Raw genomic sequence first — 57,671 nt, forward strand, 5'->3', positions numbered from 1 at the left:
CAGGAATTTTTGCCGTGATTTGGTTTTGCTGATAATATTTCTGCAAAGTTTCCGTATCAGGACTGAAAGCAATTGCCGAAGCGGAAACTGTATCGATATCTTTTAATTCCTGAGTGAAAATCGTAATAGTTGCTGTTAATCCTGGTTTCAATTTTTGTTCGGGATTGTCTGCATCGATGATTACCGTGTAAGTCACAACATTCGATTCTGTAGTTGCCGACAAACGAACCTGACGAACACGACCGCTGAATTCTTCCTGTGGATAAGCATCAACTGTGAAACTCACTCGCTGACCAACTTCAACACCGCCGATATCGGCTTCATCTACATTCGCTTCAACCTGCATTTTTGTGATGTCTTTTGCAATCGTGAATAATGTCGGAGTCGTCATACTAGCTGCAACAGTTTGTCCTTCTTCCACTTCTCGGCTTAGGATAATTCCGTCAATCGGAGCATAAATATTAGCATAACTCAAATTGGTTCTCGCTTGCGCCAATGCCGTTTTTCTCTGACTTACCGTTTCCTGAGAATTTTTAACCTGATAAGCTGCCTGTTCGTAATCTGCTTTGCTAATCACTCCAGATTTATACATATTGTTTTGACGATTGTAATTCTGTTGGTAATAATTCAGCTCGTTCAGCGATGCATTATATTGAGCTAAACCATTGTTCACAGATTCCTGAAGATTGGTTTTGTCCAATTCTGCCAAAAGCTGACCTTTTTTCACGGGAGAATTGTAATCTGCATAAATGTGATTGATAATTCCTGAAACCTGCGTTCCGACATCAACCTGGTCTACCGGTTCTACTGTTCCGGTTGCGGTAACAGAAGTTGTGACATTCTGTTTGGACAATTTCACGGTCTGAACGGCGATACTCGCTTTTTTCTCTGTCGTAAAATATTTGTATCCGAAGAATACGACAATTGCAGCAACAAGAACAATAATGGAATTTTTGAAGTATTTTTTATATTTTGGATTCATAATCTTGATATTTTTGATTTTATTCTTTCCCGGACCCTAAAGGGTGGAATAAAATCAATTTGCTCCTTTTAGGGTTGGGGCAACAAATTGATTCTTGTTAATTTATTAATTAGCAGTTAGTGTTTTCCCTTGATAAAAATTCAGTAACTGAGTGTACAAAACTGCCATATATTTTGACTGAAGATACGTTTGCTCATTCGTCAAATAAGTGTTTCTGCTTACAGCCAATTCCGTAGTTGTCAAACCTCCGAATTCATATTTTTTACTGGCTAAATCATAAGCGAGTTTTGCATTGTCTCTCGCTACTTTAGATGATTTTTGCTGAGCTTGATTAGCAATTGCGTTCTGCCAAGCTGTTTCAATGGATGAATACAACGTTTTGCTTGCATTGATTTTATCGAGTTTATTTTGTTGGATATCGATTTGAGCTAGTTTGACATTCGTATCATTTTGCTTTTTCGATAAAATCGGAATGTTCAGCGATAAACCAACTGATTTGTTGAAATTATTCTTGATTTGATTAAAATAACTGTAATCCTGAGTGCTTGTAAAACCTGTATTCAAGCCTGCAGTTGCAGAAAGTGTCGGTTTGTAACCTGCTTTTGTGATTTCAAGTGCTTTTGCAAGAATCTCATTTTGAGAATCATAAATTTTTAAATCAGGAAGATTTTCTATGGCTTGAGCAAAAACCTGTTGCTTATCTGGAATGGATTCCATTAAATCGGTCAGTTTTATCTTTTCAATTTGAAAATCAACACTTGGGTCGAGTTCTAATAATTGTTTCAATTTTAAAACCTGCTGATTGCAAAGAATTTCGCTGTTCACAACCGTATATTGATTCTGCGCATCCTGAGTTTCAACATCCGCCAAATCTAATTTTGAAATGGCTCCATTTTTAAATTTAGTCTGAGTCAGTTTTAATTCCTGAGCGGAAGAACTTGCCGTATATTTTGCGCTTTCGATTCCTTCATAATAATATAAAGCTTGTAAGTAAGCATTCAAAACATTCAAAACGATATTGTTTTCAGCTTGTTTCTGATATAATGAAGACTGGTCGAGAATCATTTTGTTCTGTTCAATTTGAAGATTCAGTTTATTCCCCTGATAAATCGTCATATTTCCACTCAACCCGAAACTATTTAATAAAATATTCTGATTCACAAATGAACTCGTAATCGGGTCGATACTTGAACCATTCGTCAAACCAAGCGATGAAGAACCGTAGATTGTCGGAAGCTTGTTATTTTTCTGCTGTTGATAATTCAAGGAAGCAGTCGTCTTGTCCAAAACCGTTTTCTTCACGGTAATGTTGTTTTCCACAGCGTAATCAAGGCAATCCTCAAGCGTCCATACTTTTTGAGACGGAGCAAGGATTCCGATGAAAAGCGTTATGATGAGATATTTTTGCATTGTTCGTCTGTTTTACGGGAACAAAGTTGTTCCATATAGAAAATAATATCAAATCTAATAGACAAACCGAGGGATTTTATAGAAGTACCAATTATTTTTGTCGCTTTTTATTTTATTAATTAAGGAAATTTCAATTAAAAATTCTTTATTTTGTAATCCAATTATTAGCTTTCAAAATGCAAAACTACCTTGATTTACTTCAGCATATTTTAGATAACGGAACCGATAAAACCGACAGAACAGGGACGGGAACACGCAGTATTTTTGGCTACCAATTACGTTACGATTTGTCGAAAGGCTTTCCTTTGGTAACGACAAAAAAGGTTCATTTGAAATCTATTATTTATGAATTGCTTTGGTTTATCAAAGGCGAAACAAATATAAAATATCTGAAAGACAATGGTGTTTCAATCTGGGACGAATGGGCGGATGAAAATGGAGACTTAGGTCCTGTTTACGGCGCCCAATGGAGAAGCTGGAGCGGAGCCGACGGAAAAGTAGTTGACCAGTTTTCTGAAGTCATTGAGCAAATCAAAAAAAATCCGGATTCGCGAAGATTAATAGTTTCCGCTTGGAATGCTGCTGAAATCCCAAATATGGCTTTGGCTCCTTGTCACGCTTTATTTCAGTTTTATGTAGCTGACGGAAAATTATCGTTGCAATTGTATCAGAGAAGTGCAGATGTTTTCCTGGGTGTTCCTTTTAATATTGCAAGTTATGCGCTTTTATTGATGATGGTTTCGCAGGTTACAGGATTGGAAGTTGGCGATTATGTTCACACTTTTGGTGATGTTCATATTTATAATAATCATTTTGAGCAGGTTAACAAACAACTTTCAAGAGAAACAAAACCTTTACCAACAATGAAACTGAATCCAGAAATCAAAGATATTTTTAATTTTGATTTTGAGGATTTTACGTTGGAAAATTATGATCCACATCCGGGGATTAAAGCGCCTGTGGCGATATGATTTTTGTTTGAAATATTAATAGAGGTGGGCTTTAGCCCACTTTCTTGATTAATAAAAATAATGGCTTTAGCCGAAATTATGCAGTATGCCTTTCATCAAAATTTATATTCATTTAGTTTGGTCAACTTATCAAAGATTACCACTTCTCAATACAAAGGAATTGAGATACAAGGTATGGAAGCACATTAAAGAAAATTCAAAAGAAAAGGAGATTTTCATTGATAGTATTAATGGTTTTTCAGACCATTGTCATTGTTTAATATCTCTTTCATCAAATCAAAATATAGAAAAAGTTGTTCAGCTTTTAAAAGGAGAATCTTCATTTTGGATTAATAAAAATCAATTGATTCCAAATAAATTCCAGTGGCAGAAAGAATATTTTGCTGTTTCTGTTTCGGAATCTATGGTGGATAAAGTCAGAAACTATATTAACAATCAAGAGTTACATCATCAAAACAAGACTTACGAACAAGAATTTAATGAGTTCATCACAAAGCATCAATTTAATTCAGATAATGATTTTGGCTAAAGCCATTTTGAACAGTTTACATTGAAAACGGGCTAAAGCCCGCCCCTATTGATAAATATTTTGCACTGTAACAATCCTTTAAGAATCAAGACTTATAAAACTTTAAAATAATCAACGATACAAATTCGTAAGAATGAAAAAAATATTCATAGCTGCACTTTTTCTAGGTGCCATTTTTAATTCAAATGTTGCTTTTGCACAAACAGAAACTTCAGGGAGAAATGTTCCTTATAGAGCAACACATACCAAAACTACAGAACTTAAACATACCAAACTGAAAGTCAATTTCGATTATCAGAAGGAACAAATGAACGGTGAAGAATGGTTGACCGCAAGTCCATTTTTCTATGCAACCAATGAATTAGTCCTTGATGCAAAGGGAATGTTGATTCACGAAGTTGCTTTGGATAAAAACGGTTCTAAGTCACCTTTGAAATTCGATTATAAAAATGATGAACTGAAAATAACACTTGATAAAACTTATCAAAAGAATCAGGATTACACAGTTTACATCAAATACACAGCGCGTCCAAACGAAGTAAAACAAGCTGGAAGTGCGGCAATCAATGATGCAAAAGGTCTTTATTTCATCAATGCTCAAGGCAAAGATCCGGATAAACCAACTCAAATCTGGACTCAAGGTGAAACAGAATCTTCATCGGCTTGGTTCCCGACAATCGATAAATCAAATCAAAAAACTACTCAGGAAATCTATATGACTGTTCCTGATAAATATGTTACCCTTTCCAACGGAATCCTGAAAGATTCTCAAAAAGAATCCGGAAATCTGAGAACAGACCATTGGGTGATGGATAAGAGACATTCTACTTATCTTTTCTTTATGGGTGTTGGAGAATATGCAGTTGTGAAGGACAAATGGAGAAATATTCCTGTAGATTATTATATCGAGAAAGAATATGAGCCTTACGCAAAACAGATTTACGGAAACACTCCCGAAATGATTGAGTTTTTCTCTAAAAAATTAGGCTACGATTATCCTTGGGCAAAATATGCGCAAATCTCTGGAAGAGATTATGTTTCCGGAGCTATGGAAAATACAACAGCAACGCTTCACGGAAGTGATATTCTTCAAAAGCCTGGACAACTCATCGATGAGAATAAATGGGAAGACACTATTGCGCACGAATTATTCCACCATTGGTTTGGAGATTTGGTTACGGCAGAAAGCTGGAGCAATTTGACTGTTAACGAATCTTTCGCCAATTATTCAGAATATCTTTGGAACGAATATAAGTATGGAAAAGACCAAGCAGACTATCATCAGATGGAAGATGTAGGTCATTATATTCACAATCCTGGAGATTTCAAAAAAGATTTGGTAAGGTTTGATTATGCTTCTCGCGAAGATGTTTTTGACCTTGTGACTTATCAGAAAGGTGGAGGAATTCTTCATATGTTGAGAAATTATCTTGGCGACGATGCATTTTTTGCAGGAATTACGGATTATCTAAAAACTTACGAATATCAAAATGCAGAAGCTCATCAATTAAGATTGTCTTTCGAGAAAGTTTCTGGAAAAGATTTGAACTGGTTCTTTAATCAATGGTATTTTGAAAGCGGACACCCAAAATTGAATTATACTTCAACTTATGAACCTGTAAAGAAACAAGTAACTGTTGTTATCAATCAATCTCAAGATCAGCCTTTCGAGTTTCCTTTGGCAATCGACGTTTATGATAATGGAAAACCAAAGCGTTTCAATGTTTGGGTAGATGCAAAAGCTAAGAACAGTTTCACTTTTGATTCTTCTAAAACACCAGATTTAATCAATATCAACGCAGACGGAATTCTGGTTGCAGATGTTACCGATTCTAAAACTCCTGAACAAAACTTATTACAGTTTACAGGTTCGAAAGAATTAAAAAGTAAATATGCTGCTTTGGAAGGCATTGAAAAAGCCGATGCAAAAAACCCTGCCGCTATCAAATTGTTTTCAGCAGCGCTGAAAGATCCTTTCTTCAGAATCAGAGAACAAGCTTTGGAGCAAATTGATTTAACAATTCCTGAGCAGGCAAAAGCTTTGACTGCTGATGTAGAAAAATTAGCTTCCAACGACCCTAAAACTTTGGTTCAGGCAGCAGCAATTTCAGCTTTAGTGAAAACTAAAAATGCTAAGTACAGTTCTATCTATGAAAAAGGTCTGAATGCTGTTTCTAATGCTGTAAAAGGTTCTTCATTAGCAGGAATTGCAGAAATAGATCCAACAAAAGCAGCAACATCTATCGAGAAAATAGATTTGGATGGCGCGTCGGATGATTTGATTTCTAAATTGCTTCCAATCATTGTGAAGAATAAAATTGAGAAACAAATGCCTGCTATCGGAACAACTGTTGCTTTCTACCCTTTCATTAAATTTCAGGATCCAACGCTTGGTAAATCTGCTGAGGAAGGCTATAACTGGATTATGAGTTCTGACAACCTGAAAGCGACTGAGAAAGTCACCAAAGTTTTGGTTCAGGCAAAATCTCAAATGCCGGATAATCCTCAAGTAAAAATGATGATTGTACAAATGCTGAAAGATGGATTGAACAAGAAAATGGAAGTTCTGAAAAACAACCCAAACAGTCCAACAATTAATCAGCAGATTGATGCTATTAATAAGACGATTGAAGCTTTTAAGTAAAACTAAGTTATCCACAAAAAAATGTGGATAAGTATGAAATTTTAACATTCAGTTTACATTTCGTATTGTTTTTCTTTCTAAATTTACAATAGAGATTTAGGAAATGAACACAAAATTTGCTTTTGACCCAATCGGAATTACTCAAATTAAATTTGATATAAAAATTTAAAGGATAGCATTGTCGGCTGTCCTTTTTTTTTGTTGTTTAACTAAAAAAATGAGATGTTTTTATCTACTGAACCGGCTTCTAAAGAGTCGGTTCTTTCATTGCAAAAACTATTTAAAATTCATTAAAAATAATTTTCTCGCAGATTTTTCTGATTAAGCAGATTAATTCAAACTCTTGCATCTGCAAAATTTGCTCAATCAGCAAAAGTTCAAAATACTTTACAAAAAAAGACTGTCTCTTTCGAAACAGTCTTTCTTTTCATTTTCAGAATTTATTATTTAGCTGCATTTACATTGATACCAATTTCGATGTCTTTGCTAATCATCCATTCAGCCGGGTCCGTTTCATCAGTCCCGAATTTGATTCCCCAATCTGCTCTGTTTACAGTAAATTTAGCCTCAACACTAGCTTTACCTTCAGCAACAGTTACTTTCGCAGGGAAAGAAACGTTAAGCGTTTTTCCTAACAATGTCAGGTTTCCGCTCACAGTTTTGTTCGCTCCAGCAACCGCATCTTTTGGAAGTTCTCCAGCCAAATCCGTCACAGCAGTGATTTTGAAATCAGAAGTTGGTTGTTTCTCAACATCAAAGAAATCAGCACTTTTCAAGTGTCCTTCCAAATCAGCCGGCTTTTTATCAGCTTCAGTTACAGACGCAGGGTCAACTTTCAAAGTTGTCATATCGATTACTAAATCTCCAGAAGTTACCGCATCATTTTCAACTGTAATTTCTCCAGATTTCAAGTTAAGAGTTCCCCATCTTGGTGCAAAACCTCCTTTGTGAAAAGCTTTCCAATCTACTTTTGATGTTGCTAAATCTACTTTGTACGCTTCACCAGTTTTTGCCGCAACTTCCTGTGCGTCTTTTACTGTTTCTTTTTTGTCGTTACAAGCTGTAAACATCAAAGCAGCGCCTGCCAATGCTAATACTGTTAATTTTTTCATAGATAATATTTTAAATTAATATTGTTTTTCTTGCAGCAAAAATAAGACCTTAAATCTTGACCTCGCATTGATGTACATCAAGAAACGTTTTTTAACCACAAAGGCACAAAGTTTTTCACAAGGTTCACAAGTTAAATAGTTGTGTTCGTAGTGAGACTTTTGTGTCTTTGTGGTTAAACTCTATTCAAATTCTTTGGAAACTCCCAATCCAAATAATGCAAAATCATAAACCGCTGGGTCATCAGCATTATATTTTCTAAGAATTGAATCCAATTCTTCAACTGCTTTCCAATCGTTTTGTTTTCTGGTTAAAATTCCTAGTTTTCTGGAAATATTTGCGGTGTGAACATCTAGAGGAACTGATAAAAACTTTGGGTCAATCTTTTCCCAAATTCCAAAATCGACGCCTTTTTTATCTTTACGAACCATCCAACGCAGAAACATAATCAATCTTTTGGAAGCCGAATTTTTGTAAGGCGAACTCACGTGTTTTTGCCCGCGATGTTGTTCGGAAATGAAGTGATTTCTGAAACGTTCGATAGAGTGAGAGAAATTGATTTCGTTTTCATTAATTATAAAAGCATTTTCCAGACTTTCAAACTGATTATAAATTCGTCTAAAATTCTTGAGAAAGAAAATAAAATCTTCGTGATTGAAAGTTCTATGAATCGCTTTGTGTGGAATTCTTTCCAAATCAGAATATGTAAAATTCATTACAAAATCATACGGCGAATTCCCCATCAATTCCATCATTTTGTTCGCATCATTGATAATCGATTTTCTATTTCCCCAAGCGATACTTGCAGACAAAAATCCGGCAATCTCGATATCCTGCTTCAAAGAAAAACGATGCGGAATCTGAATCGGGTCATCAGTGACAAAGTCCGGAGAATTGTAGAGTTCTGCCTTTTCATCCAGCAAATCGAAAATATCTTTTTCTTTCAAATTCATAATCAAGTGCAAATTTCTAAAAAAAATGTCATCCTGCAAGAATCTCTACAAAGGCTGTTGAGATTCCTACGGAATGACAATATTGTGTTTATATTTTTTTTAAAAATGAAGAAGAGAATTAAAATCTAACTTCTAGATTCTAGCATCTAACTTCTACTTTTTTATCTTCCAATCACTTCTGTAATTGGGTTTCCAACATTACCACTAGGGAACTGAATGTGCAACAAAGCAGAAACAGTTGGCGCAATATCCGTCATAAAATAAGGCTTATTACTTTCTCCTTGATTAATTCCCCATCCCATAAAAATCAATGGAATATGAGCATCGTAAGAATTCCAAACGCTGTGCGTTGTTCCTTTTTTAGCATAAGTTGGAAGCATAGAATCGTGAGAAATCAATTGGATATCGCCACTTCTTTCTCTATTGATTCCGTTGATAATTCTTTGTTTAATCGGTTCCGGAATTGTAGCTTCCTGAACTTTTGTTGTAGAAACTGCGTATAAAACTGTCGGGTCTTTTTCTAATTCCTGAATCGTAAAACTTTTAATTTCTTCAAGATTAAGTTTATTGTCTGCAATTAGCTTTCTATCAAAATAGATTTGGTAATTATCCACTCCATTAATTAGTTTATCAACTCCAAATTTTTCTTTCAACTTTGCAGTCATATTTTTCTCCATTCCTTCGCCAAAGAAGCCCGTTGCTATTTTATGTTCTTTCAAAAAATCAACAGAATGCGCTCCTCCGTGGTCTGCAGAAAGGAAAACTGTATATTGTCCTTTACCAACCTTGTTATCAAGATATTTGAAAAAATTAGCTAAATCTTGGTCCAATCTCAAATAAACATCCTCAACCTCGATGGAATTTGGACCAAATTTGTGTCCTGCATAATCTGTTGACGCAAGATTAATGGCTAAAATATCTGTGACACTATCACTTCCCAACTTTTCGCCTTCGACAGAAGCTTCAGCCAACTTCAAAGTCAACGTATTTCCAAAAGGTGTATATCGGATATTATCTTTTCTTGATTGGTAATCTGCGGGTAAATTAGTGTAAGGAAAAGTTGGTGTTTTTGCACTTCCCAACAAGCCTTCCCAATCAGAATTGTCCGGAGAACTTTCTGTATATTGATTAATTGGCAACAATGTGTTCCAACCATTCGCTACCAATTTATCTGGAAGATTTTGGGAATTGAATGACTTTATCCATTCTGGAAGGTCATTCATATAATAAGTACTCGTAATGAAATTTCCAGAGGAATCATCAAACCAAAAAGCGCCCGTTGGTGTATGACCGGCCGGCAAAATAGAAGCTCTATCTTTCAAAGAAACACCTATTACTTTGCCTTGAAAATTGGTTGCCAATCTCAGCTCGTCTGTAACTGTTGTTGACCAAAGATTCTTTGGAGAATGACTTCCTACTTTTACGTTGGTCGTTCCAACAGGTTTTACACTTTCGTCCGTTGTACAATAGACATTTTTCCCAGTTTCTTTATCTGTCCAGTCATTTCCGGCAATCCCGTGAATAGCAGGAACAGAACCTGTGTAAATGGATGTATGACCCAAAGCAGTTACCGTAGGAACATAAGGAATATGAACATTGTTAAGCGAATATCCGGAACTTAGAAGTCTTTTGAAACCATCATTCCCGAATTTGTTATAATAACGATAAAGATAATCCCACCTCATCTGGTCTACTACCAAACCAACTACTAATTTTGGTCTTTCCAGTTCTGTATTTTTTTTCTTCTGTGCATTTAGGGTGACTACAGACAGAAAAGCAACTGTTGCAATCGTAAAATTCTTTAACATTTTAAAAACTTTTTATTGATTCCAAATTTACGGCTTTCAAAAGTTTTGGGATGTGAAATTTTTATTAAAGTTTTTTTCTGGAAATTTAAACGCAAAGAGCGCAAAGATTTTTTTGAACTTATAGAAAATATTTTTAAGGTTCGAAAAGACATTTCACTCAACAAAGATTTTCGATTTATCTATAACAAAAAGGAACGAGCAATTGCCCGTTCCTTTTTAATTTATCATTGAAAATTTATTTACTTCCGCCTGAGTTTTTCTCGACATCGGTTTTGGTATTTTCTTTTACTTTTTGGTTCCCGAAACGTTTTACGAATGTGAGTGAGAATCCGAACCAATCCCATTTGTTGGTACTTTGGAAAGAACCAATTGGGCTGAACGTTGTGGTGTTCATCGATGGTCTTTTGAAAATATTCATCAACTGTAAACTGGTTTCGATTTGTGAAACTGGGAAAATTTTGGTCACTGAAATATTATGGAAGAAATTGTATTGATTGGCAACAGAGTTTCCATAATTCTGATTATCAACACTCATCCAAGCACTTAGATTAATATTTTTATTAAACAAATTGGTGTAAGACAAATTGGTTGAACCTGAGAAGAAATTGAGATAATTATTTGTGCGATCTAATTTATTTCTCGTATTAAAATCACTATTATCCGTGTAAGACCAACCTAAACTCAGATTGACATTAAGTTTATTTTTGATAAAATTCTGATTAGTACTGGCAGAAAGGTAAAACTTCTCTACTTTGCCTTTGAAGTTATCCGGAAATGAAATAGTTTCTAAACGATTATTTCGAGTTTCTTGTGTATAACTTGTCCAATAATCCTGATCTGTAAAAGTATATCTCGCTGAAAGGAAATATTTTTTATAAAGGCCAAATTTCAAACCAATTCTATCGCTTGGATTTGGTAGAAGATTGACATTTCCTTTATAAAAAAAACCATTATTTCCTGGCATTTCAAAATCATTAAACTCAGAGTACCAAGGTCTCCAAAGGTTGTGATTGTAGGTTAAACTCAAATCATAATTTGGTGTAAAAGCATATTTTACCAATAAATTGGGTAACAAAGTTCCATAAGAATCTCTTCTGGTCTCGTTTCCGTTTTGACGAATTTTGTAATCAATATATTCGTAACGAAGTCCAACTCTTGTTTCAAGTTTTTCAAAAAATGTCTTACTGAAATTAGCATAGAGAGAATTCAGATTTTCTGTGTATTGGAATTGATTCACATTTGCTGAAGGAATATTTTCAGTAATCACAAAATAATCATTTGGAATGACGTTATTGTTAAAATTTATTTTACCGCCAACCTCAAAACTTCCGCCCTTTCCAAGTGGCGATGTATAATCAACTTTTACAAAATAGTTTCGGTTTTGATTATAATTAGCAAAATTCCTCAGGTCGGTAATTACCTCGGATTGGTCTTTTCTCGTAAAATCCGTCGTGCCTTTTTCCGAATCATAGTTAATCCCCAGATTGACATCCAAAATTTTGTTTTTTTGCTTATCGTAATATTTGTAGAACAAATTGGTTCCCAAAGTATTACTATTGGTTCGCCCGAGAATATCTTGAGAAAAAGAATTAAGCAAAACATCATTCAGATAATTATTTTCAAAAGAAGCAGATTCCGAAGTACGATTCCCACGGAAATATTCTACAACAAGACCAATGTTATTTTTATCATTCAGTTCAAACTCTGAGGTTGATGACAATGATGGATTTCTTCCTGTATATGTACTCTTAGAATCAATAGTACTTACCGAATTATCTGCGTAAAAAGTGTTTCTGCTGGAAGTCTTTGTAATAAAAACATTATCGCTGTAACTTCCTGTAAAAGTCTGAGTAAAATTCTTTTTGTGATAATTCAGATTCAAACTTCCGTATTGGCTGTTTTTCGTATTCTGATTATTAGTAAGAGAAATACTTCCCTTCAAACCTTCGTCATCTCGTTTTTTAAGAACAATATTGATGACAGATCCAGAAGCTTCATACCGAGAAGAAGGACTTGTAATAACTTCAATTTTTATCAGGTTGTCTGCAGGAATTGTTTTGAGATATTCTTTCAGTTCCTTACCCGTGAAAACCGATTTTCTATCGTTGATATAAACCGTTACAGATTCTCCTTCTGCCCTCACATTATCATTGTTATCAATGCTAACCAAAGGCGTCATTCTCACGATATCCCAAGTTGTATTTCCTGCCAAAACAGAGGTGTTTTCAACATTAAAAACTGTTCTATCGGCTTTGCTTTGAACCGTTGGTTTTTTGGCAATCAAAGTCACAGATTCTATTTCTTTTGATTTTATAGTATCTTGAGTGGATTGGGCTAATAATAAAGTAGTTGAAAGTAATCCTAAAGAGGAAAAGAGTAATTTCATAGTTTCGTTTTGCTTATAAGACAACAACCTTAACATATTTGTTACATCGAAATTCAATTAAATTTATATTAATTCGAATTTTAATTAAATTTGGAAAAACAGATTATTAAAATGAATTCAAAAGTTGACGAACACATCAACCAGTCCAAACAATGGAAATCTGAGATGAATGTGTTGAGAACCATTATTCTGGATTGTCAATTGGCAGAAGATTTCAAATGGGGAAAACCGTGTTACTCTTTTCAAGGGAAGAATATTGTGATTATCCAAGGCTTCAAAGAATATTTTGCACTTCTGTTTTTCAAAGGTGGAATTATGAAAGATTCCAAACATCTTTTGGTGAAAATGGGAGAAAACACACAAGCAGGAAGACAAATGAGATTCGAAAATGTTCAGGATATTTTGGATAAAAAGTCAATTATCAAAGATTATATTTTTGAAGCTGTTGAAATCGAAGAACGTGGAGAAAAAGTGGAAATCAAAAAAGAAGCAACACCAATTCCTGAGGAATTTCAAATTAAACTCAATGAAAACCCAGAATTGAAATCTGCTTTCGAATCTTTGACTCCAGGAAGACAACGTGCTTATCTATTTCATTTTTCTGCACCAAAACAATCCAAAACCAGAGAATCCAGAATCGAAAAATCAATCCCCAATATCTTGGAGGGGAAAGGTATGAATGAGTAAATTTATTTTTCGCTGATTTGGCAAATTTTGCAGATTAATGCAATGAAGTAGATTTGCGTAATTTGATAAATCTGAGAGAGATATTTTTAGCCAAAAGCAACTAATCAATATGAAAAACAAACCTCAACTTTCACTAAAACAACAGGAAGAATAATATCCAAAGGGAAGATGTTCAGAAAAAACTGGAATCTAATCCTGAAAAATTGTGGTCACTTAACGAAATAGAACCGAAGACGATCTGGATGTTATGGGTTACTATAAAAAATCAAATCAAGAATTTTACACTCAGGAAAGTTTATTAGAAAAATTTGAGGAACACGATTGTGGCGATTTTCAAGGATAATTGAAATTAATAAAAAATAAAAAACCATCTCGAATTGAGATGGTTTTAATTTATCTAGTCTTAAGATTAGAACTTAAGATCTCCATTTACCTCTCTTACAGCTTGTGCTGCTTCGGCAAATTTTGCTTTTTCTTCTTCAGTCAAAGTGATGTTAACGATTTCCTCAACACCATTTTTTCCGATGATTGCAGGAACACCAAGACAGATATCATTTTGCCCATATTCGCCGTCAAGCATCAATGAACAAGGAATCATTTTCTTTTGGTCGCAAAGAATAGACTGAACCATTACAGAAACTGCGGCACCAGGTGCATACCAAGCAGAAGTTCCTAATAATTTTGTCAATGTTGCGCCGCCAACTTTAGTTTCTTCGATAACAGAAGCCTTTTGCTCATCACTCAAAAATTCAGAAACTGGAACGCCATTTCTTGTCGCTTTGCTAAATAAAGGTAACATTCCTGTGTCAGAGTGTGCAGCGATAACCATTCCGTCTACATCAGAAATTGGACTTTCCAATGCTTCCGCTAATCTGTATTTAAATCTTGCAGAATCCAAAGCACCTCCCATTCCAATTATTCTTTCTTTTGGAAGACCAGATGTTTTGTGAACCAAATAAGCCATTGTATCCATAGGGTTAGAAACCACAATGATGATAACATCAGGCGAATGTTTTACCAAATTTTCAGTTACTTCTTTTACAATACCTGCGTTGATGCCGATTAATTCTTCTCTCGTCATTCCTGGCTTTCTAGGAATTCCAGAAGTGATAACCGCTACTTTTGAACCTGCAGTTTTGGAATAATCCCCTGTTGTTCCGGTGATTTTGGTATCGAAACCATTAAGAGAAGCCGTCTGCATCAAGTCCATTGCTTTTCCTTCTGCAAAACCCTCTTTGATATCCACCAAAACAACTTCTGAAGCGAAGTCTTTCATTGCTATATATTCTGCACAGCTTGCTCCTACTGCACCAGCTCCAACTACGGTAACTTTCATAATATTAATGTATTTTTTATTAGTTTAAAATTTTATTCTGTCTTGTTCGTAAATATAATAAACTTAATTATTTTGTGAATCATCTTAAGTTTGATTTTTGTCATATTACGCTATTATTAATTCTTGAAGATATGATATATTTTATTCAACTAAGACAATAGTAGGGCTAAAATGTGATTGATATTTCGTAAATTTGCTTTGAAAAAAATTAAAAATATGTCAGAAAACAACATTAAATCTATTGCGGTTCTGACTTCTGGAGGCGATGCGCCGGGGATGAATGCCGCACTTAGAGCAGTTGTAAGAACAGCAAATCATTTCAATATAGACTGTTACGGTATCCGCGAAGGTTACAATGGTCTTATTGCTGGTGATGTTACAAAAATGGGACCGCGTTCCGTAAAAAATATAATCAATCAAGGAGGAACCATTCTAAAGTCTGCAAGATCTAAAGAATTTATGACTCCGGAAGGAAGAAAAAAAGCATACGAACAATGTCAGAAATTAGGAATTGATGCTTTGGTTTGTATTGGTGGAGACGGAAGTTTCACGGGTGCAAAAGTTTTCAACGAAGAGTTCGGAATCAAAGTAATTGGTGTTCCGGGAACTATCGATAATGATATCTTCGGGACCGATAAAACCATTGGTTACGATACGGCACTTAACACAGCAATGGATTCTATTGATAAAATCAGAGATACTGCTACTTCTCACAACAGAGTTTTCTTTGTAGAAGTAATGGGTAGAGATGCTGGTTTCATAGCGCTTAACAGTGGAATTGCAACTGGAGCTCTTGACATTTTGATTCCTGAAAGAAAAGATAGCTTAGATGACCTTTTTGAAACTTTCGAAACAGCCGAAAAAGTTGGTAAATCATCCAGCATTGTTGTAGTGGCGGAAGGTGAAGAGTTAGGGAATATCTATGACCTCGCAAAAGCTACAAAAGAAAAATTCCCTAACTATGATATCCGTGTAACTGTTCTTGGGCACATCCAAAGAGGTGGTTCCCCTAGTTGTGCAGACAGAGTTTTGGCTAGTCATCTTGGCTACGGCGCTGTTATCGGGTTGATGGAAGGCAAGAATAAAGTAATGGTTGGAATGCAGTCTAACAAGATTGTCTATACACCGATAGAAGAAGCGATTAAAAAACATAACGAAATCGATAAAGACTTGCTGAAAATCGCTGAAATACTTGCGATGTAGGTCATTTTTTCGTAAATTTATAGTAACAAAAAACCTTAATATTTTAAATAATATGTCAAAAATTAAAGTAGGAATTAACGGATTCGGTAGAATCGGACGTCTAGTTTTCAGAGCAATGGCTGAAAGAAGCAACATCGAAGTGGTAGGTATCAATGACCTTATCGATGCTGAATATATGGCTTATATGCTAAAATACGATTCGGTTCACGGAGCGTTCAAAGGAGAAGTATCAGTACAAGGAAACAACCTTGTTGTAAACGGAAAAACAATCCGTGTAACTGCTGAGAAAGACCCTAACAACCTAAAATGGAATGAAGTTGGTGCAGAATATATCGTAGAATCTACAGGTTTATTCCTTTCAAAAGATTCTGCACAGGCTCACATCAACGCTGGTGCAAAGAAAGTTATCCTTTCTGCTCCTTCAAAAGATGATACGCCAATGTTCGTAATGGGTGTAAACCACTTGGAACTTACTGACGATGTAAAAATCTTCTCAAACGCTTCTTGTACTACAAACTGTCTTGCACCATTGGCAAAAGTAATCCACGACAACTTCGGTATCGCAGAAGGTCTTATGACAACTGTACACGCAACTACTGCAACTCAAAAAACTGTAGATGGACCATCTGCAAAAGACTGGAGAGGTGGTAGATCTGCGCTTAACAACATCATCCCTTCTTCTACAGGTGCTGCAAAAGCAGTAGGAAAAGTAATCCCTTCTCTTAACGGGAAATTGACTGGTATGTCTTTCAGAGTTCCAACTGCTGACGTTTCTGTAGTGGATCTTACTGTAAAATTGGACAAACCAACTTCTTACGAAGAAATCTGTGCTGCTATCAAAGCTGCATCTGAAGGTGAATTGAAAGGAATTCTTGGTTACACAGAAGATGCTGTTGTTTCTCAGGATTTTGTAAGCGATGCAAGAACTTCTATCTTCGATAAAGAAGCTGGAATTATGTTGAACCCAACTTTTGTTAAATTAGTATCTTGGTATGATAACGAGTGGGGTTATTCTAACAAATTAGCAGATATGCTTGTTCACTCAGCTTCTCTATAATCTGAAATTGAAATAAAATAAAAAAGCCTCTGAATTTTTTCAGAGGTTTTTTTATATCTTGAAAATAGCAAGTTTACTATTGTGTGAAAGCAAGCTAAGTTTTTATACAGATATAACATTTAACTACTTCCAGAACTTTCACTAATGACAAAACTCACAATCACTGTATTGAGTAATAATCGTAACTTTATCTGAGATGGAAAAAACAATTTTACAACCTAGATTTAAAGATTCTCCTCATTTTAAAAATTTCTGGGAAGGAGGAAATGGCAAGCAACTTATAGAGTTTTCTGACGCAAAAGTCAACTTTAAAGATTTTGACAAATTCTCTCATTTCTTTTATGATGTTGATGAAATTGGAGATAGAGTTGTAAAAGACGTTTACTTTACACAATCATTTTCCGAAGCTTCAAAACAAATCGAATCCTATATCAGAAATGGTATTTCAAAAAACGATAATATTCCTGAAAGTGTAAAAGTACTTTTTGGACAAACGCAATCAATTCCAGATTGGGTAGATTTTGATTTGATAAAATGTGGTGCAGAACTTTGTATGCGTTGCAATGTGGATTCTTTAATTTCACTAAGAGATTATTGTTTAATTGGCGGCTACGATTATGCCTATCTCAATAAACCACTGATTGTTACGGAAGCTCTGAAAAAAGGAGCAGTCAAACGTTTATCGGAAACATTAGACTTTTGGGTCAATGTCACAAGACCTGACGCACTTCAAATTCATAAAAAAGGATATGAATTTGCCATCAAAACAAGACTCATTCATTCCTACGCAAGACTTTCCATAAAGAAGCATTACAAAAATTGGGATACAGAAAACTGGGGAGAACCCATCAACTCTTGGGATATGATGGCAACTTACATTGGTTTCAGTTTGGTATTTTTATTTAGCTTACACAAATTAGGAAATACTTATTCGGAAAAAGAGGAAAAAGGACTTTTTCACCTTTGGAAATATGTCGGTTACTTATTAGGAATTCCTGAAGAGCTCCTACCCGACAATAAAAAACAAGCGACAGAATATTTTTACTGTTGGACTTCTGTGCAACCGCCGTCTGATAAAGATTCTATCTTATTAGCTCATTCACTTTTGAATGAATCACTGGAAAATCCTATTCTTAAATTTAATTTCCAAAGAAAAAATCTACGTTATTTGCACATCTGCTGCACTTGGTTTTTGTTGGATGACGAGGTTTGCGAAAGATTGGAAATCCCTAAAGTGAAAAACAAAGATTTGTTCCCAAAATCAAAAAGAATATTTAATAAATATTATGAAAAAATATTCAGTAGGCAAACAAGAATAAATAAAGGAAACAATGACCAAATGAAAGTTTTGGAGGATTATCTAAGAATCACAAAAAATTCAAATTTTCATTAAATTTCAATTAACAAATTAAAACCGTAGATTAAAATAATATTGGATTTTGATTTTAAAATTCCGTATTTTTGAGAATAATTTTTTGATATAATGAGTACAAACGACGATAAGAAAAAAGCATTACAATTAGTTCTTGAAAAACTAGATAAAACCTACGGGAAAGGAACTGTAATGACTTTGGGTGAGGATTCTGTGGATACAACAATTGAAGTAATACCTTCAGGATCTTTGGGTATCGACCTTGCTTTAGGTGTTGGTGGATATCCAAGAGGGAGAATCATCGAAATCTATGGCCCTGAATCTTCTGGTAAAACAACATTGACGCTTCACGCCATTGCAGAAGCCCAAAAAGCTGGCGGAATTGCTGCTTTCATAGATGCAGAGCACGCTTTCGATAGAAACTATGCCGCGAAGTTGGGAATCGATCTTGAGAACCTAATTATTTCTCAGCCCGATAATGGTGAGCAGGCTTTGGAAATTGCTGATAACTTAATCAGATCTGGCGCAATTGATATTGTTGTCATTGACTCTGTTGCTGCATTGACGCCAAAAGCTGAGATTGAAGGTGAAATGGGAGATTCTAAAATGGGACTACATGCAAGATTGATGTCTCAGGCTTTGAGAAAACTAACTGCAACAATCAACAGAACAAAATGTACAGTGATTTTCATCAATCAGCTTCGAGAGAAAATCGGAGTGATGTTTGGTAATCCTGAAACTACGACAGGTGGAAATGCACTTAAGTTCTACGCTTCTGTAAGAATCGACATCAGAAAAGCAAGTGCACCAATTAAAAATGGTGATGAAGCTGTAGGAAGCAGAGTAAAAGTGAAAGTAGTTAAAAACAAAGTTGCTCCACCTTTCAAAATGGCAGAATTTGACATTATGTACGGAGAAGGCGTTTCTAAAGTAGGCGAAATTTTAGATACTGCTGTAGATCTGGCTGTAGTTAAAAAGAGTGGATCTTGGTTTAGTTATGAAGACACCAAATTAGGGCAAGGTCGTGATGCTGTAAAAGAAGTTTTAAAAGATAACCCAGAATTATCTGAAGAGATTGAAAATAAAATCAAGGAATTGATTAAACAAAAATAGTAAAAGAAAAGGCTGTGAATATTTTCACAGCCTTTTTTTTATTTAAATAAATAAGTCAATCCAAGACTTATAATCTGTTCTGATTTTTTCTTAGCAACACTAGGATCTCTGGTAAGAATCTCTTCAGGAGAATTCTTCAAATCCGGATAAACATCAGATAATCCAATATCATATTTAAGAGCTATTTCCAGTTGACGTTTGTAACTGAAACCTACACCTGCTCCCAAACCTAAATTAAATGAATTGGCTTTTCCATAACTATCCGCTTCATAAGAGGCTTTCGCAGCATTTTTAACTTTCTGATTAACCAAGAAATTAAATCTTGGCCCCATCAATCCATAAAATTCAGATTCTGCTTCAGAGAAATAAGCCTTAAAATTAAGTGGAACACTTATATAATTGTTGGCATAAACTGCGTGTTCCCATCCTTTTGCTTTTTCATACTCTCTATCACCGCCTTCTCCAGCGCCAAAATACAGAGCCTCTGCCTGAATATAAAACTGTTCGGCAACACCAATTGGTACTTGTGCTGTTACACCTCCTAAAACTGAAATTCTGGCTCCTGAAGGATTGTGTGCATTTCTGACTCTCGAATAAGTTCCGCCCGCTACAAGGCCAAATTCAGTGGACCTAAAATCGATTTGAGCCTGAGAGAAAAATGACATTAATAGTAGGGATCCGAAAAGGATTTTTTTCATAATCGTGTGTTTATAAATTTTCTGTTTCAAATTTATATAAAAAAAATGAGAAGCTCTATCCGAGCTTCTCAAAATATATTTTAATAAGATATCCTTATCAATTCAGTTTAAGCTAAAACAGCAGCAACAGTTTTACCAATTTCTGCAGGAGAATCTACAACGTTGATCCCGTTTTCTCTCATAATTGCCATTTTTGCTTGTGCCGTATCATCATCTCCACCAACAATAGCTCCAGCGTGTCCCATTGTTCTACCTTTTGGTGCCGTTTGTCCAGCGATGAACCCTACAACTGGTTTTGTAGAACCACTAGCTTTGTACCATCTTGCCGCTTCAGCTTCCAAAGAACCACCAATTTCTCCAATCATTACAACCGCTTCTGTTTCTGGGTCGTTGATGAACAATTCCAAAGCTTCTTTTGTAGTAGTCCCGATGATTGGGTCTCCACCAATGCCGATAGCTGTAGACACTCCGAAACCAGCCTTCACAACTTGGTCAGCAGCTTCGTAAGTCAAAGTTCCAGATTTTGAAACGATACCTACTTTTCCTTTTTTGAAAACGAAACCAGGCATAATTCCGATTTTAGCTTCGTCAGAAGTAATAATACCAGGACAGTTTGGACCGATCAAACGAACGTCTCTATCTTGGATATAATCTTTTACTTTTACCATATCAGCAACAGGAATACCCTCTGTAATACAAACGATTACTTTGATACCAGCTTCAGCAGCTTCCATCACAGCATCTGCAGCAAATGCCGGCGGTACGAAGATGATACTCACATTAGCACCCGCTTTTTCTACAGCTTCTGAAACTGAGTTGAAAACCGGCTTACCAAGATGCTCTGTTCCTCCTTTTCCCGGAGTTACACCTCCAACAACGTTGGTTCCGTAATCAATCATCTGACCTGCGTGGAAAGTACCTTCGTTACCTGTAAATCCTTGTACGATAACTTTAGAATCTTTGTTTACTAAAATTGACATTTTTTATTATAATTTATTGTTAATTTATTATTTTTTTGCTTTCAGAGCTTCATACTTTTTAATAATAGACTCCATCACGTTGTCTATACTATTTTCTGCATTTCTGAGTGAACTGCTTTTAGTTTCTTCTATGAAAGTTTCCATTTCTGGTTCGTCTCCTAAAAACTCTTTCAGTTTCTTTTTGGGAATTCCTGTAAAATAGCCAACTCCAAGACCTTTGTTCGTCACTTTATTAATAAGAAAATCAGAACCTGTTTCGCCACCTGTGCTAGCTGTATAAGCTCTGTACCAATCCAAAACCTTTCCGTTGAAAATATGTTCATTCAGAGATTTTTTGTCTTGAGAATTGTTGACAAATACTCTTCTTTTCCCATTAAAATCGTCAAATGACAATTCTTTTACGGTTGAAGCTTCAATATTGACTTTTTTGTCATCATCGGTTATAGTTTTAATTTTTGTTGTAAAACTACTTCCATAAATCAAAGTTGGGTCAAACATATTTGTAGTCACTTTCACCCTCGTACGCAATGTATCATTATCTAAAGTTATGATTCTTGCATTCACAGTTTTCTGTGCAAATGATAGTGAAAATAGTAAAGAAGACAACAGACTTAGGTAAAATCTCATATGTTTATATTGAACCGTAAAAATAAGGTTTTTAGTTTAATTAAATTTTATTTTTGGATTAATAAAATATGATTTACTTCAGATTTTTGAGTTTAACTTCTTTTCTGAGATAATCTCTGAATTCTTCCGCAATCGGTCCAAAATAAGTTCCTTTTTTAAGATCTCTGTTCACTCCTACTTTGGCAAGAAGAACTGTTCCTTTTTCAATTCTTACTCCAGAAGCCATTCCAACCTGTCCCCAAATAGTCACTTCATCTTCAATAATGCAACATCCTGCGATTCCTGTTTGAGAAGCTATCAAGCATTTTTTCCCAATAATTGTATCATGCCCAATTTGAATCTGATTATCAAGAACAGAACCTTCACCAATGATAGTAGAATCTGTAACACCTCTATCGATTGTACAACAGTTTCCGATTTCTACATTATTCGCAATTACAACGTTTCCTACCGAAATCAATCTGTCAAAATTACCATTCAGTTTTCTATAATAGAAAGCATCACCACCTAAAACCGTATTAGCTTGGATGATGACATTATCACCAATCACAGTTCTATCGCCAATTACAACATTCGGGAAGATGTGGCAGTTTTTTCCAATTCTAACATCGTTTCCAATCACAACCGAAGGATGAATAAAAGTTCCATTTCCTACTTCCAAATCGTGAAGTTCTTCTTTGAAATTCGAAATTCTTGTGAAATGTGTATTGATTTTGTTGAAGTCTCTGAAGGGGTCATCAGAAACCAAAAGCGCTTTGCCTTCCGGACATTCTACTTCTTTGTCAATTAAGATGATTGTCGCAGCAGAATTAAGAGCTTTATCGTAATATTTGGGATGATTGACGAAAACAATTTCGCCCGGTTTTATCATATGAATCTCATTGGTTCCCAGAACCGGAAAATTCTCTTCTCCGATATATTTTGCACCAATGATATCTGCAATAACTTTGAGTGTTTGTGGTTGATTGAAAGTCATAACTAGATGTTATAATTTAAACATTTGATTTGAGACTGCAGTTCTGTTATTTTTAAACAACGAATTGCACGCAGCCCGACCTGAGTGGAGCTCATTTTCTTTTTGTAAAAAAGAAAATAGCGGGAACGGAGGGCGGAAAAAGCTGCCATAAAAAAACGAAAGCTGGAAAACTTAATGCTTCCAGCTTCCTGCTATAATTTATTTTACTCTTTCCAAGTAAGAACCGTCTTCTGTACTGATTTTGATTTTGTCACCTGGCTCGATGAACAAAGGAACCATTACTCTTGCGCCTGTTTCTACGATCGCATTTTTCAAAGCGTTGGTTGCTGTGTTTCCCTTCACACCTGGATCAGCTTCGATAACTTCTAAGTAAACCGACTGAGGAAGTTCCGCAGATAGAGGTGTTTCGTCCGCTTCTTTCAGGATGATGGTTACCTCTTCTCCTGCTTTCATCAAGTTAGAGTTCTCAATCATTTCTTTGTTAAGATAAAGCTGAGAGAAATCTTCGTTGTTCATAAAGTGGAATCCATTCTCATCATCATAAAGATACTGGAATTTTCTTGTGATAACCTTTACTTCGTCGATTTTGTGACCTGCAGAGAAGGTATTATCTAATACTTTTCCGTTGGTTACAGATTTTAATTTTGTTCTAACGAAAGCAGGACCTTTACCTGGTTTCACGTGTAGAAACTCGATTACTTTGAAAATATCGTTGCTGAATTCTATGCAAAGTCCTTTTCTGATATCGTTACTTGTTGCCATTAGTTATGGTTGATTATTTATTTAATTTTTATTATTTAAAATCCCATTTAGTATGCCTTCAATAATTGATTTCGCAAATGGTTTTTCTATATCTTTTAAATATGTTTCTTGTTTACTTGTAAAAGAATTTTCAGTTGAGAAATAATTAATTTCTTTTTTGAAATAATTATTTGCTATTAATAGATTTTGTTTACTAAGATTAATATTTTGATTCAATGAAAATTTTAAATTTAAATAGCTTGGATTATTTTCAAATCTAATATTATCATTCTTTACTTGTGAAGAACAATAAAAACTAAATAAACTAAATACTAATACCTGAAAAATTCTCATTTATTATTCTTTTCCAGAGCCGTATCCTTTTACAATACCTCTTGGAGAGTTTTGGATGAAGGTGATAATCTCATCTCTTTCCACTGTTGGAAGCATTTCTTTTTCGATGAATTCAATCGCTTGGGTTGTATTCATTTTCATTTGGAAGATAGCTCTGTAGATTTTTTGGATTTCGAAGATTTTATCATTGGTAAAACCTCTTCTTCTCAATCCAACTGAATTGATACCTGCATAAGAAATCGGTTCTCTAGCCACTTTTACATAAGGCGGAATATCTTTTCTAATCAAAGAACCACCGGAAACCATTACGTGTTTCCCTATTTTCCCGAATTGCTGAACTGCAGAAAGACCTCCCATTACTACGAAATCTCCAATTTCCACGTGACCAGCGATTCCGCAACCGTTTGCTATAATTACATTATCTCCAACAATACAATCGTGTGCGATGTGGGAAGTTGCCATAATCAAACAATTATTACCAACTTTGGTATATCCTAAAGCCTTGGTTCCTCTGTTGATGGTAACACATTCTCTCAATGTCGTTCCATCGCCAATGATTACCTGAGTATCTTCGCCATCAAACTTCAAATCTTGAGGAACAGCTCCAATTACAGTTCCTGGGAAAATTTTACAATTTTTACCAATCTTCACATTCTCCATAATGGTAACGTTTGGACCAATCCAGGTATCTGAACCAACAGTTACATTCGCTCCAATAGTTGTGAAAGGTTCTATGGTTACGTTTTTACCAATTTTGGCACGCGGATCTACCGCAGTAAGCTGGTGAATCATAAATTATATTTTAGTTTTTGCAACTTGGGCCATCAATTCGGCTTCTACAACTACACTATCACCAACGTATCCGTAGCCTTGCATATGTACAATTCCTCTTCTGATTGGTTCTATTAATTCGATTTTGAAAATCAACTGGTCTCCAGGAACTACTTTTTTCTTGAACTTAACATTGTCCATTTTCACAAAATAAGTAGAATAATTTTCCGGGTCCGGAACATTAGCCAAAACTAAAATCCCTCCTACCTGAGCCATTGCTTCGATTTGCAAAACGCCAGGCATAACTGGTTCTTTTGGGAAATGTCCTACGAAAAAAGGCTCGTTCATAGAAACATTTTTAAGTCCAACAACGTGTGTATCGGACAGTTCCAAAATCTTATCTACCAACAAAAAAGGAGGTCTGTGTGGCAATAATCTCATAATCCCGTTGATATCGAAAACAGGTTCTGCTTTTAAATCGAAATCCGGAACGTTTTTTCTTTTTTGCAATTTGTATTGTCTGTTTAGTTTTTTTGCAAATTGAGTATTCACAAAATGTCCAGGTTTGTTAGCAATTACTCTACCCTTTATTCTCACACCAACCAAAGCCAAATCTCCAATTACATCCAGTAATTTGTGTCTAGCAGCTTCATTTGTAAAATTAAGGTTAAGATTATCAAGAATACCGTTTGGACGGATAGAAACCTCGTCTTTACCAAAAGCAACTTTTAATTTTTCCAAAGTTTCTGGTGTCAATTCTTTATCAACATAAACAATGGCATTGCTGATGTCACCTCCTTTAATCAGATTAGCATCCAAAAGTTGCTCTAACTCGTGTAAGAAACTGAATGTTCTCGCAGGCGCAATCTCATCTTTGAACTCTGTAAGGTTTTTCATACTGGCATTTTGAGTTCCCAAAACTTTGGTCCCAAAATCTACCATTGTAGTAATTTCGTAATCGTCAGCAGGAATTACAGTTAATTCAGAACCGGTTGCAGGGTCTACGTAATTCATCACTTCTTTGATTACCAGATATTCTCTTGGCAAATCTTGCTCAGAAACGCCCACTTTTTCGATAGCTTCAACAAAATATTTTGAAGAACCATCTAAAATTGGTGGCTCTGCGCTGTTCATCTCCAGAATAGCATTGTCAATATCCATCCCAACAAGGGCTGCCAACAAATGTTCGCAAGTGTGGATTTTGACACCTAACTTCTCCAAAGTTGTTCCTCTTTCTGTAGTGGTTACATAATTAACGTCTGCTTCTACCTGCGGACGCCCCTCTAGGTCAGTTCTTACAAACACAAATCCGGTATTTTCTTTTGCCGGCTTGATTGTCAAATTAACCTCTTTTCCTGTGTGAAGACCTATTCCTGAAAGGTTTATGTCTTCTTTGATTGTTTTTTGTTTGTCGCTCATTGTATTAGTTTTGAGGCGGGAAGAAATACTTCTTTAGTCCTGATACCTTTACTCTGATTTTTTATTTTCTAAATCGTTTATTCTTTTTACTATGTCCGTAAAATTACGGAAATGCACATAGTTTCTTCTATAATCGCTATAATTAATTGCCGGAGAACCGTAGAGTGTTTCTCCATCTTTTGCTGATGAATTCACACCACTTTGAGCCTGAATTTTCACTTGATTTCCAATCTTGATGTGACCAACAATTCCTACTTGTCCACCAATCTGATTCCAATCTCCAATAACTGTAGAACCTGCAATTCCCGCTTGGGCAGCAATTACATTATTCTCACCAATAATAACATTATGTGCAATTTGGATTAAATTATCAATCTTAGTTCCTTTTCCAATAACTGTAGAGCCGATAGTTGCACGGTCTATACTACAATTGGAACCAATTTCTACATCGTCTCCAATAATCACGTTTCCTAATTGAGGAATTTTTTTGAACCCTTCTACTGTCGGCTGAAAACCAAATCCATCACCACCAACAACTGTATTGGAATGAATCACACAATTATCACCAACAACACAATAATCATATATTCTTGCGCCACTGTCAATTTTGCAATTTTTCCCTATTTTTACACCTTTTCCGATGTAAACGTGAGGGAAAATCTGAGTTCCATCGCCTACTGTCGCTTTTTCTGAAACGTAAGTAAATGCGCCAATATAAACATTTTCTCCAACTTTCGCAGTTTCGTGGAAGAAAGAACCAGCTTCAATTCCTGTTTTTCTGCCTTGCATCTCCTGATAAAGATTCATCAGGATTTGGAAAGAAAGATAAGCATCTTCCACAGCAATAATCGTTGGTTTATAATCTCTGTCTTCTAAAATACTTTCAGAAACTATCAACACCGCACAGTCTGTACTATCTATATAATGTGAAAAACGACTTTGAGCAACAAAAGACAAATGTCCTTGTTGACCATTCTCTATCGGCGAAACTCCTGTAATAACAGCCTTTTCGTCGCCAATTATTTTACCGTTTATTAATCCTGCAATTTGTTCTGCGCTAAATTCCATAGTTTGCAAAGATAAATATTTTATTAATTAAGTTTTAATTTTTTATGACGAATCAAAATCAGTTTTACTTTAATTATAAAATCTCTCGTGGAAAATAAATGATATATTTTTTGGTCGCATTCTCCATACATCCGAATAAAATCTGGTTTTCAGACTCCTCCAATTTGAATTTATTTCCCGTTTTATCCATCAAGTAAATCGGCTGTTTTTCTGTATCATAAGGCAAAAGTGAACGAGAAATTTGTCCCACTAATTCTTCTCCATTTTCAATCTTAAAGTATTCGTTAACTTTTTCGACTTTCTGTTTCAAGAAATCTTCAGAAAATGGTTTTGATGAAATAATACTTTTCGGAAAATCTCTATAAATAACAGTTCTGCAAAGTTTTGACAATACAAAATCCTCGTTTTCTGTCCAAACTTTGATAGCCTGAAAAACATCCATATCATCCAACATTGTGAATCTTTTGATATCTTCTTCAGTGGCTTCTTCGAATTTATTTTTAATCAAAAAATATTTCAAATTAGAAGGCGCTTCCAAATCTATATTTTGAGAAACCAAATATTTGGCTCTATTAAGAATCTGAACCAAAATATGCTCTGCCAAAGCCGCAGTCTTGTGATAGTAAACCTGCCAATACATAAACATTCTGGCAGTCAGATAATTTTCTATCGAATAAATTCCTTTAGCATCTATGACCAATTTCTCATCACTCACATTCATCATAGAAATGATTCGCTCGACATTCACGCTGCCTTCTGAAACGCCCGTGTAAAAACTGTCACGTTTGAGATAATCCATTCTATCTACATCCAATTGTGACGAAATCAACTGATTGAAAAACGAACGGTGGTATTTTCCTTGGAACATCTCTATCGCCAAATCCAACTTCCCTTTGAACTCTTTATTCAAACGGTTCATTAACAGAATCGAAATTTTTTCGTGATGCCAATCGTCCATCAACATATTTTCCAAAGCGTGCGAAAACGGACCGTGACCTATATCGTGAAGCAAAATCGCCAGCATCGCCGCTTTTTCTTCTTCTTTAGAAACTTTTACACCTTTCAATTTTAAGGTTTCCAGTGCTTTGAACATCAGATTCATTGCACCAAGAGCGTGATGAAATCTAGTATGTTTTGCGCCGGGAAATATGAGTGATAAAAGTCCGGTTTGGGAAATTCTTCTGAGTCTTTGGAAATAAGGATGTTCTATAATATCGAACAAAATCTCGTGAGGAATTTTGATAAAACCGTGAACCGGGTCGTTGATAATCTTTAGTTTATTCTGCACCTTTCAATATTGATGATTGATACAAAAATAGGGAAATTAAAATGGATATTGTGTTCTAATATTGAAGAAGTATTTATTGATAGTTTCTGAAATTTGATTTGTATCTTTGTTAGTAAGGTTTTAAATAAAACTCTAATTATGAAAGAAGATTTATATAATTTATACGAAAAGCTTGACAAATATTTTTATTTTGACAAGGCTAACTCAATATTTATAACAATACTAAAATCAATAATACTTTTATTTTCTGGTGGATTGTTCGGTTTTATTTTAAAAGAATATTTATCATCTGGAATTGTTAAATGGTTTCCAATATTAGTTTTTTTAGTACTTATAAGTATATATGTTTTTTTTGAATTTATAAGATTAAGTAAAGAGAAAAATTTTCCGATAAGCATTCTACAACATTTAAAAGCCACGGAAGAGTTACAATCTTCAACAAAAAAAATCGAAAGACAAAACAAAGTTTACGAATTCATAGATAATTCCATACGTTCTCTAAATTCAAACACTTGTCCTATTGCCTACGGTGAGCCTATGAATGAATTATGTCATCAAGATTTAAACAATGGATTAAAAAGCGTTTTAAATGATTTGGTAGAACGCACTAATTATTTTTTTGATGTAAATAAATCAAAATTTTCAGTAGGTGTTTATTTAGATAATGCAAGAATTAAAGAAGGAGAAAACATTTTTCAAACTTCCAAAAACTTCATATTTAGAGACGATTTAAAATTAGAAAACTATCTACCCTTAGATTTAGTACATTTTAATTCTGAAAATGATTTTCAATTTAAAATTTTAACAAAATTTTTAGAGTCAATTAACTTTTCAAAATTTCTTGATGAAAAAATTACAATTGAAAATAAAGATTTAATACTAATTTGCTCACCAATACCAAATGTTTGCGAAGATTGCCCTCCAATTGGTGTAGTCTATACAATTTATGAAGGTTGTGAAAAATGCTCTTATGATAGCGAAAATGTAATGATGATAAACGGAAGGCTAATTTCGAATTGGATTTCAAAATATGAAGATTGCCTACATAGAACTTATAGAAACACTTTAGAAGAATCAAAAACACATCAACATAACGAAATAGTTATCCCGAAAGAAGTTAAAGAATTATTAGAAAAACAAGAACAAATGAGAAATAATACAAACAACTCATCTTCCAATTGAAATTTTGTATTTATTGTTTCTCAAACCAAAATTCTCAAACTCTTCGGCAAAACTTTAATTATTATTGGTGATTTGATTTTCTTGAATTCGCCATCGATGTGCCAAGTTTTTGTGTTCACTTTAAATTCAATTTCTGAAACCGGAAGATAAGTGACGTAATCATCATCTTTCAAACGTTTGGTAAACATCCTGAAAGCAAAAAACGGCGAATAAGTCAGAGGGAATTTCTTAACCAAAACCAAATCTACCAAACCATCACTTTTACTTGCCATCGGTGCAATATAAGCGTTGTTCCCAAACTGGCGCGTGTTGGCGATATTCAGCATTAGATATTTGCCGTTGTATTGTTTGTAATTTTCTTCTAAGAATTTGATTTTGATTGGCTTATAATTAAAAAAAGTCTTGATAGAAACTTTGATATAATTCTTGAAACCACGATTGGTTTTTTCAAATTCCTTCACCACTTTTCCATCAAATCCAGTTCCGGAAACGTTGATAGAAAAATTATCATTCACCATAAACGTATCAATACTTCTGGATTTTTTCTGGTCTAATTTTTCTAAAAGAACCGAAATATTTTTGTTAAAATTAGTCTCATTGGAAAATCCATTTCCTGAACCTGCTGGAAAAACCGCGAGAATTTTATCCGTATTAATGAGCTTTTGCGCCACAACGGAAATCGTTCCGTCACCGCCAACAGCTACAAAAACATCCACATCATTCCAATGTTTTTTGATAAAATCATCTGTATCTTCCAAAGATTTGGAAATTAGATAGAGCGGATTTTCAACTTTCTTGGAAAGGCTATCCAAAAATGGCTGATAGTTTTTCTTTGCAGAATAAGGGTTGATGATGAAAGCAAACTTCATTCTCCAAAAATAAAAATACTCTGAGGATTTCAGAGTATTTTGCAAATATATTTTATATTAAATTCTTTTATCGTCCGCCTTCCAGTTTTTGATATTCTGTTTGATTTTTGATGATGACCAACCGTTTTGTGCAGTTTGATGCATCAATTCCATCAAATCTTCATCTTCAGAAAATCTAAGGGCAAAAATCTGAGCATCGGAAAATTGATAAGTGGAATTTTCCAATCTATTTCCCGTCAGAGCAAAATATCGGAATTTGAATTCATTAATAATCAATCTATCCTGAAGTCCCAACGCGTAATGTTGGCGAAGCATAAATGACAAAACAATTATCAAAACTACAACTGCAGAAATTGCACTCCAAATCATCAAAAAAGAACTGTTATGATTGATATTTTTGAAAACTTGAAATAGAGAAACTATTAGCAGAACTAACGAAAAAGGATAGAAAATAAAATGATGTAAAGGATAAAATTTCCTATGATTCTTAAAATTTTGATGACTCATTTTATTTGATATTATATTGTTTGATGAATTCTGGTTTAAGTTGGTCTTTGATGTCTTTGAAATTTAAAGTAATGTAAACCACGCCCGCTGCATAAGCCGTAATTTCATATTGGTTATATGCAAATGTAATTTTATTTTGGTCAAAAAAGAAATTGTCATTCAGTTCGATTTTATCTACCAAAAGCATTTCTTTTTGCTCCGGCTCGTTGAAATGATTTTTCAGAATTTTGTCCCAATTGGCATCTGTAGGATTTTTGAAAATATCGGCTTGAGAAATTACTTTGTTATTTTTTAAATCAAAAGTTTTGTAAGCTTCAAAATAATAACCGTGTGCTCCGCCAGAATAACCGCTTCCATAATATTGCAAAGTCAAAATATCATTCTGATGAGAAACGACTTTCATCGCAGAAGCTTCTTCCCAAGTCTGTTTATATTCTGGTGTGTAATCCTGCGATTCATCTTTTTTCAAAGATTCTTTTTTGATTTTTTCAAGAACTTGCGTCAAAGCATTTTTGGAATAATCTGCAGAAGTGATATTAGCTGGTTTGTAAATACTGTCCAAAATAGTTTTGTTGGTAATATTTGGAAATATTAAAACTTGTTTTTCGAAAGACAAAGTCAAAGTTTTTGCAACCTGCAAAGAATCCTGAACTTGGATAGAATCTATAACGAATTCTTTTTTAGTTTCTGTACTGTCAGATTTTGAGGTTGAAGTTTTTTGAGTTTCCTTCTTATTGCAAGAGAAAAGCAGAATCCCGAAAGATAGAATTGTGATTAGGTTTTTCATAGGTTTTATTTTAAGTTGGTGATTTAAATATTTTAACGTCTTGAAGATACTGCTTTTTCAAACATCGAATCTCAGCAGCCCGACTTGAGCGGAAATCCTTTTTTGCTTATTCTTCAAGTTGTATTTAATCTGAAATGTTCTGCAAAACAGATTGGGAGCGGAAGACGGATTAAGCTGCCCAAAAAATTATTTCAGAAATTACAGTTTGCTACCTAACAAAAAACCTTCCAAAAGTTGGAAGGTTTGATTTTTTATAAAAATGTTTTAAGCATCAATTCTTGCGTAAACCGCATTTTTCTCGATAAATTCTCTTCTCGGTGGAACTTCATCACCCATCAGCATAGAGAATGTAGAATCTGCTTCTACTGCGTTGTCAATCGTTACTTGTTTTAAGATTCTGTTTTCAGGATTTAGAGTTGTTTCCCAAAGCTGTTCAGGGTTCATCTCTCCAAGACCTTTGTAACGTTGTACTTCCACGCCTTTTCCATCCGGAGACATTTCCAAAGTAGTCTGTTCACGTTCTGTCTCGTTCCAAGCATATACTTTTTTGTTTCCTTTTTTCAATAAATATAATGGCGGAGAAGCGATATAAATGTATCCGTTCTCAATCAATTCTTTCATATATCTGAAGAAGAATGTCAAAATCAAAGTCGAAATGTGAGAACCATCGATATCGGCATCAGTCATAATTACGATTTTGTGATATCTAAGTTTTGCCAAATTCAAAGCTTTGGAATCTTCTTCTGTACCTACAGAAACACCAAGTGCGGTATATATATTCTTGATTTCTTCGTTGTCATAAACTTTATGAACCATAGATTTTTCCACGTTCAAAATTTTACCTCTCAATGGAAGAATTGCCTGGAAATGGCGGTCACGGCCTTGTTTTGCCGTTCCACCTGCAGAATCTCCCTCTACTAAGAAAATCTCAGATTCAGCAGGATCTTTGGAAGAACAGTCGGATAATTTTCCTGGCAAACCAGAACCACCCATCGGCGATTTTCTCTGAACCATTTCTCGGGCTTTCTTCGCTGCCTGTCTTGCTTTCGCTGCTAAAACAACTTTCTGTACGATCTGCTTTGCTTCCAGTGGATTTTCCTCTAGGAAATTGGTCAGCATTTCTCCCACGATTTTATCCACAGCTCCCGAAACTTCTGAGTTTCCTAACTTCGTTTTGGTCTGGCCTTCGAACTGAGGTTCCATAACTTTTACAGATACTACAGCCGTCAAACCTTCACGGAAATCGTCTCCTGTAACTTCTACTTTTTCTTTTGCAGGAAGGCCTAGTTCATCAGCATATTTCTTCAAAGTTCTTGTTAAAGCTCTTCTGAAACCTGCCAAATGGGTTCCGCCTTCGTGTGTATTGATATTATTAACATAAGAATGCAGATTCTCGTTGAAAGACGTGTTGTAACGCATCGCAACCTCTACCGGAATATCATCGCGCTCGCCCTCCATAAAGATAACATTCTCCATAATAGACTCACGGTTTCCGTCGATATACTCAACAAACTCTTTCAATCCACCTTCTGAATGAAAAACTTCTGTTCTGAAAGTTCCATCCTCCAATTTTTCTCTTTCGTCTGTCAAGGTAATTGTAATTCCTTTATTAAGGTAAGACAGCTCTCTAAGACGGTTGGCTAAAGTATCGTAGTTATAAACTAATTCTGTAAAAATGGTGTCATCTGGTTGGAAAAACTGCTTGGTTCCTCTGTAATCGCTTTTTCCGATTTCCTCAACACCAGTTTGCGCTTTTCCTCTGGAATAAACTTGCTGATAAACATTTCCGTCTCTGTAAACGGTTGTTATCATCTCGTTGGAAAGGGCGTTAACACAGGAAACCCCAACACCGTGCAGACCTCCGGAAACTTTGTAAGAATCTTTATCAAACTTACCTCCAGCTCCAATTTTGGTCATTACAACCTCTAGTGCTGATTTTTGTTCTTTCTCGTGAAAATCTACAGGAATACCACGCCCGTTATCCATAACTTCTATGGCGTTTCCTTCTTTTATCGCAACAGTAATTGTATCACAATATCCTGCCAAAGCCTCATCGATAGAGTTATCCACTACTTCATAAACCAAATGGTGGAGACCTCTGACTCCCACATCACCAATGTACATCGAAGGACGCATACGAACGTGCTCCATCCCTTCCAATGCCTGAATACTACTTGCTGTATATTGTTTTTGACTCATATTTTTAGCTGTCAGCTATTTGCTCTAGGCATATAGCTTTTTTAGATTAATCTTCATTAAAAATGCTTACAAATATCGTTAAAAAAATCGAGATATGAAAGCCTTAAAATCAGTTAAAGGATAAGTTTTTAACAAGGATGTTTGGGGATTTTGAATAAAAAAATCGAACTATTAATTAGCTCGATTTCATAAAATTTAATATTGATAAAAGTTTTAACTTTTCAAAAACTCATCAACCTTATTCGCACACTTTCGCCCTTCAGCAATTGCCCAAACCACAAGACTCTGCCCTTTTCTTGCATCGCCACAAGAGAAATATTTGGTTTGATTGGTTCGGAATTCTTTATTATTTCCGATGAGATTTCCTTTTGGATCAAGGTTAATATCCAAATCCTCAACCAAACCTTTGTGCTCCACATGTGTATATCCTAATGCAATGAATGCCAAATCACAATCGATAACAAATTCTGAGTTTGGTTTTTCTGTGTAGAGATTCCATTGTCCATCAGCATCTTTTGTCCATTCCGCTTCCACAAGACGAAGCCCTGTAAGATTTCCGTTTTCGTCTTTTACAAATTCTTTGGAATTAACAGACCATTTTCTTTCACAACCTTCTTCGTGAGAAGACGTGATATGCAAAGTCATCGGCATCGTTGGCCAAGGCATTGTTTCGTCGCGTTCTGTCGGCTGAATTGGCTTGTAATAAATTTGATAAATAACCTCCGCGCCTTGTCGGTTTGACGTTCCGATGCAATCTGCACCTGTATCACCGCCGCCAATTACTACCACTTTTTTCCCTTTAGCATCAATATCTTTTTCGTTGAATGGGATTCCACTCACTTTTTTATTACTCTGAGAAAGAAAATCCATCGCAAAATAAACACCTTTGGCATCCCGATTCGGAATCATCAAATCTCTCGGAACTGTACTTCCTAAAGCCAAAACAACGGCTTCAAAATTTCTATCCAAATCTTCCACAGAATAATTAACTCCAACATTGACATTGGTTTTAAATTCAATTCCTTCTTGCTTCATCCATTCCACACGGCGTTCGATAATTTTTTTTTCTAATTTAAAATCTGGAATTCCGAAACGCAACAATCCACCAATTTCTGGGTCACGTTCAAAAACCACAACCGAATGTCCCATTTGGTTCAATTGATAGGCCGAAGCCAAACCCGCGGGACCAGAACCAACAACGGCCACTTTTTTTCCAGTTCGATTTTGAGGAATAATTGGTTTTGCAAATCCTTTTTCGAAAGCAATTTCAATAATATTTTTTTCAACTTCTTCTATCGCAACGGGAAGACTGTTGATTCCCAAAACACAAGCACCTTCACACGGCGCAGGACAAATTCGACCTGTAAACTCAGGGAAATTGTTAGTAGAAATCAATAATTGATATGCTTTTTCCCATTGCTCTTTATAAACCGCCTCATTGAATTCCGGAATCATATTGCCAAGCGGACAGCCACTTTGGCAAAACGGAACCCCACAATCCATACATCGTGACGACTGTTTGTGAAGATAATCCTCTGCAACCGGTGCATAAAATTCTTTATAATTACGAATCCGTTCCTCTACAGGAATTTTCTTCGGCAACTCTCTGTCGTACAATAAAAATCCATCTGTTTTTCCCATTACTTCAACTCATTTATTTTATTTTCCATCGCCATTTTGTAATCTCTCGGATAAACTTTGATGATATGTTTCAAATTATTTTCAAAATCACTTAGGAGATATGACGCTAATTCGCTCTTTGTCATTTCAAAATGTTCATTAATCAAATCTTTGATGATTGATTTATCTTTTTCCGTAATCTCTTCCAACTCTGCCATATCAGGATTGAAATTCGTCTCCAAAGACTTTTCTACATCCCAAACGTAAGCGATTCCACCACTCATTCCCGCCCCGAAATTCCTTCCGACTCCGCCAAGAATCAAGACCGTTCCGCCAGTCATATACTCGCAACCGTGGTCACCAACGCCTTCTACAACGGCTGTTGCTCCAGAATTACGAACCGCAAAACGCTCGCCTGCCATTCCGCAAACAAAAATCTTCCCAGACGTTGCGCCATACAAAGCTACATTTCCAATGATGCTATTTTGATGTGCTTTGACAACCGATTCTTTATCTGGAAAAACCACCAAGTTTGCTCCAGAAAGTCCTTTTCCAAAATAATCATTAGCATCACCTTCTAGAATCATCGTGATTCCTTTGTTGCAAAATGCGCCAAAACTTTGTCCTGCCGTACCTTTAAAATTAAATTTCAAAGAATTATCAGCCATTCCTTCCGAGCCATATTTTTTGGTGACTTCGTGAGAGAGAATCGTTCCGATGGTTCGGTCGGTATTTTTGATGTTAAATTGAGCTTCTACCGATTGATTTTGGTTAATAGCATTTTGCGCAGCTTCCAACATTTTCCAAGACAAAGAATCGGAAATACCGTGGTCTTGGTCTTCACTTTTAATAATTGGTAAATCGGTTTCTGATTTAAAGAAAATTGGACTCAAATCAATTTGTTTGTGTTTCCAGAACGAAACATCTTTTTTCGTAGTTAAACATTGTGACTGTCCAACCATTTCATCAATCGTTCTAAAGCCTAAACTTGCCATAATTTCTCTGACTTCCATTGCCAAAAAAGTGAAATAACTGACCAAATGTTCTGGTTTACCTTTGAATTTTTTCCTTAATTCTTCATTTTGAGTAGCAATGCCAACCGGACAAGTATTGAGATGACATTTTCGCATCAAAATACAACCTTCCACAACCAACGCAGAAGTGGAAATCCCCCATTCTTCTGCACCAAGCAACGTTGCAATAACAATATCACGTCCTGTTTTTACTTGACCATCGACCTGCAAAGTCACACGATGACGCAATTTATTCTTAATTAAAGTTTGCTGAGTTTCTGCCAATCCCAATTCCCAAGGCAAACCTGTATGTCTCGTAGAACTCAGCGGTGAAGCTCCAGTTCCGCCGTCATAACCGGAAATCAAAATATGGTCAGCTTTTGCTTTTGCAACACCGGAAGCAATCGTACCAACACCTGCTTTTGAAACCAATTTAACGGAAATCCTTGCGTGTCTATTGGCATTTTTCAAATCAAAAATCAATTGAGCTAAATCTTCAATCGAGTAAATATCGTGATGTGGTGGCGGCGAAATCAATCCGACACCTGGGGTAGAATGTCGGGTTTTCCCAATCCATTCATCGACTTTGAAACCAGGCAATTGCCCTCCTTCGCCCGGTTTTGCACCTTGCGCCATTTTGATTTGAAGCTCTTCTGCTTCTGCCAAATATCTCGCTGTTACCCCAAACCTTCCGGACGCAACTTGTTTGATTGCCGAGCGTAAATTATTTCCATTTTCATCCAAAACATAACGTTTCTCATCTTCTCCACCTTCGCCTGTATTGCTTTTTGCTCCAATTCGATTCATCGCAATGGCTAATGTAGAATGCGCCTCATAAGAAATTGAACCAAAAGACATCGCACCAGTCGCAAAACGTTTCAGAATATTTTCAACAGGTTCAACTTCATCAATAGAAATCGATTGTCTGTCATTTTTAAAATCCATCAAACCTCGTAAAAGAGAAGCTTTCTCAGAAAGTTGATTGACCGTTCTTGAATATTTTTTGAATATATCATAACGGTCATTCCAGGTTGCCTGTTGCAAAAGATGTACAGATTGTGGATTGAACTGATGATATTCGTTCCCAGGTTTCCATTGATAAACGCCACCTGGTTCCAAAATTTGCTGAGGCAACTTCCGCCCAAATGCATTGAAATGTTTTACCAAAGCTTCTTTTGCAATTTCATCAAACCCAATTCCATCAATTCTTGAAATCGCTCCCGTGAAGCACGTATTAACAACAGCTTTATTAAGACCAATAATCTCAAAAATCTGTGCACCGTGATAAGACTGCAAAGTAGAAATTCCCATTTTTGAAAATATCTTCAGAAGTCCATCTCCAACCGCTTTTCTATAATTATTTTTTAATTTTTCTAATTCTATTTCGTTCCCAAATTCATTTTTATGGAACATTTCACGAATGCTCGCCAAAGCCAGATAAGGATTGATTGCCGTAGCTCCAAAACCTAACAAAGCCGCAAAATGATGAACTTCCCAAACATCGCCAACCTCCATCACAATTCCAATTTTCCGGCGAACACCTTTTCTTATCAAATGATGATGAACCGCAGAACACGCCAAAAGAGAAGGAATCGCCGCGTGTCCAGAATCCAAAGAACGGTCAGAAAGTACAATAACCTCAAACCCATCATCCACAGCATCTATCGCATAACGACAAATCCTATCAATCGCTTTTCTTAAAGTTCCTTCTTTCTCATCCGTCTTGAAATAAGTATAAATGGTTTTCGATTGAAATTTTCCCGTATCTACACTTCGCAACTTTTCCAATTGCTCATTATTCAGAATCGGATCATCTAATTTTATAGAATGGGCAAAATTTTCATCTTCCTCCAAAAGATTACCACTTCCGCCAAGAATTGTAGTCAAAGACATCACCAACTTTTCCCGAATCGGGTCGATAGGCGGATTTGTTACTTGAGCAAATAATTGTTTAAAATATGAGCTAAGATGTTGCGGCTTTTCACTCAGAACAGCCAACGGCGCATCAAAACCCATCGAGCCAATGGGTTCTTTTCCGTGTTCTGCCATTTCTTTTATTACAACATCCAAATCTTCTCTGGAATATCCGAATACCTTTTGATATTTGAAAATATCTTCTGACTGTAATTTGTTGAAACGGATTTTTGGACTTGGCAATTCGTTGATATTAATCTTCATTCTATCCAGCCAATCTCTGTATGGACGAGAAGTACAAATCTCTTTTTTTAGCTCTTCATCACTGATGATTTCGCCTTTTTTCATATCAACCAAAAACATTTTCCCTGGTTGCAGACGACCTCTTTTGATGACTTTTTGCGGATCAACCGACAAAGCGCCAGATTCGGAAGCCATAATCACGCGGTCATCAGAAGTAACACAATATCTAGAAGGCCGAAGTCCGTTTCTATCCAAAGTTGCGCCGATAATTTCACCATCCGTGAACGAAATCGAAGCCGGACCATCCCAAGGTTCCATCATACAAGCATGAAATTCATAAAAATCTTTCTTGTAATCTTCCATTTGTTTGTGTCCATCCCAAGCTTCGGGAATCAGCATCATCATTGTATGTGGAAGAGAACGACCTGAATGATAAAGCAATTCTACCATATTATCCAAGTAAGAAGAATCGGATTGCCCTGATTTTGTGATTGGCAAAATCATATCCATTTCCTGAGCTGTAAAATTGGAACTTTGGAATGTCTTTTCCGAAGACTTCAACCAATTGAGATTCCCTCCAATCGTGTTGATTTCGCCATTATGAGCTAAAAAACGAAACGGTTGCGCTAAACTCCAAGTTGGGTTTGTATTAGTCGCAAAACGCGAATGCACCATTCCAAAAGCCGAACGCAATCTTGGGTCTGACAAATCTTTAAAATAATTACGAATCTGAACCGAACGTAACTGGCCTTTGTAAATCAGTTTTTTACAAGAAAACGAAGCAACATAAAAACCTATCGGGTCATTGCTCGTAACACTCGTAATCTGATGTGAAATATAATTTTTAAAAACAAACAGCTTTCTTTCAAAATTTTTGTCTGTCTCAATATCAAAAGGACGTTCCACAAAAAGCATTTCCATCACAGGTTCTACACTTTTCGCTAAATCTCCCAAATCTATATTACTGACAGGAACTGGACGATATCCCAAAATTTTGAGTCCTAACTTTTCTGCCGATTGTTCAATAATCTCTTTACATTCTTGTCTGATGAAATTATTTTGAGGGAAGAACAACATTCCAACACCATATTGCCCAGGTTCAGCGATATCAATTCCGTATTTCAAAGCTTCATCGAAAAGTAATTCGTGTGGTAGTTGGATTTGGATTCCGGCACCATCACCTGTATTACTTTCGTAACCTGTAGCGCCACGATGTTCCATATTTTCGAGCATCGTAATAGCATCGCTGACAATTTTGAAACTTTTGAGTCCTTTTATATTAGCCACAAAACCGACTCCGCAGGAGTCGAATTCTGTTTCTGGTAAATAAAGTCCTTGATTTTTGGGAATGGATTTTTGGGAAGTTTTCCTTGCTCTTTTCATCTACATCAATTTTGGGTACTAACAAACTTAATGAAAAAAGAATCAAAAATGATTTTAAATTACCGAATCAGCAATTATAAAAACCACAAATAATATTTAAAACAAAGAAATCATCTTTTATTTACCGATAATTTACGTTAATTTAATATTAAGTAATTATTTGTTAAAATTAAATTAATATTGAAAACATTTAAATGATTAACAATCAAACAATTAATTAAAATAAATATTTCAATAAGACTTGTTGGAACTTGGAATTAAATCTGATTTCTCTAAAAATATGACATTGAGTTAAAATCAAGTACACAAAACAAAAACACCCCTAAAAATTCAGGGGTGTGATATTCTAAAATATAATTTCAAATTAAAATCATATTATTTTTTTATACAATTATTGATTTGAAGTAATTTTCCATCATTTAAAAATTAAATTTGGTATTCAAAATCAAATATTAATAATTTAATAACAATAATTAAAATTATTTAAATAATCAACAAATTAAATTATGCTTTAAATGATTTCCGATAACTATTTAAAGAAAACCTTAAATCAATTTCATTAATAAAACCTCATCAATTTTCTCCACTTTCACCAAATTATTTTTAGTTAAAGTTTTAGAAGCTTTGTCCCATTTTTTACCAGAAAGTTGAGAACGTGTTTTAACTTCATTCAATTCCAATGCATCTTCTTGAGAATTAAGGATTTCAAGAATTACCTTTTCATCTTCTCCTAATTCAACCGTTGGCATTTTTTTCTCAGGTCTCATTTGCGGGAAGAATAGAACCTCCTGGATGCTCGGATTATTCGTTAAGAACATAATCAAACGGTCCATTCCGATTCCAAGACCAGATGTTGGCGGCATTCCGTATTCTAAAGCTCTAAGGAAGTCTTCGTCAATAAATTGCCCTGCTTCATCATCCCCTTTTTCTGATAATAATAATTGGTGCTCAAAACGTTGTCTTTGGTCAATCGGGTCATTCAACTCAGAATAAGCATTCGCGATTTCTTTTCCGCAAACCATTAATTCGAAACGTTCCGTCAAACCTTCCTGACTTCTGTGTTTCTTCGTCAAAGGCGACATCTCAACAGGATAATCTGTGATGAAAGTCGGCTGAATGAAGTTTCCTTCACACTTTTCTCCGAAAATCTCATCAATCAATTTTCCTTTACCCATTGTTTCATCAACCTCGATTCCGATAGATTTTGCGAAGTCGAATAATTCCTGCTCAGACTTTCCAGTGATGTCAAAACCTGTATATTTCAAAATCGCTTCTGTCATAGAAACTCTTGGATAAGGCGCTTTCCAGTTGATTGTATGTTCTCCGAAAACAGATTCCGAAGTTCCGTTAACCGAAGTCGCACAGAATTCTAGCAATTTTTCCGTGAAATCCATCATCCAATTGTAATCTTTGTAAGCCACATAGATTTCCATTGCCGTAAATTCTGGATTATGAGTTCTGTCCATTCCTTCATTTCTGAAGTTTTTTGAGAATTCATAAACGCCGTCAAATCCACCAACAATCAATCTTTTCAAATATAATTCGTTAGCAATTCTAAGATATAAAGGAATATCTAAAGCGTTGTGATGTGTAATAAATGGTCTCGCTGCCGCTCCACCAGGAATTGATTGCAAAATAGGCGTTTCAACTTCGAAATATCCTGCATCATTGAAGAACGTTCTCATCGCATTGAACAATTTTGTTCTTTTCACGAAGATTTCTTTCACGTGAGGATTCACGACCAAATCTGCATAACGCTGTCTGTAACGCAATTCTGCATCTGTGAAACCATCAAAAACATTGCCTTCTGCATCTACTTTTGGAAGTGGAAGCGGGCGAAGAGATTTAGTCAATAATGTGAAGTTTTTCACCATTACCGTCATCTCTCCAACCTGAGTTTTGAACAATTCACCTTCGATTCCGATGATGTCACCGATATCCAAAAGATGCTTGTAAACCTCGTTGTATAAAGTTTTGTCTTCACCAGTACAAATCTCGTCACGGTTAAAATAAACCTGAATTCTACCTTCAGAATCCTGCAATTCTGCAAAACTTGCCTTCCCCTGAATTCTTCTGGACATCAATCTTCCAGCAATCACCACCTTCTTCCCTTCTTCGAAATCCTGTTTTATAGATTTTGTGGAATCAGTGATTTTGTATTCAGCGGCTGGGAATGCATCGATTCCCAAATCGGTCAATTTCTGTAGTTTCTCGCGACGGATAATTTCCTGTTCTGATAATGACATTTTAATTCAATTTTTTGGAATTGCAAAAATAGTGATTTTTAAATGGTTGTGGAAGTTAAATTTTAGTGTGTGATTTAAACGCAAAGAGCGCAAAGTTTTTTTGAAATTATTGAAGATATTTTAAGGTTCGCAAAGGAGCTTTGCTCAGCGAAAGAAACAAATACAAACTTTGTCATTCCGCAGGAATCTAAGCGATTATATTACTGCCCAATTATTAATATAAATATTTCAAATACCATAGGTTTCACCTACGGCTATTAATATTGAACCCTTTGGGTTCTTCGTATAAGCTTACTCCATTCTTCTTTTAAATGTCAAAATACACTTCTATTTTGAAAAATTGATTTGGATGACAAAACCCATAGCCCCGATTGCAGGGGAAATCCTTTTTTGCGTGACTTCGAGTTCTTTTGATTGGCAAAATGCGAGGCAAAAAAGATTGTAACGGAAAGCGGGAAATAGCTCCTAAAAATTAAATTAAAACCAATCTTTTCTTTTTTCTTTCGGAATAAAAGTCCAAGCCAAAATCCTGCTGATTTTCTGACCTTGCGCCATATCAATGGTTTTGAATTCTGGCACTTTCAGATTTTTGAGAAGTGTTGTCAACTGATGCAGATTGTCTTTTTTGGAAACCAAAGTCGTGAACCAAAGAACCTGTGAAGAAAATTGGACACTTTCGTTTATCATTTTTTTGATGAAAGCCATTTCGCCACCTTCACACCACAATTCGGAATGCTGACCTCCGAAATTGAGGTTTGGATTTTGAATTTTCTTTTTTCTGAGATTGTTATTCTTTCTTCGATTTCCCGACATTGCATCTTCTTCCGATTCGTGGAAAGGCGGATTACACATCGAAAATGTGAATTTGTCTTCCGACAAAATGATATTTTTGAAAATGAAATCTGCTGCTGGCTGTTGCTTCAAATGAATAACTGAGAACAAATTTGGATTTTGACTCAGAATATTCTGGGCATTTTCCAGAGAGTTTGGATTGATATCCGTTCCCAACATTTCCCAGCCATAAGAATAATTGGCAATCAAAGTATAAACGAGATTGGCTCCTACTCCAATATCCAAACCTTTGACCGAAGTTCCAGTTGGAATTTCGCCCTTGTCGCTCGCCAACAAATCTGCCAAATAATGAACATAATCTGCCCGACCTGGAATCGGTGGACAAAGATTGCCTTCTGGAATATCCCATTCTTTGACATTATAATATTGTAAAAGCAAAGCTTTATTAAGTAATATAACCGCTTTCGGAATACTAAAATTGATCGTCAAAGTATCATAATCATTTTTGAAAACGTAATGCTTCAACTCTGGAACGACGGAAATTAAAGCTTCAAAATCATAAGAATTGCGATGGAGATTTCTTGGATGAAGACTGGATTTTTCAGACATCAGCAAAATTTATTTTGAAGATAAAATATACTGCGCCATAAATTTCGCATTTTCTTTGCTAAATCCATTGTGAGCAGGCATAGGAACATCTCCCCAAACACCAGAACTTCCTTTGATGATTTTCTCCGCCAGCATTTCTACATTCTCCGGTGTGTTCTCATATTTTTTTGCCACTTCTTTGTAAGAGGGTCCAATCATTTTTTCGTCTAGTTTATGACAACCTAAACAATCTGCGCCTTCAACCAACGATTTACCTTCGGCAATTGGATCGGTTACGACTTTTGGCGTAGGTTCTGGTTCAGAAGCAATAACATCTTTATTACCAGAATTTTCATTTTTTGCACACGAAAATACCATTGCTAGAACGGCTGTTAGAAATACTTTTTTCATATTGATTATTATACCACAAATTTATTAAATAAGGAATTAAGACTGATTTTAAATTAGTCCGAATAGGAATCATTATCTTTGCAGAATGGTAAAAATTGGCAACATAGAACTTCCTGACTTTCCGCTTTTGCTGGCACCTATGGAAGACGTAAGTGACCCACCGTTCAGAAAATTGTGCAAAATGCACGGCGCAGACTTGATGTATTCGGAGTTTATTTCTTCGGAAGGATTGATTCGTGATGCGATAAAGAGTCGTAAAAAGCTCGATATTTTCGATTACGAAAGACCTGTGGGAATCCAGATTTTTGGTGGCGATGAAGAAGCAATGGCAATGTCAGCCAGAATTGTGGAGACTGTAGAACCAGATTTGGTGGATATTAATTTCGGTTGTCCAGTAAAAAAAGTCGTTTGCAAAGGCGCCGGAGCTGGTGTTTTGAAAGATATCGATTTGATGGTGAGATTAACGAAAGCTGTTGTCAGTTCTACACATTTGCCAGTTACTGTAAAAACGAGATTAGGTTGGGATAATGATTCAATCAATATTGATGAAGTTGCCGAAAGACTACAAGATGTCGGAATTAAAGCTTTAACCATCCACGCCAGAACTCGTGCTCAAATGTATAAAGGTGAAGCAGATTGGGAACATATCTCAAGAATCAAAAACAATCCGAATATTGAAATTCCAATTTTTGGAAACGGCGATGTTGATTCTCCTGAAAAAGCGTTGGAATATAAAAACAAATATAACTGTGATGGAATAATGATTGGTCGTGGTGCGATTGGTTATCCTTGGATTTTCAATGAAATTAAACATTTTTTCGAGACTGGCGAAATTCTTCCTGAGCCAACTATTGCAGAAAGATTAGAAGCTGTGAAAAACCACGCACTTTGGTCTGTAGAATGGAAAGGCGAACGTCCCGGAATTGTGGAAATGCGTCAACATTACAGCAATTACTTCCGTGGAATTCCGCATTTTAAAGAATTCAAGACTAAGTTTCTTCAGGCTTTAACTCTTGAACAAATTGACGAAATCATCGAAGAGACGAAGCATTTTTATCAGGAAAATATTTTCTAATTTTTTTTAAACACAAAGTTCACAATGGCTTTTTCACAAAGCCCACAATTATTATAGTGAACTTGGTGTAAATCTTTGTGACCTTTGTGGTAATTAATATTCAATTTCTGTAACTTTTAACAGTTAAACGCCAACTTATTAGACCTCAAAAAAAATTAACAATGAAAAAAATCTTACTGTTCGCCATATTGATTTCAGGTACTTCTCAAGCGCAAATGTTTGAAACCCCTAATCCTACCAGAATAGACACGTTAAAAGGTTCTAATACAGAATTCAGAAACTTTTGGGATGTTAAGAAATATGATATTGTCTTGGAGCCTAATTTTGAAGCGAAAAGCATCAAAGGAAGTAATAAAATCAGTTTGACGATTGAGAAAGATGTTTTGAATCCTGTTTTTCAAATCGATCTTCAAAGTCCGATGAAAGCTGACAAAATCACAGCTAATTTTCCTATTGTTGATAAAAAAGTAGACGGAGATTTCATTTTTATTTCTGCAAAAAAGAAATTCAAAAAAGGAGAAAAATATACGATTGATATTGATTACTCTGGAAATCCAACGATTGCAAAACACGCACCTTGGGACGGTGGTTGGATGTTTACCAAAGACAAAAACGGAAATCCGTGGATGACTGCTGCAGATGAAGGAATCGGTGCGAGCATTTGGTTGCCTGTAAAAGATATTTGGAGTGATGAGCCGGATAACGGAATTACTTTCAAAATCATAACACCAAAAGATTTGGTTGGCGTTGGAAACGGAAAATTAATCAAAGAAGAAAATCTTGGCGATAAAAAGTCTTGGCTTTGGGAAGTAAAAAGTCCAATTAATGATTATTCCATCATTCCATCGATTGGGAAATATGTGAATTTCAAAAATACTTTTGACGGCGAAAAAGGAAAATTGGACTTGGATTATTGGGTTTTGGATTACAATCTTGACAAAGCTAAAAAACAATTTGAGCAAGTAAAACCAATGATGAAAGCTTTTGAGCATTGGTTTGGACCATACCCTTTTTATGAGGATTCTTATAAATTGGTAGAGTCTCCGCATCTTGGGATGGAACATCAAAGTAACGTTGCTTACGGAAACAAATATCAAAATGGTTATCTCGGAAGAGACCTTTCCGGAACAGGAATTGGCTTGAAATGGGACTATATCATCATCCACGAAACGGGACACGAATGGTTTGCGAACAACATCACGGCAAAAGACCAAGCGGATATGTGGATTCACGAGAGTTTTACAACTTATTCCGAGACTTTGTTTGTGGACTATGTTTTTGGGAAAGCCGATGGCAATAAGTATCTTCAAGGATTAAGAGGAAATATTCAGAATGATAAACCAATCATCGGAACATACGGCATTCGAAATGAAGGCAGCAGCGATATGTACCCGAAAGGAGCGAATATGATTCATACGATTCGTCAGGTGATTAATAATGATGAGAAATTTCGTCAAATCCTGATAGGTTTGAATAAGGATTTTTACCATCAGACTGTAACCGCAGCACAAATTCAGAATTACTTTTCTGAAAAATCAGGCATTGATTTGAAATCAATTTTTGACCAATATCTGACGACCATCAAAATTCCAACTTTAGAATATAAGCAGAATGGAAATCAGCTGACTTACAAATGGACAAATGTTGTTCCGAATTTGAAACTTCCAATCAGACTGGCAGATGGACAGAAATTGAAACCAACGGAACAGAATCAGACCACTACTTTGAAATCTGACAAACCAGTGGAATTCGATAAAAATTATTACATTTATACAAAACAGATTAACTAAGAATTTATTAAATTTAATCAAGAAAAAAAGACCATTTCAAACTTATCTTTGAAATGGTTTTATATTTGACACAGATTCAAAAACATTCTTATGAGAAACAAATTCATCCTTTGGGGAATCGTTGTATTAATCGTGACGTGGGCAACAGCTCTGCTGATAAAAGCGCAGTACTGGATTCCGATTTTGCTGACGTCCCTCTACATTTTAGGCATTTACAATACCTATCAAACCAAACACGCCATTCTTAGAAATTTCCCTGTTCTTGGTTATTTTAGGTATATTTTTGAGGAAATCTCGCCCGAGATTCAGCAATATTTTATAGAAAGAGAAACAGATGGGAAACCTTTCCCAAGACATCAAAGGTCGGCCGTTTACAGACGTTCGAAAAATTTGAGTGATACTGTCCCATTCGGAACCCAATTAGAAGTCAATCATCGGAAATATGAAGGCATCAAACACTCTATCTACGCCAAACATCCAAAAGAAGAACTGCCAAGAGTGATTATCGGAGGTAAAGATTGTAAGCAACCATATAATGCATCACTTTTTAATATTTCTGCAATGAGTTTTGGTGCATTGAGTGACCGCGCGCAAATGGCTCTGAACCGAGGCGCAAAAAAAGGTAATTTTTATCATAATACAGGTGAAGGTGGCATATCTCCACATCATTTGGAAGGTGGTGACCTTTGCTGGCAGATTGGCACGGGTTATTTTGGATGCAGAAATGAAGAAGGGAACTTCGATGCCGAATTGTTTACAAAATATTCGAATCTGGATAATGTAAAAATGATTGAAATCAAATTATCTCAAGGTGCAAAACCAGGTCACGGCGGTGTTTTGCCGGCCGTGAAGAACACGCCAGAGATTGCTAAAATCCGACACGTCCCACCTGGCGTTACGATTCTTTCGCCACCATCGCACAGTGCTTTTTCTGATGGCGAAGGTTTGTTGAGATTCGTACAGCAATTACGTGAACTTTCTGGCGGAAAACCAATCGGTTTCAAGCTTTGTATCGGTGATACCAAAGAGTTTGAAGACATTTGCGAACAGATGAACATCCTGAACATCTATCCGGATTTCATCACCATAGACGGTGCAGAAGGCGGCACGGGCGCAGCGCCACCAGAGTTCTCAGACGGTGTTGGGATGCCATTGGAACCAGCATTGATTTTCGTCAACAGAACCTTGATTAACTATGAACTAAGAGATAAATTGAGAATCATTGCCAGCGGAAAAGTTTTAACATCCCTGGATATTTTAAGAGCTGTCGCAATGGGCGCTGACCTTTGTAATAATGCCAGAGGTTTTATGTTTTCTTTAGGCTGTATCCAAGCGTTGAGATGCAACACCAATACTTGCCCAACCGGCGTTGCGACGCAAGATAAAATGCTTATCAAAGGTCTTGATACCAACGATAAAACCGAGCGTGTTTATCAATTCCATAAAAATACGTTGCACACTTGTAACGAGCTGATTGCTGCTGCAGGAAGAGAATCCTATGATCAGGTAGATGCGTCTATGTTTATGCGAGGTGACGAGTTCGAACATCTTTCTGACCTCTATTTCCCTGATATTTTGGAGAATGTGAGGAAGAGATAACCAATTGATAAAAACAAAAACGTCTGGAAAATTCCAGACGTTTATTATTTTTGAATATTCATTATTCCCACTCGATGGTTGCTGGTGGTTTTGAACTGATATCATAAGCCACTCTGTTAATCCCACGAACTTCATTGATGATTCTGCTGGAAACAGTGTCCAAAAATTCGTAAGGCAATCTGCTCCAAGTGGCAGTCATAAAATCAATTGTGTTGGCAGAACGTACAACTGCTGTGTATTCGTAAGTTCTTTCATCTCCCATCACACCTACAGATTTCACTGGGAGAAGGACTACGAAAGCCTGAGACACTTTCTCGTACAAATCATTTTTATATAATTCTTCGATGAAGATATCGTCTGCTTCCTGCAATATTCTAACTTTTTCTGCATCTACTTCGCCCAAAACTCGGATTCCCAAACCTGGTCCAGGAAATGGATGTCTGTAAACCAACTCGTGCGGAATTCCCAATTCCTCCCCTACTTTTCTTACTTCATCTTTGAACAATTCTCTCAAAGGTTCCAACAATTCGAATTCCATTTCTTCAGGAAGTCCGCCTACATTGTGATGAGATTTGATAACTGCTGAAGGTCCTTTTACGGATTGAGATTCGATAACATCTGGATAGATTGTTCCTTGTGCCAAGAATTTTGCTCCTTCGATTGAATGAGATTCTTCATCGAAAACGTGAACAAACTCGTTACCAATGATTTTACGTTTTTCTTCAGGGTCACCGATTCCTGCTAATTTGGAAAGAAATCTTTCGGAAGCATCTACCATTTTGATATTCATATCGAAGTGCTTTCCGTAATTTTCCATTACTTTTTTGCCTTCGTCTTTTCTCAAAAGTCCAGTATCTACGAAGATACAATTCAGTTGGTCACCAATTGCTTTGTGAATCAAAACTGCTGCAACAGAAGAATCTACTCCACCAGAAAGTCCAAGAATCACTTTTTGAGTTCCCACTTTTTCTTTGATTTCAGCAACTGTTTTCTCGATATAATTTGTCAGTTTCCAGTTTTTGTCTGACTTACAAATTCCGAATACGAAGTTCTCCAACATTTTTCCTCCTTCTTCGGAATGAGAAACTTCCGGATGAAATTGTACCGCATAAATCTTTTTCTCAGGATTGGAAATTGAAGCAATAACACCAGATTTTGCATTGAGTTCAAAACCTTCTGGCAATTCTGCAACCTCATCAAAATGGCTCATCCAAACAATTGAATTTTGGTAAACACCTTTCAATAATTCGTTTTCTTTAACGATTTCCAAGTGCGCTTTTCCATATTCACCTTTTTCGCCTTTAGCCACTTTTCCGCCCAAAAGATGTGCAGTTAATTGCATTCCGTAGCAAATTCCTAAAACCGGAATTCCTTGCTCATACAATTCTTTTTCTACAAGGTGTGCGTTTTCTGCGTTCACAGAACTTGGACCTCCGGAAAGGATGATTCCTCTTGGTTTTTTCTCAAGAATTTCTGATAATGGTGTATTGAATGGTACTATTTCCGAATAAACTTCCATTTCACGGATTCTTCTCCCGATAAGTTGGTTGTACTGTGAACCGAAGTCTAAAATGATAATTCCGTTTTGCATATAATGTTGTAATATTTTTTAAAATTGTGCGTAAATAAAGGTTCTTTTGAACGGATAAAACACCGGCGAACCTGTGAAAACTTTTCTCAGTTCTTCTTTATAATCGTGCTTGTATTGCTCTTTCAAATCTTCCGGAAGTTTTTCTACGAAAGGAATTATCGCTGTTCCAGAAGCCCAGTCAAAAACTGCATCCGCATCTTTCATAATGTGTGGATAAACTTTTTCGAAAACGTTAATTTTTTTGCCTTCGTTGTCTGACAAAATCTTAGCGTAATCTTCTATATTAAGAACCGAATATTCTCTTTTCCAGCCGTTGAAATGTTTCTGATAAACCTCGTGTTCTGCAACGACTGACAATAATTGATGAACGATAAAATTATGATTCGATGGAATCTGAACGGCTAATTGTCCTTCTGGATTCAGTTTTGAAATCAGTTTGGGAAACAATACATCATGATTTTTGCACCATTGCAAAGAGGCGTTGGCAACAATCAAATCAAACTTTTCATCCAATTCTATTTGTTCTTCTACACTTCTTTGGAAGAACTGTAATCTTTTAGTTGCAAATTGTTCCGCTTTTTTGAGCATCTCTGCAGAAGTATCGATTCCTGTAATTTGAGAATTTGGAATGAAATCCAAAAGTCCGGACGTTAATTCGCCTGTTCCGCAACCTAAATCCATAACCGACATATTGGATTCTAATTCCACCAATTTTATTAAATCAAAATACGGTGCTGAACGTTCTTGTTTGAACTGGTCGTAAAGATCAGGATTCCAAGGCATCTTTTGTAATTATTAATTATGAATTTTTAAACGCAAAGCCCACAAAGTTTTTTTGACTTTTTTGAAAATATTTTAAGATTCACAAAGGTAGTTCGACAAGCTCAGTATAAACTTCAAACTTATCAAGGACTTCCTCTTTTTTTGCTCTTTTGCCATTTCGTAGGAATGACAAAGAGTGTGTTCTTTTATTCTTGTTATTATTATAATTATTATTTTATCATCTTTCAATTGATGACAAAACTTGTTTTTATGATGAATGCCATAGCCCCGATTGTAACGGCATCCTTTTTTGTTATTGCGATTGCTGAATGGTTCTACAGATTGCTTCATTTCGTTCGCAATGACAAAAAAGATATAGTGGAAAGCGGGATGAAGCTTCTTAAAAAACAAAGAGACATTGGTCGCCCAACATCTCTGTATATTTTAGAATTTCGCAATATCTTCTCGGTAAAATCCGTAGTCAAAATCTACAGTCACAGCATCTTCATAAACTTTTTTGCGGGCTTCTTCGAAAGAGTCTCCAAGCGCAACCAAGTTCAAAACTCTACCGCCCGTGGAAACCACTCTGTCTCCTCTGTAATCTGCGCCAGCATAAAGTAAGTTGCTGTTTTTCACTTTTTCTGCGCCTGTAATCTCGTAGCCAGTCTCGTGATTCTGAGGATAACCTCCTGAACAAATCACCAAACAAACTGCTTTTTTATTTTTGAATTTCAAATCCAATTCTTTCCCGTGAAGACAATCCTCGATAACATCTACCAAATTATTCTCCAACAACGGCAAAAGAACCTGCGTTTCTGGGTCGCCCAATCTCATATTGTACTCTAGAAGATAAGTTCCGTTTTTGGTAATCATCAATCCGAAGAAAATAAATCCTTTGAAGCTAAGACCTTCTTTTTTAAGACCGTCAACCGTTGGGTTCATAATATGTTCTACGAAATCTTGCTGATGTTCTTCTGTAAATTCTGGGCTTGGTGCCGCAGAACCCATCCCGCCTGTGTTTGGACCTTGGTCGCCATTTCCTACTTTTTTGTAATCTTTTGCAGGCACGAAAGGGAATATTTTGTCGCCATTGGAAACTCCGATAATTGAAGCTTCGAAACCTTGAAGAAACTCTTCGATAATTACCTGAATCCCAGAATCCCCGAAGATTCTCTTAATCATAAAATCATGAATTGTACCTTCTGCTTCTTCCAAATCTTCAGCAATCACAACGCCTTTTCCACCAGCTAAACCGCTAGCTTTGATAACCAAAGGAAAAGATTGACTCTGCAAATATTCTTTAGCATCTACGTAAGAATCAAACGTTACAGATTGTGCGGTTTTGATTCCGTAAGTTTTCATAAACTTCTTCGAAAACGCTTTGCTGCCTTCTAGAGAAGCTGCTTTTTTTGATGGACCAAAAACCTTAAGATCAACTTTCTTGAACTCATCCACAATCCCTTCTACAAGAGGAGCTTCTGGACCAACAATTGTCAAATCAACTTTGTTTTTAATTGCAAAATCTCTAAGCGCAGTGATATCTGTTTCGTTTATATTTTCTCCTAATTTTTCTGTCATGGCGTTACCAGGCGCAAAAAACATTTTCGTAATTCTGCTATCTTCGCTCAATTTAGTTGCTAAAGCCGAAGCACGGCCGCCATTTCCAACAATAAGTAATCTCATCTGTAAATATTAATGTTTTTGTGGATAAAACGCTTGAAATCTTTCTATTTCTTAAGAACTTTCGTTCGTAGCGTTCCGTCTGTTTTCAGTTTCACTTTTTAAAGTGCCAAATTTAAGATTTTTCAATGACAATTCTCATACCGAGCTGTGTGTTATTTTCTTAAAAAAATATTAAATTAATAACTCTGAGTTAATACAGGATAAATTAATAAAAAGTATCTCTCGCAGATTACAACTTTGCTTTACCACATAGACACATAGTTTTTGTAGGGATTCAAGATAAAATAGTAGTTTCTGTTTTATCTTTTTATGTAATTATTAAGCTTTCCTATGTTTCTATGTGGTTTGATTAATTTTATAATTATCTTGGCAATTCCATTGGAACTTCTATCAATAATATTTCTGAGTTTTCCTGAGCTTCTAAAGTGAAACTGTTTGTATCCCAAATTCCTAAACCGTCTCTTTCATCCAGAATTTGGTCACCAATTTTTGCTTTTCCTTTGATCACGAAAACGTAAACACCGTTTCCAGATTTGTTGATTTTATATTCTTTGGAAAAACCTTTGTCGAATTTTGCCAAGTTGAACCAAGCATCCTGATGAATCCAAACGCCAGCATCATCTGTATTAGGCGAAAGAATCTGCTGAAAATCATTCTGAACTGATTTTTCCTCGATGTCTATTTGATCATATCTTGGAGTTACATCGGTTTTGTTTGGGATAATCCAGATTTGCAAAAACTTCACAGGTTGTTCTATTGCATTTTCTTCACTGTGCATAATTCCGGTTCCAGCTGACATTACTTGAATATCACCTCTTTTGATAATTCCGGAATTTCCCATATTATCACCGTGACGCAAATCACCTTCCAACGGAATCGAAATAATTTCCATATTGCGGTGTGGATGTCTCCCGAATCCCATTCCGCCTTCTACGTAATCGTCATTCAAAACTCTCAAAACTCCGAAATGGTTTCTTTCCGGATTGTGATAATTGGCAAAGCTAAAAGTGTGATGACTTTTCAACCAACCGTGGTTAGCGTAACCTCTGCTTTCTGCGCTGTGATATACTGTTTTCATTTTAAATTGATTTTAATTGTAAGGCTTTTTTGTTGATACAAATTTCCAGCTTTCAAAATCCTTATGCATTGATGTACGGTAAGAACGAGAAACTCCGACGATTGTCGGAGTTTATTTTTTAAACGATTTATTAATTAAACTAGCATACTAAGAACATCCGGATTATCATTGAGATAAGATTCAAAATAACCGAGGTTTTGCATTCTTTGTTTCAAACCATTAAAATCAGAAATATTAGAAAGTTCGATTCCGACGATTGCCAAAGCCGTTTCTCGTGAGTTTTTCTTGGTATATTCGAAATGGGTGATGTCGTCATTTTCTCCTAAAACATTCAGAACAAAATCTTTCAAAGAACCAGGACGCTGCGGAAATTTGACCATAAAATAATGTTTCAAACCATTGTAAAGCAAAGCACGTTCTTTGATTTCCTCCATTCTTGTAATATCGTTGTTGCTTCCGCTTACGATACAGACTACATTTTTGCCTTTAATCTGATTTCTATATTGTTCTAAAGCCGAAATAGATAAAGCCCCAGCTGGTTCCAAAACAATTGCATCCTTATTATAAAGTTGAAGAATTGTTTCACAAATCTTCCCTTCATCCACAGGAATACAATCTGAAAGTGACTTTTTGCAAATCTCGAAAGTCAAATCTCCTACTCTTTTCACTGCTGCACCGTCAACAAAACCGTCGATTTCTGAAAGTTCTGTATTAAGATTATTATCGATGGAAATTCTCATAGAAGGTGCTCCTTTTGGTTCCACTCCGATTAATTGAGTCTCTTTCGATAACTCTTTAAAAACAGTTGAAATTCCCGATGCCAAACCACCACCGCCAATCGGAATGAAGATGAAATCTATAAAATCTGTATTCTGTTCTAAAATTTCTAGAGCCAAAGTCGCCTGACCTTCAATAATCTGAATATCATCAAATGGATGAATAAAAGCCGCTCCAGATGTTTCTGCAAAATCTAAAGCCGCATTTTTTGATGCATCAAAAGTATCTCCAACCAATTTGATTTCGGCAAAGTTTCCACCAAACATTTCGACTTGTTCCAGTTTTTGTTTCGGCGTTGTCACAGGCATAAAAATCGTTCCTTTGATTTGGAGCTGTTTGCACGAAAAAGCCACACCTTGAGCGTGATTTCCCGCACTTGCACAGACAACTCCATCCGAAGTTTTGCCTTCATTGAAAAGACTTTTTATTTTATTGTAAGCACCTCTCAATTTGTACGACCTTACAGGCTGTAAATCTTCTCTTTTGAGGAAAATATTCGCACCAAATTTTTCTGACAATCTTGCATTGTATTGCAAAGGCGTGTAGTTCACGACATTTTCTATACTTTTTCGGGCTTCTTTTACCGCTTCCAAGTTTGGAAATATCAGCGTTTCGTTCATCTTCATTTATATTAAAAATTCTTTGATTTTGGTTTTAATTTTTGTTGTTCCGTTTTCCAGAACGAGTTTGTGACTGAGTTTTTTTGGTAATTGAGATTCAAAATGTCCGACATAAATCAACGATTGGCCCTGACTTGCCAAATCATCAATAACCTGATTGAAATATTGCGTCTGTTCATTATCCATTCCCTGACAAGGCTCATCCAAAATCAGGAGTTTTGGTTTTTTAATCAATGTTCTTGCGAGTAAAGCGAGACGTTGTTTTCCTAAAGGAAGTGTATTTAATTTTTTGTTTTTATCATCTTTCAAATCGAAGAAATAGAGAATCTGTTCCAATTGTTGTTGCTGGTCAAAACTCAGTTTCTGATACAAACTCATCGAATCAAAAAAACCGGAAGCAATCGTTTGTCCGACATTCGCATTCATATCAAAATACCAATGTAATTCGGGTGAAATCATTCCGATTTTTTCTTTGATATCCCAAATACTTTCGCCACTTCCCCGCTTTTGTCCAAAAAGATGAATTTCATTGGCATAAGCTTGCGGATGGTCGCCATTTAGTAGACTTAATAATGTTGATTTTCCTGAACCGTTATGACCTTGCAACAGCCATTGTTCTCCCGAATTAACTTCCCAATCGATGTTTTTCAAAACTTGTTTTTCACCGTAAGAAATATTGATATTTTCTAATTTGATGAGATTTTCCTGTTCGTTCTCCTGATTATTCTGAAGAAAAAACGGAAGCGATTTCGGAATCCTTTCTTCACCTTTTGAAAATTCTTTTGGAGAATTTTGATGAACTAATTTTCCATTTTCAATTTCAACAAAATATTGAACACTTTCTGGATATTCGTCATCATTATTAATTAAAACCAATGTGACATTTTCTTTAATTAAAACATCAAAAGCCTGATTCAAAAACTGTCTCGACTTCACATCCAAACCTGTGTAAGGTTGGTCGATAATCAAAACTTGAGGTTTTAACCAGAGTGCTTTCAACAATTGTAATTTCTTGTGTTCACCGCTCGACAATTCTATTAATTGCTGATTTTTAAAATTATCAAATCCAAAAGGTTCTAAAAAAGATTCCAATATCCTGAAATCCAGATTTTCTTCTTTCCCGAAATGACTGAGTTCTGCAAAAACAGTTAGTGTATCATTTTTTGCCTGTTGATTATAACGTTGCTGATAATAAAAATTGCGGTCGCCTTCCAGATTACTGAACTGAAACCAATTGGAAACATACAAAACTTTCTTTGGCAATTCTGAATTTTCATCAAAATTGACCTCAACTTCCCCTTCGAAATTTTTAATTTCTCCTGAAATGATTTTGGCTAAAGTTGTTTTTCCGCTTCCGCTTAATCCACCTAACATCCAACATTCTCGAGAAGATATTTGCCAATTGAAATTGCTCAATATTGGTTTATCGTACTGAAAATTCAGATTTGAAATTTGGATGATTGGGGTTGACATTATTTTTATTTTTAAACGCAAAGAGCGCAAAGGTTTTTATAATCTTATTGAAAAAATTTATGGTTCGCAAAGGCGCTTCGCTCAGCAAAGAATAAAAATTCAATTTGTCATTCCATAGGAATCTCAGCAGTTTTAAAACATTTCGTTAGGTTTCGTACGGAATGACAAAATTTGAATTTAGGAACAATCTTCATTTTTATGACAAATCCCATAGCCCCGATTGACTCTTTTCTTTTATTCTATTTTTTGAATCATCGAATCTCGTACCTCGATTTGCAGCGGCATCCTTTTGTGATGAGGAACGAAGAGCAAAAGATATAGCGGAAAGCGGGATTAGCTCCTAATTTTAAACTGTTTTAATCGACTTCATCGCCGTCATTGCCTGACGCAGTTTTCTGCCGACAATTTCTACGGGATGATTTCTCAAAATATCGTTTACGTAAACCAATTGTGCGTTGTCAACCGAAGCTTTTTTGCCTTCATTGAAGTCTTTTCCGACCAAATCTGTATCCACTGACTTCATAAAATCCGCCAACAACGGTTTGCAAGCTTGGTCGAAAAGATAACAGCCGTATTCTGCGGTGTCGGAAATCACACGATTCATTTCGAACAGTTTTTTTCTGGCAATGGTGTTGGCAATCAAAGGGGTTTCGTGAAGTGACTCATAATAAGCAGATTCTGGCTTGATTCCAGCTTCGACCATTGTTTCGAAAGCCAACTCAACGCCTGCTCTGATGAACGCCAACATCAAAAGATAATTGTCAAAATATTCCTGCTCATCGATTTTCACATCACCTGCAGGTGTTTTTTCGAAAGCAGTTTCTCCTGTTTCTGCTCTCCATTTCAAAAGATTGGCGTCGCCATTTGCCCAATCTTCCATCATTGTTTTGGAAAATTCGCCCGAAATAATATCATCCTGATGTTTTTGGAAAAGTGGTCGCATTATGTCTTTCAGTTCTTCCGAAAGTTCAAATGCTTTGAGTTTT

The 57,671-nt window shown here is 35.7% G+C and carries 45 protein-coding genes (2 of these 45 cut by a window edge); 12 read left to right on the forward strand and 33 right to left on the reverse strand.

Features of this window, described 5'->3' with window-relative positions:
• Together V7P73_RS12015 and V7P73_RS12020 are read right to left on the reverse strand one after the other, a co-directional pair.
• Positions 1 to 982: the 5' portion of an efflux RND transporter periplasmic adaptor subunit gene (locus V7P73_RS12015; RefSeq protein ID WP_333854012.1), read on the reverse strand. It extends 272 nt beyond the left edge of the window; the window shows 982 of its 1,254 coding nt (coding positions 1–982); its start codon is at positions 980 to 982; its stop codon lies beyond the left edge, outside the window.
• Between the two features lie 105 nt (positions 983 to 1,087).
• Positions 1,088 to 2,392 carry a TolC family protein gene (locus tag V7P73_RS12020; RefSeq protein ID WP_333854013.1) on the reverse strand — a complete coding sequence of 435 codons (1,305 nt, stop codon included), beginning with the start codon at positions 2,390 to 2,392 and terminating at the stop codon, positions 1,088 to 1,090.
• A gap of 176 nt (positions 2,393 to 2,568) precedes the next feature.
• Between V7P73_RS12020 and V7P73_RS12025 the strand changes: the two genes are divergently transcribed.
• The 3 genes from V7P73_RS12025 to V7P73_RS12035 all read left to right on the forward strand — a co-directional run bounded on the left by V7P73_RS12025 (position 2,569) and on the right by V7P73_RS12035 (position 6,536).
• Positions 2,569 to 3,363 (forward strand): thymidylate synthase, encoded by a 795-nt coding sequence (locus tag V7P73_RS12025; protein ID WP_333854015.1) that lies wholly within the window; start codon positions 2,569 to 2,571, stop codon positions 3,361 to 3,363.
• An 85-nt stretch (positions 3,364 to 3,448) separates the two neighbouring features.
• Positions 3,449 to 3,892, forward strand: coding sequence for an IS200/IS605 family transposase (gene tnpA, locus V7P73_RS12030; RefSeq protein WP_312824535.1), 444 nt, complete (start codon positions 3,449 to 3,451; stop codon positions 3,890 to 3,892).
• A gap of 133 nt (positions 3,893 to 4,025) precedes the next feature.
• On the forward strand, positions 4,026 to 6,536 hold the full coding sequence (locus tag V7P73_RS12035) for a M1 family metallopeptidase (RefSeq protein WP_333854017.1): 2,511 nt from the start codon (positions 4,026 to 4,028) through the stop codon (positions 6,534 to 6,536).
• A gap of 443 nt (positions 6,537 to 6,979) precedes the next feature.
• Here V7P73_RS12035 and V7P73_RS12040 read toward each other — a convergent pair whose 3' ends face one another.
• The 4 genes from V7P73_RS12040 to V7P73_RS12055 form a co-directional block, all read right to left on the reverse strand.
• Positions 6,980 to 7,648, reverse strand: coding sequence for a YceI family protein (locus V7P73_RS12040; RefSeq protein ID WP_333854020.1), 669 nt, complete (start codon positions 7,646 to 7,648; stop codon positions 6,980 to 6,982).
• Between the two features lie 180 nt (positions 7,649 to 7,828).
• Entirely contained in the window at positions 7,829 to 8,599 is a 771-nt protein-coding gene (locus V7P73_RS12045) for a TIGR02757 family protein (protein ID WP_442896970.1), read from the reverse strand.
• Between the two features lie 161 nt (positions 8,600 to 8,760).
• Positions 8,761 to 10,407, reverse strand: a complete 1,647-nt coding sequence (gene pafA, locus V7P73_RS12050) for an alkaline phosphatase PafA (protein WP_333854022.1) — start codon at positions 10,405 to 10,407, stop codon at positions 8,761 to 8,763.
• A 235-nt stretch (positions 10,408 to 10,642) separates the two neighbouring features.
• On the reverse strand, positions 10,643 to 12,793 hold the full coding sequence (locus V7P73_RS12055) for an outer membrane beta-barrel protein (protein WP_333854024.1): 2,151 nt from the start codon (positions 12,791 to 12,793) through the stop codon (positions 10,643 to 10,645).
• Positions 12,794 to 12,904: 111 nt separating this feature from the next.
• Between V7P73_RS12055 and V7P73_RS12060 the strand changes: the two genes are divergently transcribed.
• Positions 12,905 to 13,480 carry a YdeI/OmpD-associated family protein gene (locus V7P73_RS12060; RefSeq protein ID WP_333854026.1) on the forward strand — a complete coding sequence of 192 codons (576 nt, stop codon included), beginning with the start codon at positions 12,905 to 12,907 and terminating at the stop codon, positions 13,478 to 13,480.
• Positions 13,481 to 13,889: 409 nt separating this feature from the next.
• On the opposite strand, the gene V7P73_RS12065 is transcribed toward V7P73_RS12060, so the two are convergent.
• Positions 13,890 to 14,816: a malate dehydrogenase gene (locus V7P73_RS12065; RefSeq protein WP_333854028.1), complete on the reverse strand. Its 927-nt coding sequence runs from the start codon at positions 14,814 to 14,816 to the stop codon at positions 13,890 to 13,892.
• 216 nt (positions 14,817 to 15,032) lie between these two features.
• Between V7P73_RS12065 and pfkA the strand changes: the two genes are divergently transcribed.
• From pfkA to recA, 4 genes are all read left to right on the forward strand, one after another.
• On the forward strand, positions 15,033 to 16,019 hold the full coding sequence (pfkA, locus tag V7P73_RS12070; protein WP_333854030.1) for a 6-phosphofructokinase: 987 nt from the start codon (positions 15,033 to 15,035) through the stop codon (positions 16,017 to 16,019).
• A 52-nt stretch (positions 16,020 to 16,071) separates the two neighbouring features.
• On the forward strand, positions 16,072 to 17,076 hold the full coding sequence (gene gap / locus V7P73_RS12075) for a type I glyceraldehyde-3-phosphate dehydrogenase (RefSeq protein ID WP_333854032.1): 1,005 nt from the start codon (positions 16,072 to 16,074) through the stop codon (positions 17,074 to 17,076).
• 196 nt (positions 17,077 to 17,272) lie between these two features.
• Positions 17,273 to 18,469 carry an oxygenase MpaB family protein gene (locus tag V7P73_RS12080; RefSeq protein WP_333854033.1) on the forward strand — a complete coding sequence of 399 codons (1,197 nt, stop codon included), beginning with the start codon at positions 17,273 to 17,275 and terminating at the stop codon, positions 18,467 to 18,469.
• A 90-nt stretch (positions 18,470 to 18,559) separates the two neighbouring features.
• On the forward strand, positions 18,560 to 19,561 hold the full coding sequence (gene recA / locus V7P73_RS12085) for a recombinase RecA (RefSeq protein ID WP_074233359.1): 1,002 nt from the start codon (positions 18,560 to 18,562) through the stop codon (positions 19,559 to 19,561).
• Positions 19,562 to 19,599: 38 nt separating this feature from the next.
• On the opposite strand, the gene V7P73_RS12090 is transcribed toward recA, so the two are convergent.
• From V7P73_RS12090 to V7P73_RS12135, 10 genes are all read right to left on the reverse strand, one after another.
• Entirely contained in the window at positions 19,600 to 20,259 is a 660-nt protein-coding gene (locus V7P73_RS12090) for a porin family protein (RefSeq protein ID WP_333854036.1), read from the reverse strand.
• Between the two features lie 107 nt (positions 20,260 to 20,366).
• A complete protein-coding gene (sucD, locus tag V7P73_RS12095; protein ID WP_333854039.1) occupies positions 20,367 to 21,239 on the reverse strand; it encodes a succinate--CoA ligase subunit alpha in 873 nt (290 codons plus the stop codon).
• Between the two features lie 27 nt (positions 21,240 to 21,266).
• A complete protein-coding gene (locus tag V7P73_RS12100) occupies positions 21,267 to 21,866 on the reverse strand; it encodes a hypothetical protein (protein WP_333854041.1) in 600 nt (199 codons plus the stop codon).
• 73 nt (positions 21,867 to 21,939) lie between these two features.
• Entirely contained in the window at positions 21,940 to 22,842 is a 903-nt protein-coding gene (locus tag V7P73_RS12105) for an LpxD N-terminal domain-containing protein (protein WP_333854042.1), read from the reverse strand.
• Between the two features lie 198 nt (positions 22,843 to 23,040).
• Entirely contained in the window at positions 23,041 to 23,604 is a 564-nt protein-coding gene (efp, locus tag V7P73_RS12110) for an elongation factor P (RefSeq protein ID WP_027384968.1), read from the reverse strand.
• Positions 23,605 to 23,625: 21 nt separating this feature from the next.
• Positions 23,626 to 23,937 (reverse strand): hypothetical protein, encoded by a 312-nt coding sequence (locus V7P73_RS12115; RefSeq protein WP_333854047.1) that lies wholly within the window; start codon positions 23,935 to 23,937, stop codon positions 23,626 to 23,628.
• Between the two features lie 3 nt (positions 23,938 to 23,940).
• Positions 23,941 to 24,729, reverse strand: a complete 789-nt coding sequence (gene lpxA, locus V7P73_RS12120; RefSeq protein ID WP_074233355.1) for an acyl-ACP--UDP-N-acetylglucosamine O-acyltransferase — start codon at positions 24,727 to 24,729, stop codon at positions 23,941 to 23,943.
• Between the two features lie 3 nt (positions 24,730 to 24,732).
• The gene (locus tag V7P73_RS12125; RefSeq protein WP_333854049.1) at positions 24,733 to 26,127 is read right to left on the reverse strand and encodes a bifunctional UDP-3-O-[3-hydroxymyristoyl] N-acetylglucosamine deacetylase/3-hydroxyacyl-ACP dehydratase; all 1,395 of its coding nucleotides are present in this window, start codon (positions 26,125 to 26,127) and stop codon (positions 24,733 to 24,735) included.
• A gap of 48 nt (positions 26,128 to 26,175) precedes the next feature.
• Positions 26,176 to 27,195 carry a UDP-3-O-(3-hydroxymyristoyl)glucosamine N-acyltransferase gene (lpxD, locus tag V7P73_RS12130; RefSeq protein WP_333854051.1) on the reverse strand — a complete coding sequence of 340 codons (1,020 nt, stop codon included), beginning with the start codon at positions 27,193 to 27,195 and terminating at the stop codon, positions 26,176 to 26,178.
• 73 nt (positions 27,196 to 27,268) lie between these two features.
• Positions 27,269 to 28,483 (reverse strand): HD domain-containing protein, encoded by a 1,215-nt coding sequence (locus V7P73_RS12135; protein ID WP_333854053.1) that lies wholly within the window; start codon positions 28,481 to 28,483, stop codon positions 27,269 to 27,271.
• Between the two features lie 138 nt (positions 28,484 to 28,621).
• Between V7P73_RS12135 and V7P73_RS12140 the strand changes: the two genes are divergently transcribed.
• Positions 28,622 to 29,665 (forward strand): hypothetical protein, encoded by a 1,044-nt coding sequence (locus tag V7P73_RS12140; protein ID WP_333854055.1) that lies wholly within the window; start codon positions 28,622 to 28,624, stop codon positions 29,663 to 29,665.
• A 20-nt stretch (positions 29,666 to 29,685) separates the two neighbouring features.
• On the opposite strand, the gene V7P73_RS12145 is transcribed toward V7P73_RS12140, so the two are convergent.
• From V7P73_RS12145 to V7P73_RS12185, 9 genes are all read right to left on the reverse strand, one after another.
• Positions 29,686 to 30,534 carry a diacylglycerol/lipid kinase family protein gene (locus V7P73_RS12145; protein WP_333854056.1) on the reverse strand — a complete coding sequence of 283 codons (849 nt, stop codon included), beginning with the start codon at positions 30,532 to 30,534 and terminating at the stop codon, positions 29,686 to 29,688.
• A 57-nt stretch (positions 30,535 to 30,591) separates the two neighbouring features.
• Positions 30,592 to 31,041 (reverse strand): DUF6526 family protein, encoded by a 450-nt coding sequence (locus V7P73_RS12150; protein WP_333854058.1) that lies wholly within the window; start codon positions 31,039 to 31,041, stop codon positions 30,592 to 30,594.
• A gap of 1 nt (position 31,042) precedes the next feature.
• Positions 31,043 to 31,828: an RsiV family protein gene (locus tag V7P73_RS12155; RefSeq protein ID WP_333854060.1), complete on the reverse strand. Its 786-nt coding sequence runs from the start codon at positions 31,826 to 31,828 to the stop codon at positions 31,043 to 31,045.
• 264 nt (positions 31,829 to 32,092) lie between these two features.
• Positions 32,093 to 34,027 (reverse strand): DNA topoisomerase (ATP-hydrolyzing) subunit B, encoded by a 1,935-nt coding sequence (gene gyrB, locus V7P73_RS12160; RefSeq protein WP_333854062.1) that lies wholly within the window; start codon positions 34,025 to 34,027, stop codon positions 32,093 to 32,095.
• A gap of 213 nt (positions 34,028 to 34,240) precedes the next feature.
• A complete protein-coding gene (locus tag V7P73_RS12165) occupies positions 34,241 to 35,668 on the reverse strand; it encodes a glutamate synthase subunit beta (protein WP_333854064.1) in 1,428 nt (475 codons plus the stop codon).
• Entirely contained in the window at positions 35,668 to 40,200 is a 4,533-nt protein-coding gene (gene gltB / locus V7P73_RS12170; protein WP_333854066.1) for a glutamate synthase large subunit, read from the reverse strand. Before gltB ends, V7P73_RS12165 begins: the two co-directional genes overlap by 1 nt.
• A 545-nt stretch (positions 40,201 to 40,745) precedes the next feature.
• Positions 40,746 to 42,446: a lysine--tRNA ligase gene (gene lysS, locus V7P73_RS12175; RefSeq protein WP_333854068.1), complete on the reverse strand. Its 1,701-nt coding sequence runs from the start codon at positions 42,444 to 42,446 to the stop codon at positions 40,746 to 40,748.
• A 477-nt stretch (positions 42,447 to 42,923) separates the two neighbouring features.
• Positions 42,924 to 43,847, reverse strand: a complete 924-nt coding sequence (gene rlmF, locus V7P73_RS12180; RefSeq protein WP_333854070.1) for a 23S rRNA (adenine(1618)-N(6))-methyltransferase RlmF — start codon at positions 43,845 to 43,847, stop codon at positions 42,924 to 42,926.
• A gap of 9 nt (positions 43,848 to 43,856) precedes the next feature.
• Complete coding sequence (locus V7P73_RS12185; RefSeq protein ID WP_333854071.1) at positions 43,857 to 44,237, reverse strand: c-type cytochrome; 381 nt, start codon at positions 44,235 to 44,237, stop codon at positions 43,857 to 43,859.
• A gap of 85 nt (positions 44,238 to 44,322) precedes the next feature.
• On the opposite strand from V7P73_RS12185, the gene dusB reads away from it, so the two are divergent.
• The 3 genes from dusB (at position 44,323) to V7P73_RS12200 (ending at position 48,701) form a co-directional block, all read left to right on the forward strand.
• Entirely contained in the window at positions 44,323 to 45,312 is a 990-nt protein-coding gene (dusB, locus tag V7P73_RS12190) for a tRNA dihydrouridine synthase DusB (RefSeq protein ID WP_333854073.1), read from the forward strand.
• 161 nt (positions 45,313 to 45,473) lie between these two features.
• Positions 45,474 to 47,102: a M1 family metallopeptidase gene (locus V7P73_RS12195; protein WP_333854075.1), complete on the forward strand. Its 1,629-nt coding sequence runs from the start codon at positions 45,474 to 45,476 to the stop codon at positions 47,100 to 47,102.
• A 90-nt stretch (positions 47,103 to 47,192) separates the two neighbouring features.
• Positions 47,193 to 48,701 carry an FMN-binding glutamate synthase family protein gene (locus tag V7P73_RS12200; RefSeq protein ID WP_333854077.1) on the forward strand — a complete coding sequence of 503 codons (1,509 nt, stop codon included), beginning with the start codon at positions 47,193 to 47,195 and terminating at the stop codon, positions 48,699 to 48,701.
• A gap of 61 nt (positions 48,702 to 48,762) precedes the next feature.
• Here the strand turns inward: V7P73_RS12200 and guaA are convergent, their stop codons facing one another.
• From guaA to ilvC, 7 genes are all read right to left on the reverse strand, one after another.
• A complete protein-coding gene (gene guaA / locus V7P73_RS12205) occupies positions 48,763 to 50,292 on the reverse strand; it encodes a glutamine-hydrolyzing GMP synthase (protein WP_333854079.1) in 1,530 nt (509 codons plus the stop codon).
• A gap of 18 nt (positions 50,293 to 50,310) precedes the next feature.
• Positions 50,311 to 51,075 carry a methyltransferase domain-containing protein gene (locus tag V7P73_RS12210; protein WP_333854081.1) on the reverse strand — a complete coding sequence of 255 codons (765 nt, stop codon included), beginning with the start codon at positions 51,073 to 51,075 and terminating at the stop codon, positions 50,311 to 50,313.
• Between the two features lie 423 nt (positions 51,076 to 51,498).
• Positions 51,499 to 52,737 (reverse strand): phosphoribosylamine--glycine ligase, encoded by a 1,239-nt coding sequence (gene purD / locus V7P73_RS12215; protein WP_333854084.1) that lies wholly within the window; start codon positions 52,735 to 52,737, stop codon positions 51,499 to 51,501.
• A gap of 361 nt (positions 52,738 to 53,098) precedes the next feature.
• Positions 53,099 to 53,815 carry a pirin family protein gene (locus V7P73_RS12220; protein WP_333854086.1) on the reverse strand — a complete coding sequence of 239 codons (717 nt, stop codon included), beginning with the start codon at positions 53,813 to 53,815 and terminating at the stop codon, positions 53,099 to 53,101.
• Between the two features lie 134 nt (positions 53,816 to 53,949).
• Positions 53,950 to 55,218: a threonine ammonia-lyase IlvA gene (gene ilvA, locus V7P73_RS12225; protein ID WP_333854088.1), complete on the reverse strand. Its 1,269-nt coding sequence runs from the start codon at positions 55,216 to 55,218 to the stop codon at positions 53,950 to 53,952.
• Positions 55,219 to 56,685 carry an ATP-binding cassette domain-containing protein gene (locus V7P73_RS12230; RefSeq protein WP_333854090.1) on the reverse strand — a complete coding sequence of 489 codons (1,467 nt, stop codon included), beginning with the start codon at positions 56,683 to 56,685 and terminating at the stop codon, positions 55,219 to 55,221.
• A 346-nt stretch (positions 56,686 to 57,031) separates the two neighbouring features.
• Positions 57,032 to 57,671, reverse strand: the end of a protein-coding gene (gene ilvC, locus V7P73_RS12235; RefSeq protein WP_333854092.1) for a ketol-acid reductoisomerase. Its footprint extends 842 nt past the window's final position; only the last 640 of its 1,482 coding nucleotides appear in the window; its start codon lies beyond the right edge, outside the window; it ends in the stop codon at positions 57,032 to 57,034.

The organism is Epilithonimonas sp. (genome assembly GCF_036780765.1).
GTDB lineage: Bacteria > Bacteroidota > Bacteroidia > Flavobacteriales > Weeksellaceae > Epilithonimonas.

Coding starts and splice junctions, on each gene's coding strand:
- pfkA (WP_333854030.1), top strand. CDS start 15,033: ATGTCAGAAAACAACATTAAATCTATTGCGGTTCTGACTTCTGGAGGC.
- V7P73_RS12025 (WP_333854015.1), top strand. CDS start 2,569: ATGCAAAACTACCTTGATTTACTTCAGCATATTTTAGATAACGGAACC.
- pafA (WP_333854022.1), bottom strand. CDS start 10,407: ATGTTAAAGAATTTTACGATTGCAACAGTTGCTTTTCTGTCTGTAGTC.
- efp (WP_027384968.1), bottom strand. CDS start 23,604: ATGGCAACAAGTAACGATATCAGAAAAGGACTTTGCATAGAATTCAGC.
- lpxD (WP_333854051.1), bottom strand. CDS start 27,195: ATGGAATTTAGCGCAGAACAAATTGCAGGATTAATAAACGGTAAAATA.
- rlmF (WP_333854070.1), bottom strand. CDS start 43,847: ATGTCTGAAAAATCCAGTCTTCATCCAAGAAATCTCCATCGCAATTCT.
- V7P73_RS12210 (WP_333854081.1), bottom strand. CDS start 51,075: ATGCCTTGGAATCCTGATCTTTACGACCAGTTCAAACAAGAACGTTCA.
- purD (WP_333854084.1), bottom strand. CDS start 52,737: ATGAGATTACTTATTGTTGGAAATGGCGGCCGTGCTTCGGCTTTAGCA.
- V7P73_RS12065 (WP_333854028.1), bottom strand. CDS start 14,816: ATGAAAGTTACCGTAGTTGGAGCTGGTGCAGTAGGAGCAAGCTGTGCA.
- V7P73_RS12060 (WP_333854026.1), top strand. CDS start 12,905: ATGAATTCAAAAGTTGACGAACACATCAACCAGTCCAAACAATGGAAA.
- V7P73_RS12105 (WP_333854042.1), bottom strand. CDS start 22,842: ATGACTTTCAATCAACCACAAACACTCAAAGTTATTGCAGATATCATT.
- V7P73_RS12125 (WP_333854049.1), bottom strand. CDS start 26,127: ATGAGCGACAAACAAAAAACAATCAAAGAAGACATAAACCTTTCAGGA.
- V7P73_RS12165 (WP_333854064.1), bottom strand. CDS start 35,668: ATGGGAAAAACAGATGGATTTTTATTGTACGACAGAGAGTTGCCGAAG.
- V7P73_RS12115 (WP_333854047.1), bottom strand. CDS start 23,937: ATGAGAATTTTTCAGGTATTAGTATTTAGTTTATTTAGTTTTTATTGT.
- guaA (WP_333854079.1), bottom strand. CDS start 50,292: ATGCAAAACGGAATTATCATTTTAGACTTCGGTTCACAGTACAACCAA.
- V7P73_RS12080 (WP_333854033.1), top strand. CDS start 17,273: ATGGAAAAAACAATTTTACAACCTAGATTTAAAGATTCTCCTCATTTT.
- V7P73_RS12040 (WP_333854020.1), bottom strand. CDS start 7,648: ATGAAAAAATTAACAGTATTAGCATTGGCAGGCGCTGCTTTGATGTTT.
- sucD (WP_333854039.1), bottom strand. CDS start 21,239: ATGTCAATTTTAGTAAACAAAGATTCTAAAGTTATCGTACAAGGATTT.
- dusB (WP_333854073.1), top strand. CDS start 44,323: ATGGTAAAAATTGGCAACATAGAACTTCCTGACTTTCCGCTTTTGCTG.
- gap (WP_333854032.1), top strand. CDS start 16,072: ATGTCAAAAATTAAAGTAGGAATTAACGGATTCGGTAGAATCGGACGT.
- V7P73_RS12185 (WP_333854071.1), bottom strand. CDS start 44,237: ATGAAAAAAGTATTTCTAACAGCCGTTCTAGCAATGGTATTTTCGTGT.
- V7P73_RS12090 (WP_333854036.1), bottom strand. CDS start 20,259: ATGAAAAAAATCCTTTTCGGATCCCTACTATTAATGTCATTTTTCTCT.
- gyrB (WP_333854062.1), bottom strand. CDS start 34,027: ATGAGTCAAAAACAATATACAGCAAGTAGTATTCAGGCATTGGAAGGG.
- V7P73_RS12230 (WP_333854090.1), bottom strand. CDS start 56,685: ATGTCAACCCCAATCATCCAAATTTCAAATCTGAATTTTCAGTACGAT.
- V7P73_RS12020 (WP_333854013.1), bottom strand. CDS start 2,392: ATGCAAAAATATCTCATCATAACGCTTTTCATCGGAATCCTTGCTCCG.
- gltB (WP_333854066.1), bottom strand. CDS start 40,200: ATGAAAAGAGCAAGGAAAACTTCCCAAAAATCCATTCCCAAAAATCAA.
- V7P73_RS12055 (WP_333854024.1), bottom strand. CDS start 12,793: ATGAAATTACTCTTTTCCTCTTTAGGATTACTTTCAACTACTTTATTA.
- lpxA (WP_074233355.1), bottom strand. CDS start 24,729: ATGATTCACCAGCTTACTGCGGTAGATCCGCGTGCCAAAATTGGTAAA.
- V7P73_RS12220 (WP_333854086.1), bottom strand. CDS start 53,815: ATGAAAACAGTATATCACAGCGCAGAAAGCAGAGGTTACGCTAACCAC.
- V7P73_RS12155 (WP_333854060.1), bottom strand. CDS start 31,828: ATGAAAAACCTAATCACAATTCTATCTTTCGGGATTCTGCTTTTCTCT.
- V7P73_RS12100 (WP_333854041.1), bottom strand. CDS start 21,866: ATGAGATTTTACCTAAGTCTGTTGTCTTCTTTACTATTTTCACTATCA.
- V7P73_RS12145 (WP_333854056.1), bottom strand. CDS start 30,534: ATGAAGTTTGCTTTCATCATCAACCCTTATTCTGCAAAGAAAAACTAT.
- lysS (WP_333854068.1), bottom strand. CDS start 42,446: ATGTCATTATCAGAACAGGAAATTATCCGTCGCGAGAAACTACAGAAA.
- V7P73_RS12140 (WP_333854055.1), top strand. CDS start 28,622: ATGAAAGAAGATTTATATAATTTATACGAAAAGCTTGACAAATATTTT.
- recA (WP_074233359.1), top strand. CDS start 18,560: ATGAGTACAAACGACGATAAGAAAAAAGCATTACAATTAGTTCTTGAA.
- V7P73_RS12200 (WP_333854077.1), top strand. CDS start 47,193: ATGAGAAACAAATTCATCCTTTGGGGAATCGTTGTATTAATCGTGACG.
- tnpA (WP_312824535.1), top strand. CDS start 3,449: ATGCCTTTCATCAAAATTTATATTCATTTAGTTTGGTCAACTTATCAA.
- V7P73_RS12150 (WP_333854058.1), bottom strand. CDS start 31,041: ATGAGTCATCAAAATTTTAAGAATCATAGGAAATTTTATCCTTTACAT.
- V7P73_RS12195 (WP_333854075.1), top strand. CDS start 45,474: ATGAAAAAAATCTTACTGTTCGCCATATTGATTTCAGGTACTTCTCAA.
- ilvA (WP_333854088.1), bottom strand. CDS start 55,218: ATGAAGATGAACGAAACGCTGATATTTCCAAACTTGGAAGCGGTAAAA.
- V7P73_RS12045 (WP_442896970.1), bottom strand. CDS start 8,599: ATGAATTTGAAAGAAAAAGATATTTTCGATTTGCTGGATGAAAAGGCA.
- V7P73_RS12035 (WP_333854017.1), top strand. CDS start 4,026: ATGAAAAAAATATTCATAGCTGCACTTTTTCTAGGTGCCATTTTTAAT.